This window comes from Terrihalobacillus insolitus (assembly GCF_028416575.1).
Classification (GTDB): Bacteria; Bacillota; Bacilli; order Bacillales; family Amphibacillaceae; genus Terrihalobacillus; species Terrihalobacillus insolitus.
Genome location: NZ_JAMQKB010000006.1, coordinates 1 through 57,671, shown reverse-complemented (window position 1 = coordinate 57,671; position 57,671 = coordinate 1). Strand labels below are relative to the sequence as shown.

Here is a 57,671-nt window from a genome sequence, read left to right as displayed (position 1 = left end):
TAAGCACACATGCTATTATATTAGTACTATTATAAGTAGTCCTTTCGCTTAGTAAGGGATACTGCCATGATCGTCAGGAGTTTTGGTATATGAAAAGAAATAGTTCAACAACGATATTTGAAACAGCACAGTGGTTCATATTTATATTAGCAAGTTCCGTTGCTATACCAATTGTGATCGGCTCCATGTTTGGGTTTAATATATCAGAAATAGCTGGACTAATGCAACGGACGATATTTGTTGTTGGATTAACCTCATTTTTGCAAGGATGGCTTGGACACCGGTTACCGATCGTAGAGGGGCCTGCTGGACTATGGATTAGCATTTTTGCAGTAATGGCTGCAGCGGGAGCGCAACAAGGTGCAGATTCTATGCTTACATTAAGAACCCTTGAATCTACTATGCTATTTACGGGACTTTTTTTAGTGTTATTTGGCCTATTGAAAATTGCGAATCGATTAATGAGGTTATTTACGCCATTAGTAACGGGTTCTTTTTTATTTCTCTTAACCGTACAGCTTAGTGGGACATTTTTGAAAGGGATGTTGGGGATACAGCAACAAGTGGAAGCGATCCATCTTACGGAAGCAGTCCTTGCTTTTGTTACGTTTTTTCTAGTGCTTGGTTTATCCACGTTTGGACGCGGTTGGTTAAGTAGCTATGCCGTTTTACTAGGAATTGTAATAGGATGGGTGTCGTATGTTTTATTCGTTGGTTCAACTGAAAGAGCGGCAGCACCTCTTTTTGCTCCACCTCAATGGCTCGATTGGGGGGCTCCAATCTTGGACGTCCGTATGATACCAATTGCATTCCTAACGGCCGTGATTCTATTATCAAATGTTGTAGCATCCATTTTAGCTATTAATCAATCGACTAAAGGGAAACCAACCTATACAAATGATCAGATCAACCGAGGAAGTGCTTTCTTAGGGGTTACTCACGGGCTTTCGGGGATGTTCTCTGCGGTTGCAAATGTACCGCTTGCCTCCACTTCTGGTTTCATCAACTTGACAGGTCAAAAAAGAAAGGCGCCTTTCATGTATGCTTCCATTCTTTACATGTCGGTTGCGTTTTTCCCACAAATCGTTGGCTGGATTTCAACGATCCCTGGTCCAATCGCAAATGGAGCACTACTTGCTACCTTTGTACAGCTGATGGGGCTTGGACTTAGCAATATTATGAGTGAAGAGTTGGATAATAGAAGACTAACGATTATCGGAATTTCATATCTTATTGGGATTGGGACAATGTTTCTGCCTGCAGAGGCATTCGTTTCGTTTCCGCCTTTTGCTCGGAATCTAGCAAGTAATGGCCTGCTCATCGGCACGATTCTCGTCATTTTATTAGAACAATTTTGGAAACAAGATAAATACAGTAAAGAAAAAGCATGATTCCTGAGCTAGGAACCATGCTTTTTTAACAATCGTCATTTTATGCACTGGAATGGGAATGTTTCACAGTTTCTTGTTGACGATGACGATATAAACTGCTCCAGAGCGCAATTCCGCTAATGAAAAGCAAAGAGCTCGTAACGAAAAAGACAGCAGAAATCCCGAAGTAACCAGATAACAATCCGCCCAAGACAGGCCCAATCATATTGCCAAAAAATCGAATGCTTGTGTTATAACCGAGAACCTCTCCTTGCATAGCAATGGGTGCTTCCTGCCGTATATAGGCAGTTCGAACCGGAATAATTCCTCCTATTGAAACTCCTAAAAGAAACCGTAACACAATGAGCTGCCAAATGTTTGTCACATATGCTCCAGGGAAATACACAATCGCTGCGCCGATCAAAAGGATGATGAGTATTTTTACATACCCGATCCGATCAGCTAACCGCCCCCATCTGCGAGCCATCATTAAATTTCCTAGTCCAGCAGCGGAGAAGGCAAACCCTGAAAATAAAGCGATATTTGCTGTACCGTGAAGCTCGCTCACATACAGGGAAAGAATGGGTTGGATACTGAAATGTGCAATTTGAACAAACATCGAGACAAGCATGACCATTAGCAAAACGGGTTGACGTATAATATGAAGAAGCACTTCTTTACTTGTATAGCTTGATTGCTCTTCATCATCTGTTTCCATTTTGTACTCTCGAATACCGATCCACACGATGAGTGCAGATAAAAAGAGTGCAATAGAAGTCCACTGAAATGTCGTTGCGTATCCAATTGAGTCTGCAATCATTCCACCGAAAAGGGGTCCCATCAAGCTACCGGTTATGCTACCTGTTTGTAATGTGCCGAGTACGCGTCCAGCTATATTTTTAGGCGTTTGTGTGGAAATAAGGGCTTGTGACATTGAGATAAACCCAGTGAATACGCCCATAAATAGTCGTAGAAAAAAAAGCTGCCACACATTGGTGACAAAACCCATTAAGAATACAGATAGTCCTAATCCAAATGCAGAAATAATGAGAATTCTTTTTCGTCCATATTTATCACCAATACGACCCCAAATTGGAGAGCAAATGAAAGCAGCTACAAATGTGACCGCAAAGGCCCAACCAGACCAGTTTTGTACATATTTATCTGAAAATGATCCAAACGTCTCAATATATAAAGATAAAAAGGGCAATACCATCGTGATGCTTCCCGCAATAAAAAAATTGGCAAACCACATGATTGCCACATTTCTTTTAGCGGTATTTTCTTGATCCATAAGGAAACGTCACTTCTTTCGGAAGATATTTCGTTACTCTAAATATATTTTAACGAAGATGCTGATAAGATGAAAGGGATATGGATCATTTGGTAAATCATGTAACAACCTCTTGAACATAAAACAAGGAAGTTGATCAAACATCAGCAACCACCCCATGATGTCGTGGGGTGGTTACACATTAATCCTTATCCTCACGTACGAGCCTCATAAAGGAAAGGGCAAGTAAAAATAAGATCACTACGGAAGGAAGCGCTGCAATGATCGTTACTGTTTGCAAGGACTCCAAACCGCCGATAAACATCAAGGCAGTTGGTGGCAATGCTAGAGCGAACGCCCAAAATAGTCGATTCCAACGAACAGGATCACCGTGCACTTCCTTTTGGGTTACGGCAGCGAGCATGTACGAAGAAGTGTCAAAGGTTGTAGACAGAAAAATGATCGATAATATGACAAAAAGGAAGACCATTAAACTTCCAAATGGTAACGTATCAATAACCGTTACAATTGCCTCAGGTGCACCAAACTGCTGAACGATTGCGGTCACTGGGACAATATCATTCAGCTCTAGGTATAAGCTAAAGTTTCCTAAAATCATAAAAAATAACCAACAGCCAAATGATCCGAATAGAACGGTTCCGACGATCATTTCTCGAATGGTTCTACCTTTTGAAATTTTCGCAATAAATAACCCGATAAATGGAGCGTATACGATCCACCATGCCCAGTAAAATAAGGTCCACTTTTCAGGAAACCCTGATTGTCCGATTGGATCGATCCACGTATTCAAATAGAGAAAGTGCTGTGTAATGAGTCCAATACTATTTGTGGACATTTCTAATATAAAGATCGTAGGACCGAGCAATAAAACAACAAGAAGAAGGGTAATCGCTAAGTACACATTGATATCGCTTAGTTTTTTTATTCCTTTTTCTAAGCCGGAATAGACGCTAATAGAGAAAATCAACGTGCATAAGAGTAAAATGAGTAAGTCAAGCCAATATGTGTGTTCGATCCCAGTAATTTTGTGAATTCCGGCCGCAATCATCGGTATACTTAAGCCGAGTGTGGTTCCTGATGCACCTAACAGTCCTAACATAAATAAGAGATCAATTATTTTGCCTACGAAACCGTCAGCGTATTTGTTTAATACAGGTCGACACGCTTCACTAATTTTTAGAACAGGTCGCCTTTTGACGTGGTAAAGATATGCAATCGGAAGTGCTGGTAATGTATAGATTGCCCAAGCAGTTGGTCCAGTGTGGAACATGCCATATGCAACACTCCACTCGATTGCCCGTACGGATCCTTGTGTTAAAGAAAAAGGAGGGCCCAAGTAATAGTATGCCCATTCAATCGTACCCCAATAGATGACACCGGATCCAATTCCTGCACAGAACAACATGGCAATCCAACTAAATGTTGAGAAGGTTGGTCGGTAGTTTTTTGGGCCAAGTTTAATTTTTCCATACCTGCTAGCTGCAACCCAGACTAAAAAAATTAATGATAGAAACCCGACCCATAAATAGACAATTCCAACCTGTTCAATTAATGTGTCATGCGTGGCTGCCAACCATTTTGCTGCTTCGTTTGGAAATAAAAAAATCGATAGGCTCATCGCAGTTAAAAAGATAATGCAAAGTAGAAACGATGGCCAATCTAGTCGGTTTTTTTTCAAGTTATAACACTCCTTACCTACAAGAGTATACAAAAAGTTGATTAGAAGCGGGTCGGGATCGAAAACTTCTTATGGCAACGTCCCCACGACAATACTGCTCCCTGTCCGTCGTAAGGCATTACAACGATGGTTGTCCCATTCTATGTATATATAACTATGAGTAGCAGATGAGAATCATGACTAACGAATAGATGGATGCATTCATTCTGCTATTCATTCATACATTTATTCATATTCCTTTTAGTATGAGTGCATCCATTTGCGTGAAAAATAATCGATGTTGTGCGATAAAGTATGGTATAGTATGCATTCACTAGATAAATAAGGAAATACAACATATTCATCCATGTTTAAGAGGATATAGGAGGTATGCCAAAATGGATAATGAAAATGAGAATCGTAAAGAGGAGCAGGCGTATTTAACACGTGTTTTGAGTGAAATAAAGATCAAATTAGGGTTTTTACAAGAGCGGGTAGGTGGGCTGAAGGATCGTGTTATTGACCTAAGGAAAAATTTTTGGGAGGATGTAACGGTTAACATCGATGAGCCAGACGACGTGATCGAGACTCAAGCCAGTTTGAAACAACAAGCTGAGCTTTTGTCCGAGCGAGAAAGAAACCATGGTCAGGTTAGCAAACAGATAAAAACCTTACACCGCTTGAAGGATTCACCATATTTTGGCCGAATTGATTTTCTAGATCAGAATGAGAAGAAGCCTGAAAAAATATACATAGGCATTGGAGCGCTGATGGATCAGGAGGAGGATGATTTTTTCGTTTACGATTGGAGAGCACCTATCTCAAGTCTCTACTACGACTACCCACCAGGACCTGCAAAATACGAAACAGTTGAAGGAACAATCGAAGGCGAAGTGAAGCTTAAACGTCAATTCATTATTCGGCAAGGTGAACTAAAAGGCATGTTTGATACGGGAGTTACGATCGGGGATCACCTATTACAAAGAGTGCTTGGTGACAATGCAACTGCAACAATGAAAAGTATTGTGGCAACGATTCAACGCGAACAAAATCAAATTATTCGTAATGAAAAAAGCAAACTACTAATTGTACAAGGGGTTGCAGGAAGTGGGAAAACTTCTGCGGCATTGCAACGCGTTGCTTACCTTTTATATCGTTATCGAGAAACAATTACGGCTGAAAATGTTCTGTTGTTTTCTCCTAATCCGTTATTCAACAGTTATGTTGCGACCGTACTTCCTGAACTTGGGGAGGAGAACATGCGCCAAGGCACTTTGTATGATTATTTACATCACCGTTTAGGATCTCAGTTGAAGATCGAATCCCCTTTTGATCAGATGGAGTATTTTCTTACTGCAAAAAAAGACGATCATTACCAAAGTCGTATTGAGGGAGTTACGTATAAAGCAGGACTTTCTTATCGAAAATTAATGGATCAGTTTATTCAACATTTATCAAAACAAGGATTACAGTTTAAGAACATAACTTTCCGTGGAGAAGTCCTTATATCTAAAACAGATATTGCGGCATATTTCTATCGCTTGGATGCTCGACAAAGCGTTCCGACTCGGATGGAACACGTTGCTGAATGGGTACGAAATAGCTTAAATGAGCGGGAACAGGAAGAAAGAGAGAAGGCATGGGTTACAGAAGAGGTAGGATATTTAGATAAAGAGGAATTTTTAAATGTCCACCAAGAGCTTCAAAAAGGATATCGATTTAATGAGGATACATTTGACGATTTTTCAAGAGAAGAGGAGCTGCTAAAGAAAAGACTGGTGGAAAGAAAGTTTAAACCACTTAAGCGAAAAGTAATGCAGTTAAGATTTGTCGACATCAAAGCTACGTTTATTCAGTTGTTAGACAATTGGAATGAGCAAAACATGGTAGAAGGGTCGATGCCAGAAAATTGGTTGTTTTTGAAGGAAAATACGAAGGCACACCTATTGAACAATGAACTTCCATGGGAGGATGCAACAGCCTATTTGTATTTTTTTGATCAATTAATTGGTAGTCATGTCAACAAAACAATGAGCCATGTGTTTATCGATGAAGCACAGGATTATTCAGCTTTTCAGTTCGCGTATCTTAAATTAATTTTCCCCCGTGCAAGGTTTACACTTTTAGGGGACTATAATCAAGCCATTTATGCACATGCCCTCAGTGAAGACACCCTTCTGTCCGGAGGCCTTGAGGATCAACACGAATTAATTACGTTGACCAGAAGTTATCGATCCACTAAACCGATCGTAGAATTTACGAAGGATTTAATTGCGGGAGGGCAAGACATTGAAGCGTTTAATCGGGATGGTGATAAGCCTGTTCTTTACCAGTTTGAATCTATAGAGAAAAAACAAGAACGAATGGTTGAAGTGGTGCAAGGGTATCAGGAAAAAGGCTACCAAACGATTGCGATCATTGGAAAGTCGATGAAAGAATGTCAACAAATCTACCAAGACTTAAAAGACAAGCTACCCGTACAATTACTTACGGTAGAAACTTATACGTTTCAAAAAGGACTGTTAATCCTCCCTGCTTATTTAGCTAAAGGAATTGAATTTGATGCAGTCATCCTTTATGATGCTTCAAAACACAATTACGGGGAGGAATTAGAACGAAATTTATTTTATACGGCATGTACAAGGGCTATGCATGAGCTTTCCTTGTTTGCAATTGGTGAGCCAAGCCTATTTATACAAGTAGTAGATCCAGATAAATATGAAAAAAAGCAATGACATTTTAAATTGGAAACGCATGTCTACGGCATGCGTTTTTTCTGTTTAGTGTTACACTTGCCTATTCCAAATTGACGCAACATTATGTCTAAAAGTTGGTAAAATGGTATAATTTTTTTAAAAGAAATCAAGGATATAAAATTTGAAATGAATTCGACTGGACTTGGAAGTGGATGTATGGAACCTAAACTACTATACCATATTACAGATTATCGTAATCTCCCTTCGATTTTAGAAAGAGGAGGCTTGGAGGCTTATGCACAAGTCACAGAAAAAGAAATTTCATATACTGATATCGCCCACCAAAGCATTCAGGCTCGGCGTTCCACCACACCCATTCCATTGCCGCCATATGGAATGTTTCATGATTACGTTCCTTTTTATTTTGCTCCACGGTCACCGATGCTATATTCCATTAAACAAAACAATGTGGAAGGGTTTAACCGAACTCAAAAACGATATTATTTACCTAAGCTAGTGGTAGCTTTCTTCTTCGGTAATAATTCATTTCTCCCCATCGCAAATGCTATCTAGAAATCATAATGATAAATGCGTTGTATGTTGCTGGTAATGCCAGAAATATATAAATAATTGCTTCCTTATAGGGCAATATAAAAAAAGGAACTTTATGGAGGGAGGAAAATAATGCGTAAATACTTTTTGAGTATATTCATTGTTACAATCGTGCTTATCCTTTTCAAAGGTAAGTCCAAATCCAATAGATATATTTATTGGACGTATTACTTAAACAGAAACATTTACATATTTTTACAAAAAATGTATCGTAGACTTCACTATCGAATAATTTCCTGATGAACTACGACTTGTTATTTGTATTGTATAAAATATAACAATACCTATTCGAAGGAGGGTATTATAAAAAGATGACTAGTAAATCAAATTTAACCTCAGCGGAAATGGGAAAGATCTGGGCAGCATATGCAGGAAATTCGATGGGCAAATGTGTCATTAGCTATTATTTAAACCATGTACAAGATACAGATATAGAAAAAATTTTAAAATATGCTTTAAGGCTAACGGAGACTTATATGGAAGAAATAAAATCGATTTTCAAACATGCAAATTTCCCAATACCAGTTGGATTTACAGATGATGATGTCAATGTTGAGGCACCAAGATTATATAAAGATGACTTTTACCTATATTACTTACAATACATTGGAAAAGCAGGAGTAAGTATTTATAGTGCGGCTATACCGATTGTTACGAGGAAAGATATCAAAGATTTCTTTGTACGTTGTTTAAATGATAGTGTTAAGTTAATCGTAGATGTACAAGATGTCTTAAAAGCAAAAGGTAAGTTAATGAATGCACCAATTATTTCTACTCCTAAAGAAGTTGATTTCGTTAAAAAACAGAGTTTCTTGCACGGTTATCTTGGAGAAGTTAGACCCCTTCACGGCTTAGAAATTGCTCATCTTTTTGATAATTTAAACAACGACATAACAAGTAAGGCATTGATTATTGGTTTTAGGCAAGGAGTAAGACATAAACAAGTGAGGAACTTTTTAGAACGTGGGGAAGCTATCAATAAAAAGCATATTGAAAAGCTGTCAAATAAATTAACAGAGGATAATTTACCATCACCTTCATTGATAGACCATTTGGTAACTACTTCTACTACACCACCATTCTCAGACAAACTCATGGTCTTTCATAAAATTGATATGTTCTCAATGAAAATTAGAGAATATGCAAATGGAGCATCGCTTAATGGAAGAAGGGATATTGGAGCTTTGTATGCGCGATGCTTATTGGATGTTTCGTTATACGTTGAAGATGGTGCTAACATTATGATTGACCATGGATGGATGGAACAACCACCAGAAGCGGTTGACCGCGATAAACTTTCAACAAAAGAATAATGAAGTGCGACGGGCAGTCGCGCCTAGCGTAAGGACTACGCTGAACTAGCTGTTAAAGGATTGGAAGGAATACGTTACCTCATCCTACTCTATACAAGATAAGAAACAACTATGGCTAAGTTTCAAGTGACCGATCAAGTAGATGATTCAAAGCTACGAAGCTTTCCTGAGCCATAACAACATTAATTTTAAAATGGTTTTAGGGTTTTAGACCCCCACCTCTAAGCGAAGCGTAGGTGGGAACTTCCAATCAGATGTTTTAGCTTGCTGAAACGAGTTCGCTACCACTATGAAAAAGTTCTTTTTAAAGCCATGCAGCTCGTGTACCGAACCAAAAATTTATGCGCAAATCCATTGAACAAATTCCTAGTTATCTGATATGATTTATGTGTATTTAAAATATGGATTATTCATATCAAGGGGAGATAACATACATGAACTATGGATTTTGGTTGCCGATTTTTGGAGGCTGGCTAAGAAATGTGGATAATGAGCAAATGCCACCAACATTTGACTATGCAAAAGAAGTCTTACAGTCAGCAGAACAGTGGGGTTTTGATACGACACTCATTGCCGAGCTATATTTAAATGACATAAAAGGTGTGGAGCATGACTCCTTAGAAGCATGGTCAACCGCAGCTGCACTTGCAGCTGTAACGGAAAAAATAGAAATAATGGCTGCTGTAAGACCAGGCTTCCACAACCCTGCTGTTACAGCAAAAATGGCGGCAAATATTGATCATATTAGTAATGGAAGATTCACACTTAATGTTGTTTCAGCATGGTGGGAGGAAGAGGCACGTCAATACGGCGGTATTTTTACAGCCCATGATGAGCGGTATGATCGTACCAAGGAATTTCTAGATGTAATGAAGGGGATGTGGTCTGAGGACACATTCACATATGACGGTAAATATTATACGGTAAAGAACGCGCATTTACAGCCTAAGCCTGTTCAACGACCAAATCCAATTTTATATGCTGGTGGAGAGAGTGAACGTGGCAAGGATACGATTGTTCATTCCTGTGATGCATATGTAATGCATGGTGGAACTGTGGAGGAAATAGAAGTGAAAGTCGCAGATATGAAAAATCGGCGCAAGCAAGCAGGAAAATCTCCGTTTCAATCATTCGGCATGGCGGCATATGTGATTTGTCGTGACACAGAGGAAGAAGCTTTGGAGGAATGGAAACGAATAACAGATGTAAAAGATACAAGTGGATATGTTGGATATAAAGATTTTGTCAGTAAATCACAGCTGGAGCAACAAGTGAAGCTGAATGATTACTCTGTTTCCAATCGAGGCTTGCGTCCTAACCTTATAGGTACACCATCCCAAATAGCAGATCAAATTCTGAACTATGAACAGGCTGGATTAGACTTGTTGTTACTCCAGTTTTCACCACAGCTTGCTGAAATGAAGCGCTTTTCAGAGGATGTTATGCCTTTAGTGGAAGAAAAAAGAAATAAGCGGATCCATGATAAAGAGAAAGAGGGGAAAGTACTGTGAGTAAAATCTATGTGCTACACGAAAATACGGAATGGACGGTGCATTTAACGAAACGATTGGAGGAGCTCGGTCTGCCATATGAGGAGTGGTTTCTCGACCAAGGAACGATTGACCTTAGTGAGGCTCCGCCTGACGGTGTTTTTTATAATAGAATTAGTGCTTCTTCGCATACGAGAGATCATCGATTTGCACCTGAATTAACGGAGGGAGTGTTATCCTGGCTAGAAAGACATGGCCGCCTTGTTGTAAATGGAAGTCATGCACTCCGATTAGAAGTAAGTAAAATAAATCAATATATGGCATTAAATCAGCAAGGGGTTCGAACTCCAAAAACGATTGCAGCTGTTGGAAAAGAACAAATAATAGAAGCGGCTGCAAAAATAGGTGTGTCTTCCTTTATTACGAAGCATAATCGGGCAGGGAAGGGTCTAGGGGTTCAATTATTCCACTCCATTGAAACACTGCGTCAGTATGTTGAAAGTCCAGACTTCGAGCTACCAGTTGATGGGATTACATTAATACAGGAATATATCCAGGCTCCAGAACCTTTTATTACTCGGTGCGAGTTTGTTGACGGCAAGTTTGTTTATGCAGTTAAGGTAGATACCTCTGATGGTTTTGAGCTATGTCCAGCTGACGCTTGTCAAATAGATGATTTGTATTGCCGAGTTGGAGAGGAAGTTCCAGAAAAGCCAAAGTTTCAAGTGACCGATCAAGTAGATGAACATCTTATTCAAAGCTACGAAGCTTTCCTCAGCCATAACAACATTAAGATAGCAGGAATAGAATTCATCCGAAACGACCAAGGGCAAGTCTACACGTATGATGTTAACACAAATACGAATTACAATGCGGATGCAGAAAAGCACGCAGGAAAATACGGCATGCTGGAAGTAGCGAGATTTCTAGGGGAAGAGTTGAAGAAAGTAACAACAACCGAAACAGACTAATTCTCATGCGGAAGCATCTTTTGTATAATAAAAAAAGAGGAGGAATGTCGTCATGACAAACGGATTAAAGTCTACCACAACATTACATAATGGCGTTGAAATGCCAAGGCTAGGATTAGGTGTTTTTAAAGTAGAAGATGGTCAGGAAGTGATCCAATCTGTAAAAGCAGCCCTTAAACATGGCTATATTAGTATTGATACAGCTGCTGTTTACAAAAATGAGGAAGGTGTTGGGCAGGCAATCAAAGAATCAGGGATCAGTCGCAAGGAACTATTTGTTACATCTAAGGTATGGAACGATGATCAAGGCTATGATGCAACATTGAAAGCCTTTGAAACAAGCCTCACTAAGCTTGGGCTGGACTACCTTGATCTCTATCTCATTCATTGGCCGGGTAAAGATAAATACAAGCAAACATGGAAAGCACTTGAACAACTATATAAAGAAGGCAAAATCCGTGCCATTGGAGTTAGCAACTTTCACGTTCACCACTTAGAAGATTTGATTGAAGATGCAGAAATCAAGCCGATGGTAAACCAAGTAGAATATCACCCACACCTAGCCCAAAAAGAGCTTCATGCCTATTGCAAAAAAGAAGAAATCCAGCTTGAAGCGTGGTCACCTTTAAAACAAGGGCAGCTCTTAGATGAACCTGTAATAAAAGAGATAGCAAATCAATACGGAAAATCTCCTGCACAAGTTATCATTCGCTGGGATTTACAAAATGAAGTGGTGACCATTCCGAAATCAATAAAAGAACACCGGATCGTTGAAAACGCCTCTGTCTTTGATTTTGAATTGACAAAAGAGGACATGGCACGTATCGATCGTTTGAACAAGGATGAGCGGGTAGGACCAAACCCAGACGAATTTCTATTTTAAGTGCGTGTCCAAACGCTTATTTAAATGGAAAGCTACCGAGATCATCTCGGTAGCTTTCTTTATCGTTTGAAAAGCACATCCCTTGCACCGACAAATAATATGGTATTTAATCGGGTATAAGAAACAACATAAAGTACGTGTTGAAAAAGTCGACGAATTAGAAGCAAGCAGGTCGAGGCGGCGCTGTTTTGAGTAACGGAGCGTATGCTTTTAATACGTGAGTAACGGAAAAACAAGCCATTTAAGGAATACAGGCTAAGACCGCCACGTCCTGTGGCAACGCCTGCATGACCCACATCGTGTGGGCCCGAGATGCGCCGCTTATCATTTGGTGACTTTTTGAACAACCTCATAAAGGAGTAATGATGTATGGCTTTTGTTATCACAAGTCCTTGCCAAAATGAAAAAGCGGCTGAATGCGTAACAGTCTGTCCAGTCGATTGTATCGTAGAAGGCCCTGATCAATTTTATATAGATCCAGACATTTGTATTGATTGCGGTGCATGCAAGTCAGTGTGCCCTGTGGATGCAATTGAGGAGGAATATGATTTGACACCTGATCAAGAGACCTATTTAGAAAAGGCAGAGAAATTTTTTGAAAACGCCCATTAACTACAAATAACACACATATGGCTCAGTTGGAGGAATGTAAAGTGAACGAATTAAAAGGAATACACCACGTTACAGCCATTACGAGTAGCGCAGAAAAGAACTATGAATTTTTCACCTATGTATTAGGCATGCGTCTAGTGAAAAAAACTGTCAATCAAGATGATATCCAAACGTATCATTTGTTTTTTGCTGATGAGACAGGCAACCCAGGTACAGATATGACTTTCTTTGATTTTCCAGGCATTCCAAAAGGCGTTCATGGCACAAACGAGATTTCAAAAACATCATTTCGTGTGCCAAGTGATGAGGCACTTGATTATTGGGTAAAACGTTTTGATCGACTGGAGATAAAGCACACAGGGGTTAAAGAACAATTTGGGAAAAAGACCCTTTCCTTCGTTGATTTTGATGATCAAAAATACCAATTAATCTCAGATGAGTACAATAAAGGTGTTGAATCAGGTATTCCTTGGAGAAATGGTCCAGTCCCAACAGAATATGCGATTACTGGTTTAGGGCCAATTTTTGTTCGCATTGCGGAATTTGCTTATTTTAAAGAAATGATGGAAAAAGTACTATTGTTTAAAGAAATAGATAAAGAAGGATCATTCCATTTATTTGAAGTCGGTGAAGGTGGAAATGGAGCACAGGTCATTGTGGAGCACAATGCCGTTATTCCTGAAGCTCGTCAAGGTTTTGGTACGGTCCATCATACAGCATTCCGTATTGAAGACCGTGTTGAATTAGATGAATGGGATCAAAGGATGCAAAGCTTCGGATTCCAAACGTCTGGATACGTGGACCGATTTTTCTTTAAATCATTATACACAAGAGTTGCACCACAAATCTTATTTGAGCTTGCAACAGATGGACCAGGATTTTTGGGGGATGAACCTTATGAAACGCTAGGAGAAAAATTATCCTTACCTCCATTTTTAGAATCAAAACGGGAACAAATTGAACAATCCGTTCGCCCTATTGATACGGTAAGAAGTACAAAAAATTTCTCAAAAGAATATTAATGAGGCTCTAAGTTTCGAAAATAAAGCTTATAAATTCCGTCGCATCGGTATTTATAAGCTTTATTTGGTCACTGCAATATTTTTCCGATAATTCTGTGTCCTCTTTTTAAAGGATCCTTCAACCACAACTTTTTGTAAATATCGTGATTGGCTGTTTGTGGAGTACCAGAGACCCTGATGTGATGAATTTTGTCATCCTCGCCAGTAACATCACGGCGAACCACTGATGGGTGGAAAGTTGCTTTTTAATTGTCGGCCATTCCCGGTGATCCCCTGCAACAAAGCCATAAAATAGAACCATTTATACCATTTATGACATAATCAGATCTACTTTTTAGTTAGAACTTAATAAAGCCACACATAGCCGCCTGCCCTTGACGCCCGTGTCACTTCTTAGCTTCGGTGGTTGGTGCAGGACCCCGACCACTGAAAGCTTTATTAAACTATTGACTCTACTTTGATACTACCTTTATTTTTATAGCTAATCTGTTTCCTTCTACAAGTGAAACCCATAATCTTACGACTTGCTTTTCTTGTATGTCGTTAATATTATTACTTCCCTTACCTATAACTGTTGTATTTTTATCGTAGAAGAATACATTTCTTCATGATGATGAATTTAAGGCACAGGCAGCATAGTTGGTTTGGTTTACCTCAAGGTATGTCAAGGGTTATAAGCCTAATTATGGTGCAAAAGTTGAGTAATCATTAATTGGTTGAGGAGGGATAGTCTATGTAAAATATGTTAAAATCTATCCCTAATGATGTTGCATAATTATAGTTGTTTGTTTTTGCTTTTTTGTCCTATTTTCTTACCTAGTAGCTTTTAAGTGACCATCAGTGTTAACTGGATTTATCGTTTCAATTTTTTTGAGGTTATAAACAGTCTTATTTGAGAAATATATAATGCCTGTTATTACTAGAGCAATCGCATTTAATGACATAACTATTTTGAGAGATAATATCTCTATCAATATTCCTCCTAATAATGCACCTATTGGCATAGCTACTGTTATAACGGAGTCAACACAGGTATTAATCCTTCCCAATAGATTAGATGGAGTCATTACTTGGAATAAGGATGCAAATATTATATTGTATCCACCCATACAGAAGTTTGCTAAAAATATAAAGAGATACGCCAGGTAAGGAACCGTACTTATTATCATAAAGAACCACATAAGTCCATTAAATAATAATCCAAAAGCTAATATCTTTCCTGGAAGTAAACGTTTTTCTATCTTATTCACAATAATTGCACCCAACATACTACCTGCTCCACTAAAACCTAGCAGAAATCCATATGTTGCGGGGGAATCAGATAATTCATTTGCAAAATAAGGTAATGCTACTATATTTATTGCTGTAAAAAAATTAAGAAAAGCCAAGGGAATTAACATTAACTTAATCTTAGAATGCAAAATGAATGATAAACCTTCTTTTAAGTCTTTTTTATAAGATTTTATATTAAATTTTTCTGGATTCTCTGTCTGCAAATTAAATTTCAAAAATTTAAGCATGATTAAAGGTAAAACAAAAATTAACAGATTAATTTCATATAGTAGAGATGCCGTACCTACAACCAACAGTATGCCTGCTATACCATCAAATAATGAATCTGATAACTTATACGCTACGCTAAAAAATGAATTTGCCTTCACAAGATCATCATTTTCAACAATTTGAGGAAGGATTGTTTCTTCAACTGGATAGGTGATAGAAGAAAAGAAGGCGGATAGTAATAATGATATTAGTAAAATTGGTATAGTAACCAAACCTGTTAAAAATAATAAAACGATAATTATGTGCACGATAATTTGTCCAGAAGTGGATACAATTAATATTATTTTAGGATTCAACCTATCAATAAAAGGCCCTAAAAAAATTAGCAAGGTCTCTGGTAATGTAAACAAAAATACTGCTATTCCTGCATATAATGAAATACTAGAATTATTGGCTATATACCACATTGTTACAATAAAAAACAAACTATCTCCAATATTAGTAAATAACCCCAAAGCAAAGACTGACTTAAAATTTTTGTTACTTCTCAAACTCATTTTTATCCTCCAAGCTCACTAAATCAGTATATAATCTATCAAATTCTATCTGATTAGTTGATAATATATTATTTAGTAATAGCAAAATTATATAATATTTAATCCCTTTTAATTTTCCTACAGCAAACTTAAACACCAAAGAATTATCTTCCAAATTCATAAAATATTCTAATGTTATATTTCGAAATCCAAAGCTGTTCCTTGATATTAAATTAAGGTTGAAATGTTCCAAAGAAGATTTTATTATGGAAAATAACTTCTCGTACTCTTCTCTATTATCTTTAGTTAATTTTAAAAATAGATAAGGTGTTTTATATATGTCATTTCTTTGTCTATTATATGGGTAGATAATTTCGGATACTGTTCCTTTCTTTGTTTTTATAAGGCGCTCACAAAAGTCCCGATTGTTATTTAAGATCTTTTCCGCATAACTTTTGTCGGTAAAACAAACATCATTATCTAATAGACATACTTCATTAAAAGATAATCCTGTTCCTGTAATTTTCCTATATTTAATCATATATTTTTGAATGTAATCTTTTATTTTCGAAGAACTTTTCTCTATATAAATATTAGCTAAGCCACAATTACTGAACTCCATTCCTTGTTGATCCAATTTTAAACCAGATCTAATATTAATAATAATAAGATTTTTTTTGCGTTTTAGTTTATCAAGAATAGCGAAGATATTAAAATATTCTCCAAGCAAGCTAGAATCAAATACGACCATTTTTAAACTATTGTCGTTGAAATTAGACAAATCAATAAGAAATTTTTCTATATTAGTTATATTAAGGTAAAATGTCGTGCGAACCGGTTCTATAATAAAAAAATCGTACTTTTCAATATCATATTTAGAATAATCATCTTCATTTATTATATAGTCCATATCTAGAAACTTGCGATATTCCAACGATAATGATATTGATTCAAAATAACCGAACATTGAAAGGCCTTTAATCTCGTCTGATTTATGCCCAAGTAATTTTGTAATAACAGAGAAAACGGCTTTTAAGGAAGACATACCGTTGGAGAATAATATAGAGAAACCCTCATAATCCTCGTATGATTTATGTATTTTTTCTTCTAATTCTAGTGGATTTAGGGTACGTTCATATTCAAAATCTATTTTTCTACCATCAATTGTCCACTTTAACTGACCATATTCTGGGGATTTATAAAACTTGTAAGTATGGTAAAAGACCCTTTCTTGCCATTTTTCTCTAATAAAATCTATATATTTATCAATTGTTTTTTCATTATTTACTAAGCTATCAATATCCTTACGAGTGTTAATAGAGAAACTATTAGAATACGACTTACCCAACAATTTATTAGAGATTTCTACTAGATCAATATATTCATCATGTTGATTTTCAAGTATTTCTTCTTGATTATTCACCAAATCTTTCATTAGCTGTACTAATATACGATGCAACTTCATCACCTTCGTAGATATTTGTTTTGGAAAAATAGTACTCTTTTGGAAAAGAAAAACCATGCAATTTTGTATGGTTACTTTTCGAATATGCTCCAACCGGATAAAATAATAATTTGTCTTTCATGCTTAATTTTTTCGTAATTCTTTCAAGACTAAAATAATCACCTTCATAACAAGTTGTTCCGTAAATATTTGTCTTAACGCGACTATGGTTATTGGATGTATGGGTTAATAATTTAGGCTTAAACCAATGATTCAAATTATAAGAGGATGTATCCACTACAATATTATTTATGTCCTCATAGTAATCTGCGCTAATAACTTTTGTAATGAGAATTCCGCATAAATGTATTAACCCTCCCCCTGGTTCAATTATAAAATTTATTTTTTTATCTTCGAAAAAATCTCTTTGAATTTCTTTTATCTCTTTAATGAGCCAGGGCATATTATCTTTCAAAATCAGATCTAATAATCCTCCACCTAAATTTACTTCTTGGATATTTGAAAGTAAGCCTCTTTTTTTTAATATATTTAATTGATTTCTCAAATGCTTGAAATAATTCCGATTTTTCTCTCCACTATGTAGGTGTACTCTTACTAATTGGGTATTTAAATTATCCAATATTTCAAAAAAATTACTATTTGTTAAAGAAATTCCGAATCTACTTTCTATATCATTATTTTTATAGTTATAGGGAATGTTTATTCTTATACCGATTGTTTTATTAAAAACAATGTCTTTACAGCCTTTTAGTTGTGAGATTGAATTAAAGTCAAAGATTTTGTTGTTATTATAAAATTTTTCTATCTCAAATTTTGTAAAACTAGGTCCTGTGATTGAAATTTCCTTATCATCAAATATTTCTTTAGCAAGTTTATATTCATAAATACTAGCAACATCTACTCCATCAATAAAAGAATGTAGAAATTGGATAATTTCTGTGTTTGAGTTTGCCTTAACTGCGTAATACAATTTAAGGTTATTCATTGATTTCATATCCGCTTCTAACTTTTTTAGAATAAACTCTAATATCTCTAAATGATAGATATACGCTGGGGTTTCTATGCTGAACAATGATTCTCTAAATTTTTTATCAGAAAGAATTTCTGATATTTCTTTTAACATAGCAAATCATCACCAACTTTCTTTGCAGAGTAGCTGAGCGCAAGTATGCACTCAGCTATTCTTGAGTATTAGCAAGGCTTATCAACCATGAGTTCAACTGAACTAAACTCATCATCCTCAGCTAACAATTCGTTCAGAATCAATTCTGCATCAAAGTTTTTTTCTTTTTCCATTTATTTCACCCCTTTCCTGTGATATGGTAATTATTGTAGAATAAAAATTCCGAAAAATCAAGTAAATCAAAAAAGGGTGATTTAAAAATGAAAAAAATAACATTAGGAGTATGCGGAACTATTGGAGCAAGCAATATAGACAACTATGTAATTTTATTAAGTAGATTATATGAGGTAAATGTTATACTTACTCAAAACGCTAAGAGATTTATTGCGTATGAAACTTTAAAATATTACTGTAATAGTCTACACACAGGTTTATTTAACGCAACCACCACTAGTGTTGATCATGTTAAACTAGGAAAAGAATGTGATCATTTCATAATAATGCCTGTCAGTGCAAATATGTTAGGCAAGATATCTAATGGAATAGCTGATGATTTATTATCTTCAGCAGTTTTAAACTACCAAGGCAGAATATTATTTGCTCCAAATATGAATCAAACAATGTGGGATAATCAAGTAGTTCAAGATAATGTGAATTACCTTAAGGACAAAGGACATCAGTTTATAAATAAAAGAAAAAAAGGTGTCGAAGCATATGATAATTCCATAGTTGAAATAGATAGCGCTCTTCCATCTCCTAGAGAGCTTATTAACATACTACAGAAAGCACAGATTTAAATTTTCTCATAGGGAGAATTTACATATTTTATCCTTTTTTCTTTATTGGGTTCGCATGTAGGTATGTAAAATAGTTGGGTTAAAAAGTCATAGTAGCAAGCGCCATCAGTCTACAGTTATAAGGAAGAGAGCAAACACTAAATGTGCTTCAGCTCTAGTAATAGGGAAGGAGAGGTTACGCAATACTTTTCATATCAAGAACTAAATATATACCAATAGAAGAAGCTCATCTACCTCCTGGGAAAGCGAACGGTGGAACTGGAAACACGTTTAAGAGAATTTACAAAATAATAAAGACATAAATTGTTGCAGATTTCGTTTTTTTTAATTGGTGGTTATGTTGATTCAATACTTAATTTTTATCAATTATCAATTAAAGTCACCTTTAACGAAATAACTATAAAATTAAACTCAAGTTCGACAGTAATGGGCATATTTTAAAATCATATTTATCCACAAACCCGATTATTTCGGGAGTTTATCCACAGAACACCTAGTAAATGCAAAATTTATATAGGCACACATTTGTGGATAACTCACCTTTACAGAGATATGGTATTATACAGTATAATATAGGTATGTACTTAAGATGAGTAACCCGTATAAATAAAAATGGAACCCAAGTCCCAAGTCGCCAATCTTCAACTTGCTCATAATGAATGGGATTCGATGGCCAAAAATGCAAAAGCGAAGGTGACCTATTCTTTTGGGCGCGAAGATGAAATGGATCGCGTTGCACTAGAACGACTGGCCAATAGTATCATTCGATTCCTTTAACCAGAGGAAGCGTTGAAAGCAAAAGAAGGGGTTGGCGTAACAGCTGATTTTCTTTTAAAGCAAGTAAAAGGTTGGGTGATGCTTGGATTTTAAATCAAATTTGGACCAAGCTTGGTCTGGATGAGATTATTCAAAAGCTACTCAAAGATATGAATCATCAAACAGAAATTGAACGTTTCATCTTTGCGATGGTTTCCAATCGTTCCCTTATCCCAACGAGTCATCGCGCCAATAGAAGACTGGATTCAAGATGATGTGGATATTTCTGGTCTCAGGGAAGTTTCTTCGCATCAACTTATTCGGACGATGGAATGTTTTACTGGAGGTCAAAGAAACTTTGGAAGAATAGGTGTACTACGCCACCGCAGATCTTATGAATCTTGAGGTCGATCTTATTTATTTTGACACAACATCCTCTTATTTTAAGGTAGAGCCTTCCGAGGCTCCAGACGATGAAAATCTTCGAAAGCTAGGCTGTTTCTAAGGACAAGCGTCCAGATCTTCCTTCAAGTGGTCATTGGCATGGCTGTGACCCGTGAAGGCATCCCGATTAAATGTTGGGTGTGGCCTGGCAACACCATGGATATGACCGTGGTTGAAGAAATCAAAAATGATCTTGTGGGTTGGAAAATAGGACGTGTGATCAGATCATCGAACAACTAAATCAGGAATTAGAAGGTATTCGTTAATTGCCTGAGAAACAGCACACCAAAGCAGTCTGAGCACTTAGATCCCATAAGTTGTTTGGGCGTTATCTCCCTCAGTTAAAAGATTGTTAGTTGAAATTAAATAAACAAGCCGTTCGCGATGTAGAGCGTTACGATAGTAAATATCTCATTCGTACATTGGATGACACGTTGTCCGTGGAAGACATTGCACTAGGTTACAAGCAGTCATTGAGGTTGAGTCGGGTTTTCAGATATTAAAAAAACCATGAAGAGCATCAAATCCTTGCAGCACTTGACGCTGGGGTTCCTCCAAAGGTCTATGATATCCAGCCAAAATCATAGTAACACACCATTTTTTTCTTAAAATCCCGCAAAACACTGTTCTTATGCTACTTTTCGGGATTTTGTTTGCCTAGTCAATGCCGAAGTCGAATTAAGGTGTTTTTAGATTTAAATTAAAATACTCTGTTAATGGAATTTTTCTACCTTTATTATCCCAGTTGTGATATTCATCAAAAACTTGCCTTATATCATTATTAGATCGTACTTCAACTAAATACTTCACTGTTAGGAAACTACGCCAGTAATCAAACATAATGCTAGATAAACTACCATAATAGGATTCACTTCCGAAGTTATCCAAAGAATGATTGCCATATTTGTCTTTGAAAAAATTAACTAAATTCTTCTCTACATTTGTAATTTCATTAAACTCTTTTTCACCTAAAGTAATTTTCCTCGATAAATAGTCACACATTCCTTCCTCAAACCATATACTATCTGCTCTATCATCATCGAATTCATCTAAAAATAAATCGGAATGATGGGTAAGTTCATGCGCTAAAATAGTAAATAAGTGATTCTCAGAAATATTTCTATAAAAATTTACAATCTTCGATTGTTTAAAATCACCTAATTGTTTAATAAATAACTTCCTCCAGGCTGATAAATCAGGAGTAATATAGATTAAATTTTCATTAGTATAAGCTGGTAATGGAATATCAGAAAACACTCTCGTGGCTAATTCTTCTGATGTCCAAACGATACCTTTGGGCAAATCATTTAAAGCATAGTATTCTTCCAATATGAATTGGTACTTCTTTAATCGCTCACTGAAACTTTCTATCGTATCCTTAAACTTTTCAAAACTTTCTTCCTCTTCAAAAGCGTAAATATTTTTCATTTCAGAACTCCTATCTTTGGATTGTGTTGATTAAGGGATAACCCTAAAAAAGAATATCTCAAGCCTTTTTGGTCTATTTAAGCACGTTAGAACCTGGATTCCCATTGTATAACGAGGATCTTCAAAACCCTTGAGAACAAAGGACCTTGCACACGTTATAAATTAGAAATATATAACTAGTTATTATGAAGAAAAATCATTATAAACCTTGTAAATAAAGACTTTTACCACTAATCCTCGTTATAAATTTCGGGAATGCAGGTTAGAAAAAATCTGGATTAATATCCATTTACACTCTAATAAGAGGGGTGCTGGCGGAGAGCAAAACGCAATTTTTTTTAGTATTTCCCAAATACAATCTATTTATAACTTTAAGAAAGTTTTTGTTTTGCAATAATAAACGAATAGGTGTGAATATTGCCATTTAATTGAGCTGGCTATGCCATTTTTTTGTGCCATCAGTGACATGAAAATGAGTCACCCATGACAAACGGAAACGGAGACCATTCTTACTTTTTCAAGCCACTATTAAAGTAAGAAATACCTTTCCAATAAATCACGTGCTTCATTACCCTTTAATGGTGTTAGTAGCAATTCATCTAGAATGGAAAAATTGACCTTCTTGTATCCTGGATTATTCATAACTTAATAGTTCAACCTTTAGTATCCTTGGTATAACAGTCTCTTTGATGGTTATAGTTCATCACCCAAAATTGAATGTAAAAATCAAGATATAATAAAATTTATGGTAATGTTATAGACGACAAACCAAAAACAAACTGTTAGGATCACGTTCTCTTGACAAATAGCAAGAGATGTTTTATTATTATCTTGAATTCAAGATAAATGATTTAATTCAATATTGTTAGTCGTTAATGGTCTGTATTGCATCATTATGTGGATGAAGCACGAAGCCGTGAAGACGATTCTGATGTTGCACTAGGGATTGCATTCATTGAGCCTGGTGCACATATGATTGATACGGCAAAAACGAGGAGGAAAAAGGATGAAGCTTAAAGGGATTCATCACGTTTCTGCAATAACGGCAAATGCAAAAAACAATTATGCGTTTTATACGATGGTACTCGGAATGCGCCTTGTTAAAAAGACAGTTAATCAAGATGATACAAGTGTATACCACTTATTTTATGCAGATGAAAAAGGTAACCCTGGAACGGACTTGACGTTTTTTGAAATCCCGCGTGCAGGTCATACGTATGAGGGAAATAATAGTATTTCTTTTACTTCCTTGCGTGTTCCAGACGACGCAGCCCTTCGTTATTGGGTGCAGCGTTTAGAGGATCACAACGTAAAGCATGACGGTATTCAAGATCAAAATGGAAGAGCTGTTTTGCCATTCCAGGATCTTGAAGGGCAACGCCTATTACTCGTTTCAGATGAAAAGGATAGTGGCGTTAAGGCTGGTAAGCCATGGGCTAAGAGTCCAGTTCCACAAGACAAGGGTATTATAGGCCTAGGTCCTGTTAAACTAACAGTTCAAAGTAAAGAGACTACCGTGTCTTTTTTAAAGGATTTCCTAGGATTTCGGGACGCATGGAGCTATCCATCCCCAATAGAAGGGCAACCAGACATCCAGGTATATGAAACTGGGGAAGGTGGAACGGGTGCAGAGGTCCACGTCGAAGAGAGACTAGATCTCACGCGAGAGCGACCTGGTAGAGGAAGCGTCCATCACGTGGCGTTTCGCGTGGAAAACCAGGAGGAATTGGCGGAATGGGCAAAAAAATTGAAAGCCGCCAGAATAGGGAACTCAGGTCTTGTTGATCGATTCTATTTCCAATCCCTCTATTTTAGAGAGCCAAATGGCATACTGTTTGAACTTGCAACAGATGGACCCGGATTTGCAACAGATGAGGATGTTAATCATTTAGGTGAAAGCTTAGCACTTCCACCATTTTTTGAAGACCAAAGAGAGCAAATTGAAGCAAGTTTGAAACCATTGGATACAAAGGAAGCGAATGAAAAGTAAGAGAGATGGGATCACCAATCCCATCTTTTTTACTTTTCCAACGAGCTACTTTAAACATGCATTTAAAGTTTAAGACCACTTCTGCTTTTGAAACGGCGCAATAAGATGTGGCTTTCCACTCGTGAAATACCTTCTAATGCATAGAGTTCATTATTTATAAAGTTCTCTAATTGAACAAAGTCATCAACTAGTACGTGCATGTGTAATGTGCTGGGGCCTGTCATTTGATAGCAGCTTGCAACAAACGGGTTATTAACTAGGTTTTCGGCTACCTCCACTAAGCTACCTGGTTCGCAATCCACCTCAAAAAAAGCAGATACTTTTTTCCCTACCTTTTCACTATCTACAACACATGAAAATTTTTCAATTATACCACATTCCATCAATTGGTTTACACGGGAACGAACAGATACACGAGAAAGGTCTAATTTCTTCCCAATATCTGTATAAGATATTCTTCCGTCCGCAATAAGTAATTCCAATATTTTTTTATCTGTGTCGTCTATTTTCATATCTAAAACTCCTCGCATAAATTCAATACAAGCCCCTAATAAAAAGAAATTATACTAAAATAGTACAAAATCCGCAACAAAATTTCTGAAAAATGAGAATAGAACCAATATCTTGAAATGTGTTAAAAAGTCTTTCTTTTATCTGAATATTGCATTATAATCATAGAGTATACGAATCCACTTGTTAAGTAAAAACAATTTGTTTATTAACAAATGGATATTATGTATCTCATTATTTAATTATGAGGGGTGTTAGACAGGGTATTACATTAACATTTGTTAAGTAGCTGTGAATGGGAAGGAGGGGTATTAATGATTGGTTTAATCATTCGACGTTTTTTTCAACTCGTTTTACTATTAATTGGGATTTCTTTCATTGTATTTATGTCAATGTATCTCGCACCTGGAGATCCAGCTTCTGTCATCGGTGGGCCAACGGCAAGTGAGTCAGATATTGCCGCTATTCGGGAAGACTTAGGCTTAAACAAACCTGTTCTTGTTCAATATTTTGATTATATGAAAAATGTTGTTCAAGGGAATCTAGGCTACTCTTTTCAAACAAATCAATCGGTTTCAGACGCCATATTTACTAGATTTCCAAACACTTTAAATCTTGCAATTGCAAGTATGGTTGTAGCAGTTATTTTAGGTGTTTCTGCAGGTATCATATCGGCAATAAAGCAAAATTCATGGTTCGACATATCCAGTACAACTGTTGCTTTAGCTGGGATATCTATTCCAAACTTTTGGCTTGGAACGATGTTAATCCTTTTGTTCTCCGTTACACTTGGTTGGTTCCCGGTTGGAGGCTTGAACGCTCCTTTTTATACGATAGAAGGAATGAAACAGCTTATATTACCTGCCATAACTCTTGGTACGGCCTCTGCTGCAATGATTGCAAGAATGAGCCGATCAACGATGCTTGAGGTGATTCGTGCGGATTACATTCGAACTGCAAAAGCCAAAGGTGTCAAACAAAAAACGGTCATCTGGGTTCATGCGTTACGAAATGCAATGATTCCTGTTATCACTGTAATAGGCATGAATTTTGGCGCTTTATTGGGAGGAACCATTATTACAGAACAGGTTTTTGCTATTAACGGTGTTGGAAGACTGATGATTGATGCAATAGCCGCAAGGGATTTCCCGATGGTACAAGGCACGGTCTTACTAGTTGCAGCATTATTCGTTGTCGTTAATTTAATTGTGGACATTATTTATTCTGTTATTGATCCAAGGATTAGCTACGATTAGAAGGAGGGTGGTGAAATGGCTTCTGAAGCAATTGCGGATAAAAAGATTGGAAAAGATAAGAAAAAGGAAAGTCGATTTATTCAAACATTTCGACGTTTAGTAAAAAACAAATTAGCTCTGTTTGGTTTAATCGTTATTTTGATCCAACTATTAATGGCAGTGTCGGCCCCAGCAATCGTAGGCTATGATCCATTGGAACAGAATCTTTCTGAAACCGAATTAAGTGTTGGGTCAGAAGGGCACTGGCTAGGTACCGATAATTATGGTCGGGATGTCTGGTCGAGGTTAGTCTTTGGTGCTAGATTATCCTTGATTGTAGGTGTGACTTCTGTTGTTATTGGTTTAATTGGGGGTATAGCCCTTGGATTACTGGCTGGTTATTACAAAAAATTAGATGGATTGATCATGCGATTTGTTGACTTACTATTTGCTTTCCCAGGTATTTTACTAGCAATGCTAATCATCGCGATGCTAGGAACAAGTCTAGTGAATGTCGTGATAGCCATTAGTATTTGGTCAATACCAGGTTGTGCAAGAATTGTCCGAGGAAGTGTTTTATCCGTCAAAAAGCAAGAATACGTTTTAGCAATGAAATCGCTTGGGGCAAGTGATCGCCGAATTATATTAAAACACATCTTGCCAAACTGTACAGCGCCGATTATTGTATTTGCAACAATGAGAATGGCAACATCTATACTATCGACCTCAGCGCTTAGCTTTCTAGGCCTTGGTGCACAGCCACCTACTCCTGAATGGGGAGCAATGATTGCCGCGGGTCAAGACTTTATGTGGTCAGCTCCACACATGACGATCGTTCCAGGTATTGCAATAATGCTCGTCGTTTTTGCTTTTAATGTTGTTGGTGATGGATTACGTGATGCATTAGATCCGAATATGAATGTAGATAATTAATATTTAATATAATAGAGATTGTTCAAACTCGCACTAATAGGAGGAATATGATAATGAAAAAGAAAATGAAAGTAGTATTGTTTGCACTACTAACGTTCGCTATTGTTGTAGTTGCTGGGTGTAGTGGAGGCGCTTCTAGCTCAAATAATGGAGAATCTGAAGACGTTAAACAAGATATAACCTATGCTGCAACATCTGATGTAGTTGGTTTATCACCAATTGATACAAACGATTCTGTATCAACTGCTATGATTGGCCAAATATATGAGACTTTATTTACTAGAAACCCAGAAACAATGGAAATAGAACCACTATTAGCGGAGTCTTATGAAACTCCTGATGAAAATACGTGGGAAATTAAATTAAAAGAAGATATTAAGTTCCAAGATGGTACCGACTTTAATGCGGAAGCTGTTAAATATACCTTTGATCAGTTTAAAGATCCAGAACGTGCTGCACCAAGGGCATCTCTATTAGAACCAGTTGAATCAGTTGAAGTGAAAGATGAATACACAGTAGTAATTAAAACGAAATATCCGTATGGTCCATTGTTAGCAGCATTGTCCCACCAAAATGCATCCATTGTTAGTCCTACAGCTGATAAAGAGGGCGACATAAATAGTGAACCTGTTGGAACAGGCCCATTTGTTTTTGAAGAGTGGGTACAAGGTGATCGAGTAACTTTGAAAAAGAATCCAGACTACTGGCAAGGTGAACCAACACTTGAAACAGTAACAATGAAGGTCGTTCCTGAGTACTCTACTGCAGTTTCTATGCTTGAAACACAGGAAGTAGATTTTATCGATGGTGTACCATCTGAACAATTATCCCGTTTAGAATCGATTGATAGTGTAGAGATTCAAAAAAGAGAGGGAACCCCAGTCTACTATTTAGGATTTAATATGGAAAAAGAACCTTTCAATGACCTAGAATTCCGTAAAGCTGTAGCATATGCGGTTAATACAGGTGAATATGTGGATCAGTTGAAAGGATTGGGTATTCAAAACGACAGTATTATCGGACCAAAAGTATTTGGTTATAAAGAAGAAGCAAAAGATGCGGGTTATGAATATGATCCTGAAAAAGCAAAACAACTTTTAAAAGATAATGGCTATGCAGATCAAAAAATCACCTTATTAGCTGCTAATACTGGTAGCTACATGAAAATGGCAGAAATTGTACAGGCGCAGCTTTCAAACGTAGGACTAAATGTTGAAATTGAATCAATGGAATGGGGAACATTCTTAGATACAACGGCTCAAGGTAACTTTGAAATGACTTTCTTGGGTTGGACAAATAGTACAGCTGATGGTAGTGAACTGCTTTATCCAAATCTACATTCAGACAACATTGGATCTTCTAATAGAATGAGATACAACAACCCAGAGTTTGATAAACTAGTAGAGGAATCTCGTACTTCAGTAGACCAATCAGTTCGATTAGAAAAACTCAATCAAGCTAACTTGGTTGCAATAAAGGACGCTGTCTGGATTCCGATGAATCATGGTGTAGTATCAGCGGCTTATGATAAGAGTGTTAAAGGATTAGAAATGGATCCAACAGGTACATGGTCACTTTATAATGTTAGCAGGGAGTAGGGTTAATATGGAACAGTTACTTCAAGTTAATGATCTAGTTACTCAATTTCGAACAGCTGAGGGCAACCTCTCAGCTGTTCGGGGAGTTTCTTTTTCAGTGAACAAAGGGGAAACACTTTGTGTTGTAGGTGAATCTGGTTGTGGGAAAAGTATTACATCTTTATCCATTATGGGATTACTTCCTTCTAATGGTGCAATAACAGGTGGTTCGATTTTATTCAATGATGAAGAACTAACAACCAAAACAGAAGATCAGTTACGGCGCTTACGAGGAAATCAAATATCGATGATTTTTCAAGAACCAATGACTGCGTTAAATCCGGTGTTTACGATTGGTTATCAATTGCGTGAACCGTTAATGATTCATCGGAATATGACGAAAAATGAGGCAAGCAGGAAGGCTGTCGAACTATTAGAGGAAGTCGGCATACCTGATCCTGTGAAAAAATTAAAGCAATTTCCTCATGAACTGAGTGGTGGAATGCGACAACGTGTGATGATTGCGATGGCACTAGCCTGCAAACCATCCTTACTAATTGCAGATGAACCAACGACAGCGTTGGACGTAACCATTCAAGCCGAAATATTAGACCTGATCGATGATTTAAAAAGAGATATGGATATGGGCGTTGTATTTGTTACACATGACATGGGAGTTGTTGCAGAAATTGCGGACAGGGTCATGGTAATGTATGCGGGGGAAGTAGTTGAAATCGGTAATGTGGAAGACATCTTTAATGATCCTCAACATCCATATACGAAAGGGTTGCTCGCATCGGTGCCAAACATTGATGAAGAAAGTAAAACATTTGATGCCATTCCTGGAACGCTGCCAAACTTAAATGAGAAAATAGACGGGTGTCGCTTCCATCCTCGTTGTCCATTTGCTACAGATAAATGTCGGGAACAATCACCACCAGCTTTTTCTGTTGGAGAAACACACCAGTCTAAATGTTGGTTACAGGAGGTGAACAACAATGTCGAATCAGCAAACCCTTCTTGAAGTAAAAAATTTGAAAAAGTACTTTCCGGTAAAGAGTGGAATTTTGAAACGTACAATCGGAAGTGTGAAGGCTGTTGAAGATGTTAGCATAGAGGTGTATGAAGGAGAAACTTTGGGAGTCGTTGGTGAGTCTGGTTGTGGGAAGTCTACTTTTGGAAGAACGATTCTAGGTTTAGAAGAACGAACGGAAGGAACGATTTCATTTCGTGGTGAAAAAATCAGTGGAATACCTGAAAAAAACTTAAAAAAATTTAAAAAAGAAATGCAAATGATTTTTCAGGATCCCTATGCAACGTTGAACCCTCGTCAACGAATTGGTGACGCGTTAGAAGAGGCGTTTATCATTCATACAGATATTCCAAAAAAAGAGAGGCAACAACGTGTACGGGAACTTTTAACAGAAGTAGGTCTTAAAGAAGAATATTATGAACGATACCCGCATGAATTTAGTGGTGGGCAACGTCAACGGATTGGTATTGCTCGAGCGATCGCGTTAAATCCATCTTTTATTGTATGTGATGAAGCTGTTTCAGCACTTGATGTATCTGTCCAGGCACAAATTATAAAATTATTAAAAAAGCTTCAACAATCACATCAGCTAACCTATTTGTTTATTTCCCATGATTTAGGGGTAGTACGTAATGTTTGTGATCGAGTACTGGTCATGTATTTGGGCGCAACTGCAGAATTAGCTAGTTCAACTCAATTATATAAAAACCCTCTCCATCCCTACACTAAAGCTCTTTTGTCTGCGATTCCTCGACCAGTACCAGGTAGAAAAAAGGAGCGAGTCAGGTTAGAAGGAGAATTACCGAATGCAGCAAATTATCCAAACGGTTGTCCGTTTCATACTCGTTGTCCAATTGCAACGGAAAAGTGTAGTCAAGTAAGACCGGAGTGGCGTGAGATGGAAGAGGGGCATTTTGTTGCTTGTCACGAAGTATAATTAGGATGTTAAAAAGTCACAAATGATAAGCGGCGCATCTCTTCGTTGGCTTGTTTTTCCGTTTCTCACGTATTAAAAGCATACGCTGCGATACTCAAAACTGCGCCGCCTCGACCTGCTTGCTTCTAATTTGCTGACTTTTTTAACACGCATTATAATTTTGTTAAAGGAAGGAGTTGTTTGCATGGAAGGATTTGACCATTTGAGTTATCCCTATTCATCACAACGCATGACAACAGTAGCGAACAAAGGAATGGTAGCGACATCCCAACCCCTTGCTGCTCAAGCTGGGTTAGATATATTGAAAAAAGGCGGAAATGCTATTGATGCTGCAATTGCAACAGCAGCCACACTAACTGTTGTAGAGCCAACCTCAAACGGAATTGGTGGTGATGCCTTTGCATTAGTGTGGACAAAGGGTAAGTTGCATGGGTTGAATAGTAGTGGTCCTGCACCAAAGACAATTTCAATTGAAAAGGTGAAAGAAAAAGGACATGAGGAAATTCCTATGTTTGGCTGGACACCTGTAACCGTTCCAGGTGCACCTGGTGCTTGGGCAGAGCTATCAGATCGCTTTGGGAAATTGCCATTAACGGATGTGTTAAAGCCGGCAATTGACTACGCAGAAAATGGCTATCCCGTGTCCCCTATTCTAGGTAAGTTTTGGAAAAACGCCTATAAAAAATACAAAGAAGTGTTCACTGGTGAGGAATTTAAACATTGGTTTGAAACATTTGCCCCTAAAGGCAGAGCACCAGAAATTGGAGAAGTTTGGCGTTCACAAGATCATGCAGACACACTACGCTCGATAGCTGAGACAAAAGCAACCTCCTTTTACCAGGGCGAAATTGCTGATAAGATTGCCGATTTCTCGAAAAAGTATGACGGATTCATTACGAAAGAGGATTTAGCCTCCTTTCAACCTGAGTGGGTGGATCCTATATCTGTAAATTATCGTGGATATGATGTGTGGGAGATCCCTCCAAATGGCCAAGGATTAGTCGCATTAATGGCATTAAATATTGTCAAAGGTTATACATTTGATAATAGGGATACTGTGGATACTTTTCATAAACAAATGGAAGCAATGAAACTAGCGTTTGCAGATGGCCAACAATTTATTACGGATAAAAAAGATATGTCGCACTCCGTCGAAGCATTATTATCTGATTCCTATGCAGCACAACGGAGATCGAACATTGGAGAAGAAGCATTGACCCCTGAGCCAGGCACTCCACCAAAGGGTGGTACTGTATATTTAGCTACGGCCGATAATGAAGGGAATATGGTATCGTTTATTCAAAGTAATTATATGGGATTTGGGTCTGGCATCGTTGTACCTGGAACAGGAATTGCCTTGCAAAATAGGGGACATAATTTTTCGCTAGACCCACATCACGACAACGCGCTTCAAGCAGGTAAAAGAACCTACCATACGATTATTCCAGGATTTTTAACGAAAGATAATAAGCCTGTTGGACCATTTGGTGTAATGGGAGGGTTCATGCAACCACAAGGTCACTTGCAAGTAGTGATGAACACAATTGACTTCCATTTGAATCCTCAAGCTGCATTAGATGCGCCAAGATGGCAGTGGATGGAAGGAAAAAAAATCATGGTAGAACCGGAATTTCCAACCCATATTGCAGAGTCCTTAGCGAGAAAGGGACACCAGATCCAGGTGTTATTAGAAAAAGGTGCCTTTGGCAGAGGTCAAATCATTTGGAGAGACAACGAAAATGGTACATTGTATGGTGGGACAGAGGCTCGAACGGACGGCACAATCGCTTCTTATTAGAGAGAATTCGTCCGTTTAGAGGGCGTTCATCACGGTTGTCTACAACATGTTCATAAAAAGAAGTAAGAAGGCTCGGGCGCATTTATCATAAGAGATCGGGCTTTCTTTTGTACAGTTCGGAGGGTTTAAGAAGAATGACACACTGGCATCTATTTTTAGCGTTTTTTCGAGTTGGTATGTTAGGTTATGGTGGTGGTCCATCCTCGATCCCGTTAGTTCAAAAAGAGGTAGTTGAAAAATATAAATGGATGGACGATGAGGAATTTGCCAACATTCTTGCATTAGGTAATTCACTACCAGGTCCAATAGCTACGAAAATGGCAGGATATATTGGATACAGGGTTTCAGGTTTCACCGGAATGATTAATGCTGTTTTAGCAACGATTATCCCTACAATAGCTATTATGATCGTATTACTTTCTTTTCTATCGTCCATGGGTGATCAACCGTGGGTAATCGGAATGACGAATGCAGTTGTTCCGGTTGTCGGTGTCATGCTGGCAGTGTTAACATATCAATTCCTAAAAAAAGCACAAGTAGGCTTGGGTTGGAAAACGACTGCCATCCTAGTCGTTGCTTCTATTTTACTAATAGAATGGGCTGGTTTACATCCGGGTATCTTTATTGCTGCACTGCTAATTTATGCCATAGTGAAACCGGATAAAAAAGTGGAATCGGATGTGACGGAAGAACCAGAGAAGAGGGGACAGACATCATGATCTATTGGGATATATTTTTAGCGTTTTTCATTCCAGGCATTGTCGGTTACGGTGGAGGCCCTGCATCCATTCCGTTAGTAGAGAATGAGGTTGTTGGTCGATATGAATGGATGACAGTGAATGACTTTAGTGAAATGTTAGCAATGGCCAACGCATTACCAGGTCCAATTGCAACGAAAATGGCTGGCTATATCGGGTATGAACAAGGGGGAGTTTTGGGCTCAATTATTGGCATATTTGCGATCGCTGCACCTTCCCTTATTTTAATGGTCACGCTACTTACCTTACTTTATAAATTTAAAGATTCACCGCGTGTTAAAAAAATGACAGCATTAATCCGCCCAACCATCGCAGTATTACTTGGTGTAATGGCACTAGGATTTTTCAATACATCCTATGAAGGAGCAGGAATTTGGCAAACAGCTTTTTTAATTGTAGCCAGTTTTCTATTAATGGAGAAGTTTAAAATACACCCTGCCTTTGTCATTTTAGGTTCTTTAGTGTATGGAGCCGTATTCTTAGCTTAATCAAACGAAAAAATCCAGTTTGCAGTGGGCAGGCTGGATTTTTTGTTATAATTGATTGCTGACCTCAGACTATATAACAGGAACTGAGGTGCTTATTGATGTGCGGAGTCGTTGTTGTAGGTGTATTTTTGAATAAAATAAGATGGCACTAATTTTATTTGTCCGTTCTACTAATGTGAATGTTATGATAATTATAACAATAATTAACGATAAGGAGGTAAAATCGTGCCAATAAAAGTCAGTGATATTCTCAATCGCCCACATTTTAAGCGTGCAACAGTGATAGCAGGTCAACAGGGTCTTACTAGCAAAATACGGTGGGTGCATGTCATGGAAGTCACTCAAATTGGTAAGTTGTTAAGTGGCAGTGAATTAATTTTATCCACAGGTGTTGGCTGGAAAGACCAAAACAATACAGGTTTATCTTTTTTACAACAATTGATTGACAAAAAGGCATCAGGACTATGTGTTGAATTAGGTACATACATAAACATCATTCCTCAATCAATGATTAAGCTTGCTGAAGCAAATGACTTCCCTTTAATTGTATTTCAAGGTGAAGTAAGATTTATTGATATTACGCAAGATCTTAATGGCCTCCTCATGGAAACACACTATAAAATGATGGCAGATTTAGAGTCTTTCTCTAATAAACTTAATCATCTATTATTGTCTACTGACAGCTTTCATAAAATTTTACGATTGTTTTCGAAATTTATAAATTCACAAGTTGCCTATGTAAGGGTGGAAGGAGAAATAGATATTTACCCTAACGTCTCAGACTCAGAGATTATGAGTTTAAAAGACAAAATAACGGAATGTGTTCAAAACGAGAATGCTAATACTGGTAGAAAAATAAATAATCAGCCGATTAAAGCGATGGGACACAAATTTGCTGACTTGGTTGTTATTAATTCTAATGAAGAGTGGACTGAATTTGATTCCCTTATATTAGACAGAACTGCTACGGCATTGGCACAGGAACAATTACGTGCACTATATATAGAAGAAAAAAGAAAGCAACAAGAGGTAGATTGGATCCAAAAATGGTTAAATGGGGAACATTCGAGAGAAGAGATTAATAGATATTTATCGGCAGTAAATCCCAATTTAGATGTAAATGGCTGTATAGTATGCATGTGCCAATTAGAAAAATTAGATAATCAATTAGATTTTACATTTTATTCTATGGTTTTTAATTCAGTTTTTGAACAAAAGGGTTTTTTCTCCCTCTTGTTATTTGAAAGGAATCAAATAGTTTTCGCCCTAGTAAACAAAAGAAATAAATGTAATTGGAAAGAACGATTAGAGGATGCAGTTACACAAATAAGAAACACAAAACTCTTAAATGAAATTTTTGAAAGGGCGGTTTACGGTGTTGGAAAAATGGTTGATCAAGTTGACCAATTAAAAGAAAGTTATATTACGGCTGAACAGACTATTAGCATTAACCAAAAGGTAGGCAGGCAAAGTATTTCCTTTTATGATGATTTACATATTTATCGATATCTTTACTTACTAGATGAAAGTAATAATTTGCAAAATTTAGTTAGTGACTATTTAGGATCCATTCTTGAATTCGATGCGAATAATAACAGTCAAATGTTTGAAACTCTTAAAATTTTCCTTGAGGTTAACGGATCTAAAAAAGAAGCTGCTTCAAGATTATTTATAGTTAGACAGACACTTTACCATAGACTGAATAAATTATATGAATTATTAGGGGAGGACTTTATGCAACCAGAAAAACGGTTGGTAATTGAATTAGCTGTATATACGTATGCTTTTTTACATCAAGAGAATTAAATGGAATGCAGTTTCTCCGATTTTTACTATTATAGCAAAAGAATGACTCAAATGTAAAAGTGGGGAGTCATTTTGATTTATTAATACACCAAAGATGTTTTACATTGTGTATAGATTTTTTATTTTATTCTAAACAATGGATCTAATGTTATTGCAGTGAAAATGTTTAAAATTAATTGTAAGCGTATACAAAGTGTAAAGGGGGTAATTGCATGTTTAATTTACCTATGGAAACAGCATGGGCGTTCCTTCCTTGGCCCATACTATGGCTCGGATTGGCTCTTTATATGTACTTCAAATTAAAAAAGGAAGATCATTGGGAAGATACAATAGTGAAAAAAGAGAAGGGGGAGGACTAAGGTGAGCTCTGATGCAATTGTATTTATTATCTATTTGCTAGCTCTTCTGTTTGTAGGGCTGTATTTTTCAAGAAAAGCTTCAAAATCTGCTGATCAATATCTACTCGGTGGGCGTAATGTTGGTCCCGCAGTAACTGCCCTTACAATGCAAAGTACATCAATGAGTGGTTACATGTTTATGGGTGGACCTGCACTTGCGTTTCAACAGGGGTGGTATGCACTTTGGTATGCATTAGGTGATGCAGGAGGAGCTATCGTCAACCTATCCGTTTTAGGTAAAAGAATGAGAAGGATGTCTGAGATTTTAGGTGCACTTTCTCCAATTGAATACTTAGAAAAAAGATATGAGAGTGGTGCTGTTCGAATCATTGGTTCCGTTATTTCGATTATATTTCTTTTTGCTTATGTATTCGCCCAATTTATAGCATCGGGGAAAGCGTTGGAAAGTTTAACTGGTTTACCTTATACATGGGCTTTAATTATTGGTGTAGGGGTTATTATTGCTTATACAGTAACAGGTGGTTATTTAGCAGTTGTATGGACTGATTTTATTCAAGGTATTATTATGGTGGTCGGTGTTGTTGGCATTGCAATACTGGGATTTAGCAAACTAGGTGGACTTTCTGGATTGAACGAACGACTTGGTCAAATGGACGCAAGTTACTTAAGTATTTGGGGTAAGGATTTGGCTTATATCGGTCAATGGGGTGTTGTACTAGGTGCAGTTCTAATTTACTCTATTGGGTATATGGGACTTCCCCATGTGGTTGTTCGGCATATGTCAATGAAGAGTACAAAAACAGTAAAAAGTGCAATAATGTACGCCGCAACTTGGAATCAATTGTTTGTGTTTGCGCCTTATTTACTAGGTTTAATGGCAATAGTTTTAATTCCTAATCTGTCAGATCCTGAGATGGTTATCCCAACATTAGCATATGAGTTTTTCCCAGGTATCATGGCAGCAATATTACTGTCTGCAGTTATGGCTGCAATCATGTCAACATCTGACTCCATACTAATGCAAACTGGAACCATTTTATCACGGGATATTTATCAAAGATTTATTGACAAAAATGCTAGTCAGAACAAAATGGTTCTTGTTTCTAGGTTATGTATTTTAGCAGCGGGAGTGATTGGGGTGATCGTTGCAATTTATCAGCCGCCATCAGTATTTACACTTGTTATTTTTGCATTTGGTGTTCTTGGTAATAGCTTTATGGTTCCCTATATAACATCTGTTTATTCAAAAAAGTCAAACAGTATTGGAGTTCTCTGTGCGATGATTGGAGGAGGTACCACAAACATATTATGGACTTCAATGGATCTTCAAACCATAACAGCAATACATCCATTTTTAGCTGGACTTGTAATATCTATTTTGGGTATGGTAATTGGAAATAAATTTGGGAGTGCACCTTCTCAGCCAATTCAAGACGCTTTTGAAAAATCCAAAGGTGATCGCAGGATTCCGAGGTCTATTGATAAAAATATTTCACGTGACTTAAGTCCAGAAGCAAGAAACATTTCGAAGTTCATTCAAGCTAATCAACCGATTAAAGGATGAATGCAGATGAATCAATTAATTAAAGCAAACAGAGTTGATTTTAATAATGAAGAAATAATAAATCGTCTTGGTAAACTAGAACCTACTGTTAATTTCTCTGTGAAAAGGCTAGTTTACTATCCCTATTACTTTTTTGAATATGGTTTAGATAAGAAAAGTTTCATCTTCCCCTCTAATGGTTTAGTCGCTTGTACGATTGATTTAATTTCAGGATCGGGTTCTCTAATTGACAGCGAACCTGTATTTGAAAAGTTTATAGTATCAAAAATGGACATCATTGAAGATTTAGTAGATACGGAAAAAGCAGAAAAGGAGGCTCAACATTTCATCTTCCGCACTATTTCATTAAAAATGAAAATTTTCAAAATGCCAAATATCAACTTAACAAGACAAGAGCTGTTTTATCGCCCTTATTGGATTGTACAGGGTAATGATAAAAAAGGAACATTTACTTTGGCAGTGGATGGGAAGTCAGGTAAATATCATTCATTATGACCTTTTAAAAGCGTGGAGAAATTGACCTTTTGTCTAATGAATCATTATAAGTCCCGCGGTATACTTATTTAAAAGTAAGGGAGAGTACTTTTATTTTCTATAAGAGGTTGTTCAAAAAGCCACCAAATGATAAGCGGCGCATCTCTTCGTTGGCTTGTTTTTCCGTTGCTCACGTATTAAAAGCATACGCTGCGCTACTCAAAACTACGTCGCCTCGACCTGCTTGCTTCTAATTTGTCGACTTTTTGAACACGCTCTATTATAAGGAGGACTCGTTTTATGACAGTTGCGAGCAAAGAAACGATTGTAATAAAAAACTATATTAACGGTAACTGGGTAGAAGCAAACACCACTAATTTTCAGGATGTCCCAAATCCTGCAACAGGTGAAACATTGGCTAGTGTCCCAATTTCTTCAAAAGAAGATGTTGATCAAGCAGTTCGTTCTGCAAAGGAGACTTTTAAAACATGGGGAAATACACCCGTCCCCAAACGTGCTAGGATCCTTTTTAAATATCATGAATTATTAACAAAAAATCATGAGGAATTAGCGAAAATCGTAACTAAAGAGAACGGAAAAAGTTACAAAGAGGCTTATGGTGAAGTATTACGTGGAATTGAATGTGTAGAATTCGCAACTAGTGCACCAAGTTTAATGATGGGGGATTCCTTATCAACAATCGCATCTGATATTGATTCGGAAATGTTCCGCTACCCCGTGGGTGTTGTTGGCGGTATCACACCATTTAACTTTCCGATGATGGTTCCATGTTGGATGTTCCCACTAGCTATTGCGTGTGGTAATACATTTATTTTGAAGCCTTCTGAACGAACTCCAATACTTGCGAATAAACTAGCAGAATTAATCCAAGAAGCTGGCTTGCCTGATGGGGTATTAAATGTAGTTCATGGTGCCCATGATGTAGTGAATGGACTGCTTGAGCATCAGGATGTTAAAGCTATTTCCTTCGTTGGATCACAACCGGTTGCGGAGTATATTTATAAGACAGCTGCTCATTATGGTAAGCGCGTTCAGGCATTAGCGGGTGCAAAAAACCACACAATTGTGATGCCAGATGCAGATTTGGATTCTACTGTTCAACAAATTATTAACGCAGCTTATGGTTCTGCTGGTGAAAGGTGTATGGCTTGCTCGGTTGTCGTTGCGGTGGGAGAGATTGGAGAGCGTCTTGTGGAAAGCCTTATCCAAGCGGCTAACGAAATAAAAATAGGTGATGGTTTAGAGGAAGAATCATTCCTTGGACCAGTTATTCGAGAGACGCAAAAGCAAAGAACCTTCTCCTATATAGAAACGGGGATTCAAGAAGGTGCAGACTTAAAAAGAGATGGAAGAAAGGATAAAGAAATCAATGATCAAGGGTATTTTGTAGGACCAACTCTTTTTGACAATGTGACACCAGATATGAAAATTTGGAAGGATGAAATATTTGCTCCTATCCTATCTGTTGTTCGAGCTAATACGTTAGAGGAAGCTATTAATATTTCAAATCAATCCGATTTTGCCAACGGTGCTTGTTTATTTACTAGAGATGGGGGTCATATCCGAACTTTTCGTGAAACGATTGACGCAGGTATGTTAGGAATTAATCTAGGTGTTCCAGCCCCAATGGCATTTTTCCCTTTTTCAGGAAACAAAAGTTCGTTTTATGGCGATCTACATGTTAATGGAAAAGATGGTGTTGAATTTTATACGCGCAAAAAGATGATTACTTCACGCTTTTAAAAAGGAGGTTTTCCAATGACAGTAAAAACTTCAAAGGAGCTTGTAGAAAACGATGAAAAGTACATTTGGCATGCCTTACGAAAGTATAATCCAGAATCCCAGCCATTAATTGCAGCAGAAGCAGAGGGCGCATGGATTACGGATATAGATGGAAATCAATATATGGATGGGATGTCAGGACTTTGGTGTGTCAATGTGGGGTATGGTCGTGAAGAATTAGCGAAAGCAGCATACGAACAATTAAAAACATTACCTTATTTTCCTCTCTCTAACAGTCATGTGCCTGCAATAAAACTAGGAGAAAAGTTAAACAGTTGGCTTGGTGATGACTATATCTACTTTTTTTCAAACAGTGGTTCAGAAGCAAATGAAGTAGCTTTTAAAATAGCTCGTCAATATCATCAACAAAATGGAGCATCTAGCAGGTATAAATTTATTTCAAGATACCGCGCTTATCATGGTAACACCATGGGGTCACTTGCTGCCACTGGGCAAGCGGAAAGGAAGTATCGATATGAACCATTAAGTCCAGGCTTTATTCATGTATCACCTCCAGATATTTATCGAAGCCCATATCCTGGATCAGAAGAGGAAATTGGTAAGGCATATGCAGATGAGATTGAGCGGGTTATTACCTGGGAAATGAATGAAACCGTAGCGGGGATAATCATGGAACCAATTATTACAGGTGGCGGCGTAATTGTTCCACCAGAAAATCACCTGCAGAAGGTTAGGGACATTTGTGATCGTCATGGAGTTTTGTTGATTATTGACGAGGTTATCTCAGGCTTTGGCCGAACTGGAAAAAACTTTGGTTTCATGAATTTTGGAATAAAGCCTGACATTATTACGATGGCAAAAGGAATCACAAGTGCGTATCAACCCTTATCAGTTACTGCGGTTCGTCGCGATATATATGAAGTGTTTAAGAAAGAGGATGAATATGCTCATTTCAGGCATGTTAACACATTTGGTGGTAGTCCTGCAGCTTGTGCTGTTGCCTTAAAGAACTTAGAGATACTGGAAAAAGAACAACTCGTCGAACGCTCGGCTCATTTAGGAGGGAAATTAGCGAAAGAAATGTCAGGTTTAGAGAACCATCCAAAGGTTGGAAGAATAAGTAGCAAAGGACTATTAATGGGTATTGAGCTTGTGGAAGATAAAATAAGTAAAAACCCTGCTAAACCCGAATTGTTAACAGAAGTAATGGAAGAATGCAAAAGTAATGGGTTAATAATTGGAAAAAACGGAGCAACGGTAGCAGGGTTTAATAACGTTTTAACTTTGTGTCCACCGCTCTGTATAACGGATGATGATTTTACTTTTATGGTTCGTACAGTTAAAGAAGCCATTAGTAGACTATGAAATTAAATGAGTATGTAACCAATCAAGCAGTTGCTGAAGTGCATGGATTTGCGTATAGAAGCTAGTTCGTTGTTTTATGAGCATGCATAATAATTATAAGTAAAATAGTAGATCACTAGAGAAAACAAATACATCCTCTAGTGATCTTTTGCATTTGGCGATTTATCAAATAATTCATCGGTAGTACGAAATAGCTCTTGTCGTGTTCAAATCAATCCGCTAGACTAAAAGTATTCTCATACACGAGGTGTCTGTCATGTCTTACAAACAAATAAAACCACGAAAAATATATGAAGAAGTTGCAGATGAACTATTAACGATGATAAAAAATGGTGTACTTAAGCCTGGAGATAAACTTAATTCGGTTCAACAATTAGCGGAAGACTTCCAGGTCGGTCGATCAGCAGTTAGAGAAGCTTTGAGTGCCTTAAGAGCCATGGAACTCGTTGAAATGCGACAAGGAGAAGGGACATATGTACGCCAATACGATTCAAAGGCATTATCTCCTGGGATAATGAATACAACTATATTAATGAACGAGAAGGATATACACGACCTACTCGAAGTTAGAAAAATCCTGGAAGTCGGTAGTGTTACATCTGCTGTCTTCCATGCAGAGGAAACAGATATTCAACTAATTGAGGATGCTCTTGAGAAGATGAAGCAAACAAATGGAGATGGGGAATTAGGGGAACAAGCCGATTTTGATTTTCATATGTCGATCGCGAAAGCTTCCCATAACCGTTTTTTGATCGATTTAATGGAACGTGTTTCTGATACAACCGTTAAAGCTATGTATGAAACGAGACGGCTTTGGTTGTTTTCAGAACAAACGACGCTGAAGCGCATTCATCAGGAGCATAAGTTAATATTTGAAGCGATCCAACAGAGGGATGCAAAAAAGGCGGAGAAATTAATGACAGCCCATCTAGTGGCAGTGGAACAAACGCTTATAAACCACCTCCCAAAAGCCGAATTCAAATCCGAAAACGAAAGAAATAACGGCAATTACCGCGCTTTTTAAGGCGACAGCTTAAATTTTTTGAAAACTTTAAATTCAGCCTTGCCCTTTTTCATATAGATCCTGTAACATAGAAATTAATAAGTCATCAGATGACCATACGACCAGTAGTTTGATTCATAAATTTTTTAGGAAATGGGGGTTTCACATGAAGGTTTCCTTATTTATTACATGCTTAGGGGACATGTTTTATGTAAACGCTGGAAAAGCCACGGTTGAATTGTTAGAAAAACTCGGCTGTGAAGTGGATTTTCCTGAAACACAGACATGTTGTGGGCAACCAGCGTATAACAGTGGTTATCATAAAGATACAAAGGAAGCGGCAAAAAACATGATTCGAACGTTTGAGCATGCTGAATATGTTGTTTGTCCATCAGGATCCTGTGCATATATGTTTCATGAATATGTAAATTTATTTAAAAACGATTCTCATTGGCAAGCGAGAGCGGAAAAGCTAAAGGGAAAGACGTATGAGTTAACACAATTTTTAGTCGATATTCTACAAATAGAAGATACGGGCGCTCGTTTTAAAGGAAAAGCGACCTATCACACGTCTTGTCACATGACGCGACTTTTAGGAGTGAAGGATGCTCCGTTTAAGCTTCTAAGTCATGTCAGAGGACTAGAGTTAATCGATCTTCCTAATCGCCACGACTGTTGTGGTTTCGGTGGTACGTTCGCAGTGAAAATGGAACGGATATCAGAGCAAATGGTTGATGAAAAAGTGGCGTACATTGAAGAGACAAGCGCTGATTTTTTAATTGGGGCGGATGGCGGATGTTTGATGAATATCGGAGGAAGAATCGAGCGTCAAAACAAACCAATTAAAGTCATGCATATCGCGGAAATTTTAAATAGTCGGGGTGATGCGTAATGCCAATGCATGTAGGAGAAAAGAGTTTTAACAACCGAGTGGAAAAAGGGTTAGGCGATGACTTTATGCGTGGTGCGGTTCGTTCTGCCCAGGGAAGGCTACAGAACAACCGTAGCAAGGCTGCCGATGAATTAGGAGACTGGGAAGAATGGAGAAGTCTTGGCCAGGAAATTCGCCAGCATACGATAGAGAACCTAGATTACTATTTGAATCAGTTAAGTGATAAGGTCGCTGAGCTTGGTGGCCATGTTTATTTTGCGGAGACTGCAGACGACGCAAATCGCTATGTTCGTGACGTTGTTCAGAAAAAACAAGGGAAAAAAGTGGTCAAATCGAAATCGATGGTGACAGAAGAAATTGCATTGAATGATGCATTAGAAGAAGATGGCTGTGAGGTAGTAGAAACCGATCTCGGGGAATATATTCTCCAAATAGATGATCACGATCCACCTTCCCATATTGTTGCACCAGCATTGCACAAAAATAAGGAACAGATTCGGGACGTATTTCAAGAAAGAAAAGGATACACCGATTCGGAAAAGCCAGAGGAGTTAACCCTTTTCGCAAGGGAACAACTTCGCAAAGAATTTCTATCTGCTGATATAGGAATAACAGGATGTAACTTTGCGGTGGCAGAATCAGGGTCGTTTGCACTTGTAACGAATGAAGGAAATGCCCGACTCGTTACAACACTCCCTAAAACACAAATAACCGTCATGGGAATGGAACGAATAGTACCGACTTGGGAAGAACTAGACGTATTAGTGAGCCTGCTAACAAGAGCCGCTGTTGGACAAAAATTAACGAGTTATGTAACAGCTTTAACAGGACCGAGAGAAATTGGACATGCGGATGGACCAGAGGAATTTCATTTGGTCATTGTTGATAATGGACGTTCCAAGATACTTGGTACTGAATTTCAAGAAGCACTTCACTGTATTCGATGTGCTGCATGTATAAATGTATGCCCAGTATACCGGCATGTAGGGGGGCATGCATATGGATCCATTTACCCCGGTCCAATTGGCGCTGTTTTAACACCACTGCTCGGCGGTTATGAAGATTACAAGGAATTACCATATGCCTCCTCTTTATGTGGCGCATGTACCGACGTATGCCCCGTTAAAATACCGCTGCATGAACAGCTCATCATGCATCGAAGAAAAATTGTGGAGGAAGAAGAAAAGTCTACTAAGTCTGAACGTCTCGCAATGAAGGGATTCAGCCTGGCAACAGGATCACCTAGATTATATAAAATTGGTACGAAAATGGCACCGCTATTGGCGACACCTTTTGTAAAAGATAAAAAAATTTCAAATGGACCTGGTCCGATTAAACTGTGGACAATGATTCGAGAATTTCCTGTCCCAGAAAAAGAGAGATTCAGAGATTGGTATAAACAGCGGACGAAGGGAGGTAAGCCAAATGACTAATGGGACAATACAGAATAAGGATTCTTTTCTAAAGAACATTGCCAGTCATTTAAATCGTGAGCGAAGGCATTCTGGGGTTGAAAGACCGAATTGGCAACATCAACCACAGTGGCGGGTGCATGCTAATTTTAATCAAGATGAGTTGGTTGAGGTACTAAAAGAACAGTGTAAAGTGATTCATACCGACTTTGTTTTAACGGATCAGGCCAACTTAAATAGGGATCTATTAACGGTCATCCAACACTACCACGGAAAGTCTGTTATTCGATCAGACGATGTACGGTTTGATGAATTTGGTTTAACAGAAGCCTTTTCGCAATTCAAAACAGAGCATCATATGAACGTTCACACATGGCATGCTGAAAATAGGGAAGAAAGCGTCAGGATTGCAGAACAAGCAGATGTCGGAATCACATTTAGCGACCGAACATTGGCCGAGTCGGGGACAGTAGTACTATTTAATGACGCAGGAAAAGGAAGGTCTGTAAGTCTACTTCCAGCTACCTATATCGCAATCATTCCGAAAAGCACGATTGTCCCAAGAATGTCGCAGGTAACAAGGGAAATTCATCATCGCAGCGAAAAAGGAGAACGGATTGCTTCCTGTATAAATTTTATTACAGGCCCAAGTAATAGTGCGGATATCGAAATGAATTTAGTTGTTGGGGTACATGGCCCAATCAAAGTGACGTATATTGTTGTAGAAGATCAAGTTGAAACCGTTTTAAAATAATTTCTAATCAAGTAAACTATATAGACTAGGTTATGAAAATTAATAATTGCAAAGAGGAGAGTAAAATATGCGCTATCGTCAACTAGGGAACACGGATATGAAAGTTAGTGAATTGAGCTTCGGTACGTGGGCTATTGGAGGTGCCTGGGGTAAAACAGATGACCAGGAATCTCTTCGTGCATTAGATCGTGCGATGGATGAGGGAGTGAACTTTTTTGATACTGCAGACGTTTATGGAGATGGTCACAGTGAAGAGCTTCTAGCAAAAGCAACAAAAGGAAAAGAAGATAAAATCCATATTGCCACAAAATTTTGCCGAGCTGGTGACATCCATGACCCAGAAACGTATTCGATGGAAAGTGTTTCAAATTATTGTGAAAATAGTTTGAAACGGTTGAACCGCGAGCAAATAGATTTGTTTCAAATTCATTGTCCACCATTTGAAATTTTAAAAAACGGCCAGGTATTTGAAGTTTTGGATCGACTAAAAGAACAAGGGAAGATTCGCTATTACGGAGTTAGCGTAGAAACCGTTGAAGAAGGGCTATTTAGCTTGGAGCAACCTAATGTTAGCACCTTGCAAATTATCTTTAATATTTTTCGCCAAAAAGCACTAGACTCTTTGCTTCCGAAAGCGAAAGATCAGGGTGTTGGTATACTTGCGCGTGTTCCGCTAGCAAGTGGGTTGTTAACAGGGAAGTTCAACACGAACTCAACCTTTGAATCGGACGACCATCGTCAATTCAACCGTAATGGTGAGGCGTTCAACGTTGGGGAAACATTTGCTGGTTTACCATTTGAGAAAGGTGTGGAATTAAGTAGAGAACTGGAGTGGATTTCACAAGAAAGAGGAAACATGACAAGAGCAGCACTCAAATGGATACTGGAACACGATGCGATATCCTGTGTGATTCCAGGCTTCAAAAACGTTAAGCAAGTCGAGGATAATTTGAAGGCATTAGAAGTGAAGGACTTTTCAAAAGAGGAATTGGACAGGATAGCGGCCTTTTATCAGGAGGAGGTACATTCCTTTATTCGTGGGGGTTATTAAGGATTAATATAAAAGAAAAACACTAGGATACTAGGTATTTCCTAGTGTTTTTTTTGTAAAATAACATCTAATCCTTTAAAAATAAACAAAAGTAAATAAAAATATATAAAATGTAACGATACAGCATATAATTTTAGTTTTAAATTTACATTCAAACACGAAACATGAATTTATATACAAAAGAAAGCGTTTAAAAGTAAATAAACAAAAAAATAAGTTTATATATAAAAATAAACAAAAACATGTTATGATAAAACAAACATAAGTAGAAGGAGGAAACAAAATGGTGAAAAATCTTTGGAATGATAAAGAGGGGAACTTTGACAATGGGCTAGATGAGCTGGTTTATCGTTCTAATCTATTAGGAATGGATCGCGCCGTAGCTAACTGGGGAGGTGGAAATACCTCAACCAAAACAACAGTAACAAACTTTCGCGGAGACACAGTTGAAGTCATGTGGGTAAAGGGTAGTGGATCGGATCTCGCAACAATGAAGAGAAAAAATTTCACAGGTCTTAACCTCGATGACATTCGACCATTATTAGACAAAGAGGATATGTCGGATGAAGACATGGTGAATTACTTGGCTCATTGCATGATAGACTCCAAGCATCCGAGATCTTCAATAGAGACTTTGTTACACGCGTTTCTACCGTTTAAACATGTAGACCATACACATCCAGATGCGATTATTAGTATTGCCTGTGCCGATAATGGTAAAGAAATAGCTGAGGAAATATATGGGGATCGTTTTGTTTGGGTTCCGTATATTCGCCCTGGTTTTAAACTTTCTAAGATGATTGCAGAGGGTGTGAAAAAGAAACCAAATGCTGATTTAGTAATCATGGAAAAGCACGGACTTGTTACTTGGGGCGAAACATCTAAAGAAAGTTATGATAAAACAATTGCTATCATTCAAGAGGCAGAAACATATTTGATCAACAAAGAGAAAGAAAGAACTTTATTTGGTGGAAACAAATATGAAGCACTTTCAGAAGAACAAAGAAAGAATATCTTAGCGCAGGTTTTACCAGTTATTCGTGGTGAGGTTAGCAAACAAGATAAGATGCTGGTTACGTATGATGATAGTGATGATATTCTTCGTTTCGTAAATAGCAATAATGCACTTCGACTCTCGCAAGTTGGGGCAGCATGTCCAGATCATTTAGTGCATACAAAAAGAGTGTCGCTCTTTGTTGATTGGGATCCTAGTGGTCAGACAGTTGGGCAATTGATTGAAAGCATCAAATCAGGTATTTCAGAATTCAAAGAGGAGTATAAGGCATATTTTGACCGTAACAAAAGTGATAACGATTCTATGTTTGAGCCAGTACCTAGAGTTGTATTAATACCAGGAGTCGGAATGATAAATACAGGAAAAAATTGGAATGCAGCAAAAGTAAGTGAATCGTTGTATCATCGTGCAGTATCAGTGATGAAAGGAGCTACTATAATAGGAAACTTTGTATCTCTCAACGAAGCAGAATCTTTTGCGATAGAATACTGGCCATTGGAGCTCTATAAACTAAGTTTAACCCCAACAGAGGCAGAATTCTCAAGAAAAGTTGCATTTGTTACAGGAGGTGCAGGGGGGATAGGTAGTGCAACGTGTGAACGCTTGATTTCAGAAGGGGCTCATGCAGTGGTTGCAGATATTAACCTTGAAGGTGCTGAAAGGGTCGCAAATGATTTAAACGAACGATTTGGAGACAAACGTGCAATTGCTGTTAAAATGGATGTAACAAAAGAGGCTGAAGTGAAGGATGCTATAAGGGAATCTGTTTTAACTTACGGTGGTTTGGATATTATTGTTAATAATGCTGGTTTAGCAAGCTCGAGCCCCTTTGAAGAAACTACACTAGATCAGTGGAACTTGAACATAAATGTATTAGTGACAGGGTATTTCCTTGTTGCGAGAGAGGCGTTTAAATTAATGAAAGAACAAGCTATTGGTGGGAATATGGTATTTGTCGGATCCAAGAATTCTATTTATGCTGGAAAGAATGCTGCTGCATATAGCACTGCGAAAGCGGCTGAAACACACCTTGCTCGTACTGTTGCAGCGGATGGAGGAAAGTATGGAATACGTGTCAATTCTGTGCTTCCAGATGCTGTCATTCGTGGTTCAAAGATATGGGATTCCAAATGGAAAGAAGAAAGAGCTAGTTCATATGGTATTGGCGAAGATGATTTGGAAGAACATTACCGTAAACGTACAATCTTAAACGTTAATATCTTGCCACAGGACATCGCAGAGTCCATTGCCTTTTTGGCTTCATCAAAATCTGACAAAACAACAGGCTGTATGATCACGGTTGATGGTGGAGTACCTGCTGCCTTTACTCGATAAAAACAAAACGATAACAGCGGTGGAACTTCGAAGGTTGCACCGTGATAAATGATAAAGCTAATAGATTCCTTTTCAATAAGATAAAAAAGGATAAAATCCTTTCTTATCTTATAAGTGCAAGGGTTTTTATGCCATTCCTGTAGAACTACGGATCTACTGTCGCCTTTATAGTCTCGGCAATCACTAAATTTTTGCTTTATAAACAGGAGTCTATTATGTTTTACCGACCTTTAGATACTTAATCACAAATTCTGGTATTGGAGATGAAAAGGATGATGGATAAGTGGTATGCTGTTTTTGAGCAGCAGCAACAAGCACGAGGTATTGATTTGAGGATAGTAAAGGAAAACTTAAAATCACTTAAAGTTGAAACTCCTTCATGGGGATATGGCGATTCTGGAACCCGATTTAAAGTATTTCAACAAGAGGGAATACCGAGAAATTCTTATGAGAAATTGGAAGATGCGGCACAGGTTCATAAATACACTGGTATTAGCCCAAGTGTTGCAATTCATATTCCTTGGGATAAAGTAGACAATTTCAGCAGTTTAAAACAACATGCTGAAGACCTTGGGATTGCAATTGGTGCAGTTAACCCCAATCTATTTCAGGATGATGATTATAAATTTGGTAGTATTACCAATTCAGATGCTGCTGTTCGCCGTAAAGCAACAGACCATTTATTAGAATGTGTTGAGATAGCAAAGATGGTAGATTCGAGAGACATTAGCCTTTGGTTTGCAGATGGGACGAACTATCCTGGACAGGCAGATATTCGGAAACGAAAACATTGGATGTATGAATGTCTTGCTGAAATGTATCAAAGCCTAGATGACAATATGCGAATGTTGATCGAATATAAATTTTTTGAACCAGCATTCTATCATACAGATTTAGCAGATTGGGGTATGTCATTTAATATGGCTCAAAAGCTAGGAGCTAAAGCAGAAGTTTTAGTTGATACCGGCCACCATCCTCAAGGGACGAACATTGAACATATTGTAGCCTATCTTTTAGATGAGAAGAGGTTGGGCGGTTTTCACTTTAATAGCAGAAAGTATGCTGATGATGATTTAATAGCAGCAGCGCATAATCCGTATGAGTTATTTCTAACCTTTTATCAAATTGTCACTGCGCTTGTAGATGATGACCCTGAAGTAAGGCATAATGCAAACAATATAGCCTATATGCTTGATCAATGTCACAATTTGGAGCCTAAAATACCTGCAATGATCAGGTCGATCACGAATGTACAAACTTTGTATGCAAAGGCGCTACTTATCAACCTTGACAAAGTGAAAAAGGCACAACAAGATCAAGATGTATTAGCTGCTGAACATGAAGTGAGAAAAGCTTTTGAAGTAGATGTTACACCGCTCCTTCAGGCTGTTAGAGAAGAAATGGGTATTCCGGCAGATCCAATGGAAGCATATTTGGAAAGTGATTACGGAAATAAAATTCTTTCGAGAGGTAAAGGTGGGGCTAGCTGGTGACTGTTTTGGCATTCGATCTTGGTGCAAGCGGTGGTAGAGGTATAATCGGACAGCTCGAGAATAATACACTAAAAATTAGAGAAATACATCGATTTTCTAACGATCCTGTCCAAATAGGGGACCACCTCCATTGGGATATTCTCCGTTTATTTTATGAGATTAAACAAGGGATTTTGAAGGCTCGTCGTCTTGGGTATACAGATATTGAAAGCTTGGCGATTGATTCATGGGCAGTTGATTTCGGATTAATCGATAAGAATGGAGAACTTCTGGCAAACCCTTATCATTATAGGGATCTCCATACAAGTGGAATGATAGAGGAAATCCACAATAAAATAACGAAAGAAGAGATTTTTTTTAAAACGGGTATCCAATTTATGCAAATTAATACAATCTACCACCTCTATGCTATGAAAAAGGCAAAATCAATTGCTCTTAAGGAAGCAGATACATTACTAATGATACCCGATTTGTTAAGGTATTTTTTAACAGGTGAAAAACATAGCGAATATACTAACTCCACAACAACACAATTGTATAATCCTACTCAAGGTAATTGGGATGAAGATATATTAAAAACGCTAGATTTGCCAACCGAAATATTCTTAAGGCCCGTAAAACCAGGAACTAAGGTGGGGGAATTAACGCCATCTATATGTAATGAATTGGGTCTGTCAACTACTATTCCTGTTCTTACAGTTGGAGAGCATGATACGGCATCTGCTATAGCTGCAGTCCCTGCTTCAAATGAAGAGTATGCTTATTTGAGTTGTGGAACATGGTCTTTATTAGGTACAGAAGTAAAAGAGCCGATTATAAATCAATTGGCTTTTGAGTGGAATGTAACAAATGAGGGCGGTGTAAATGATACATTTCGATTATTAAAAAATATAATGGGATTATGGATTATTCAAGAATGTCACAGGACTTGGGAAAAAGAAGGGGATCCCATTTCATTTGATGAGCAAAACGAATTGGCTACGACTGCTAAGCCATTTCGATCACTTATTGATCCAGACGATGCTATGTTCATAAATCCACTCCATATGCCAAAGCAGATACAGAACTTCTGTTTACAAACCAATCAAGCTGTTCCACATACTAAAGCTGAGATCATACGTTGTATTCTTGATAGTCTTGCGATGAAATATCGATTTGTTCTAGAAAAATTGGAATCACTAACAGAAGTGAAATATAATGGGCTACACATGGTTGGTGGGGGTATTCAAAACACATTGTTGTGTCAATTTACTTCAAATGCTATTAACCGGCCAGTTTTAGCTGGTCCAATTGAAGCATCTTCTATTGGGAATATATTGGTTCAATTTGAAGGTCTAGGTCGTATTAAATCATTAAAAGAAGCAAGAGAGTTAGTAAGAGGATCATTTCCAATTAAAAGCTATCAGCCAAAGGATAAAGATGTATGGGATGAAGGCTATCAGACATTTTGCAAGATTCTAGGCTGTTAGAAAGAGAGGCTTATATCATGCTAGTTGCAGAAAGGCAACAAAAAATTGTGGATCTAGTTAATAAACAACAAAGCATCCGAGTAACAGAACTCAGTCATATTTTCTCTGTAACCGAGGAGACCATTCGTAGAGATTTAGAAAGACTGGAAAGTAAAGGGAAGCTTGCTAGAAGTCACGGTGGAGCCATTAGTGTTAAGGATATAAACAATTCACCCGAGTTGCCATTAGCAGAAAGAGAAATCATACATGTTAAAGAGAAAAAGGAAATTGCAGTAGAAGCTGTAAAACATGTGAATATAGGAGAAAAAATTATATTGGATGCCAGCTCAACCGCTTGGTACATGGCAAGACATTTACCAGATATTCCATTGACAATCTTAACAAACTCAATCAAAGTTGCTATTGAGCTGAGTACAAAAAAACAAATTACAGTTATATCAACGGGTGGTCTTCTCCTAGCCAAGTCCCTTTCCTATGTAGGGCCTTTAGCAGAAAATTCATTAAGTACTTACCATGTAAACAAAGCCTTTATTTCGTGTAAAGGATTACACTTTAATCGTGGAATAAGTGAGTCGGATGAGCAGCAAGCTCGAATTAAGAGAAAGATGATTGGAATAGCAGACTTTGTCTATGTCATGGTAGATCATAGTAAATTTGGAGTACAGGACTTTTCATATATTGAAAACATAGATAAGATTGATCAAATCATCACCGATAGTAACGTAGATGAAACGACTTATTTGAAAATAAAGGAAACATCACTCAAGATTACAACGGTATAACCTAAAAAAACCCTTGCGTCCATTTTAGTGGCTCAAGGGGTTTTTTAATATATAATATTCGAAAATAGTTTGTTGGTCGGAACAATCTAGTTGATAATGTGAACAGTTATTCGCTATGATGGTAGTAGAGTATAAAAAGAAATTTTCATTTTAATGAAATCACACATCTGCCAACAATCAAATGACCACATTTACAAAACCAATAACCAAATAAAATGTTGTTTTTATGTGGCTTAAATGGTAAATTAGCTAACAATATCACATTTATAAAAAATATACTGAAGGCGTGAATGCGATGAACAAAGACAGTAATCACACAAAAATGATTGTGTTTCTGAATGAACGACAGCGCGAAATAGGTGATCTTTTAGAAAAACATGGGTCTGTTAGGGTATCGGAATTAAGCAAACAATTTCATGTAAGTGAAGAAACAATAAGAAGAGATTTGGAACGTTTAGAGTCAGAGGGCCTTCTACATCGAATTCATGGTGGAGCAGTAAAGAATAGTGAAGAACCGCTTGAAATTCCAGTATTAAAGAGGCAACAGACTAATATACAGGAAAAAAACGTTATAGCGCAAAAAGCAGCATCGTATGTAGAAAATGGGGATATTATTGCCATTGATGCTAGCACAACAGGCTTGCAAATGACGAAACATTTAAAAGGCAAGGAGTTAACGATCATTACAAACTCTATCGGAGTAACATTAGAGTTAGCAAATAACCCTAATATTCAAGTGATTTTAATTGGGGGTTACCTTTCAGAAGAATCGATGTCTCTGGTAGGCAACTTTGCTGAACGGGTTATTCAGGATTATCACGTTGATAAGTTCTTTTTTTCGTGTATGGGTGTTGATCTTAAAAGAGGAATAAGTGAAATACATGAAGCGCAGGCATTGGTTAAAAAACAACTTCTTTCTATTTCTGAAAAGTTATTCCTATTAGCAGATAATAGTAAATTCGGTCAGAAATCTTTATTTCGTTTATGCGATGTCAAAGAAGTAGATTATCTAATAACAGATAATAAAGTGTCAATCAATCAAATTAGGGATTTTAATAATATTGGGATAAAAGTGCTCGTTGGTGATAAATAATATATGGGTTGGAAATTAAAACACTACTAATCGTAGTGTTTTTTTAGTGGATAAATCCTACTAAAGATGATTTGTCTCAAAATACTCTCCATAGTGGTTAAACTGTAAAAGTAAGATAAAAATATGGTTTTTCCAACTATTTTCCTCAAAAAAACACGGGAATTTCTATGTAATACCAACACTTCGATAAATTACAGAAATAAATACCACAAAAAATGTTGATTTACAAAAGTAATATGCTATAATAAGTTCAAGTTAAATGATTGGTAACGGTTTCAAATGTTTTACAATTTCAAAAATAGTTTACTATTAAATTTTACACTTTGAATGTTGTTTTATTGACCGATTTGGTTTTGTTTAAAATAAACATAAGAAGTATTATCAACTAATTGGTTTTTGTTAACGATTTCAAAAATACAAGAATTAAGTTGTTTGGCAATGGGGAGTGATAGAGATGATAACGATTGGACCATCGTTAATGTGTGCGGATATGGGGAAATTACAAGAAACGGTTATTCGCCTTGATCATTCAAAAGTAGATTTTTTTCACTTTGATGTTATGGATGGATCATTTGTTCCTAATTTCACGATGGGACCCGATATTTTAAAAGATTTACGGGATCATACGAATCTGCCATTTGATGTTCATTTAATGGTTGATTCACCTGAAAACTATATCCAACTATTTTCGGATGCTGGTGCAGACATGATTTCCGTTCATGCCGAGGCAACAACGCATTTAGAAAGGACATTACAATCCATACATGCTTTAGGATTGAAGGCGGGAGTTGCCCTCAATCCAGCCACACCACTTAATACACTTGATTATGTTTGGGATGTAATGGATTATGTAACACTTATGACTGTAAACCCAGGTTTTGCAGGTCAAAAATTCATTCCCGCAACACTACAGAAAATTGAAAAGTTAAAAAATGAAATAAACAAAAAAAATGCTTCGGTCGTCATACAGGTTGATGGAAATATAAGCTATGAAACCATTCCTGAGGTAGTTGAAAGGGGAGCTGAGATGCTCGTCTGTGGAACGTCCTGTTTATTTAAAAAAGATCAGGCTCTAGAAAACGCAATGCAAAAATTAACTAGTTTTATAGAGGAACTTACGTCAACGAATAAAATGAACTCTTAATATATTCAGAAGAGAGATGATGACATATGTGTATAACGGTAGTAGGGAGTATTAACACTGATATCGTTGCTCTCACTGATGATTACCCACTAAGGGGAGAAACGATATTTGGCAAAAAAATAGAATTCTTACCTGGTGGAAAAGGTGGTAATCAAGCAACAGCAGTTGCCAAATTAGGCGAAAAAGTGAACATTATTGGATCTGTTGGCCAAGATTTATACGGAGACAATGTAATCAATACGTTGAAAAAAAACAATGTCACAACAAAATTTATTAAACGATCAAATGAGTTCGCAACTGGTACTGCTATCATAACAATCGATCAAACCGCGGAAAATACAATGTTGGTTTTAAAAGGAGCAAATGACGACCTACTTCCAGCTGATATTGAAAACGCTTTTTTTAAATTACAAGAAAGCAAAGTACTTTTAGTTCAAATGGAAGTTCCGCAAGAAACAGTAATTAGAGCCATGCAAATTGCAAAAGAAAAAGGGATGTACATCATACTTGATCCTGCTCCAGCGGAAGGGATAACCATGAAAGCGTTAGAATATGCTGACGTTATTACACCAAATCGGCAAGAAACTAAGCACATGATTGGAATAGAAGTGAATGACATCGAAAGTGCGTTACACGCTGCTCGAACGTTCGAAAAAATGGGGGTAAAGAATTCTATCATTAAAATGGCTGAAAAAGGGTCATTGGTCTATCAATCTGGTCAATGGGAATATGTCAAAGCTATTCCTGTAAAACCTGTTGATACCGTTGGTGCTGGTGACGCATTTGCTGGTGCATTGGCTTGTGGTATTGCGACAGGAAAAGATCTCGTGTCAGCAGTTGAGTACGCTACAATTGTTGGAGCATTAAAGGTTACAAAGCTTGGTGCTCAAACAGGAATTCCTACACTTGATGAAGTGAATAAGTTTTGTGAAGAAAAGAATATTTCACAAACAAAATTAGAGAAATCAAGGTAATGAAGGGGGCAACCGTTTTGACTGAATATTTGTTGCAAATGAAAAATATAAGCAAAACGTTTCCAGGTGTTAAAGCCTTAGATAATGTACAGCTAGAGGTTAAAAAAGGTGAGGTTCATGCACTAATTGGCGAAAATGGTGCTGGTAAATCTACACTTATCAAAATTTTAGCAGGTATTTATTATCCTGATTCTGGAGCGGAATTTTATTTTGAGGGTGAAAAGGCAGAAATAACGAAGCCTTTAGATGCAACAAACAAAGGAATATCGATCATCTACCAGGATCTTAGCTTGTTTCCTAACTTATCTGTTGCTGAAAACATTTATATTGGAAGAGATAGCAATAAAAGACCTTGGAAAAAAGTGGAATGGAAGAACATTTACCAAGTTGCAAAAAAAGCACTCGATGAATTAGAGGTGAACATTGACCCAAATATAAGTGTAGAACGCCTAAGTATAGCCCAGCAACAGCTTGTAGAAATTGCGCGGGCACTAGCATTTGAATCTAAACTTATCGTAATGGATGAGCCAACATCTGCGCTTTCCTCGGGAGAAGTGGAAAAACTATATAAAGTAGTAGATAAGCTTAAAAACCAGGGGATTTCCATTATTTTTATTAGTCATAAATTAAAGGAATTGTTCCGAGTGTCGAATCGCTTTACCGTGTTAAGAGATGGTAAATATGTTGGGTCTTATAATACGAATGATATTGATGAGTCAAAGTTAATTAATCTAATGGTAGGTCGCGAGGTTATATACGATAGAAATACATCGGAACCAAATGTAGGCGAAACCATTTTTAAGTTGGACGGACTATCAAAGCAAGGTAATTTCAAGGATATATCCTTTGAATTAAAAAAAGGAGAAGTGCTCGGCGTTACTGGTTTAGTAGGGTCCGGGCGAACTGAATTGGCGCAGGCGATCTTCGGGGTCAATAAACCGGACGAAGGAACGATTGAAATTTACGGAGAAAAGGTCACAATTAAAAACTCCCAGCATGCTGTTAAGAAAGGAATTGCGTACATTCCTGAAGCGCGACAGACACAAGGTTTAGTGTTGAAGCAATCTATCATTAATAATATTTCCTTACCCATTATTAATAAAATCAGAACCAAGTTTAAATTGATTGATAGGAAAAAGGAAATTCAAATAGCGAATGAGTATGTAAAGACTCTAGATGTACGTCCAGCACTACCGCAAATGTTGGCAGAGAAGCTATCAGGAGGTAATCAGCAGAAGGTTGTAATTGCCAAATGGCTGTCAACGAAACCAAAAATCCTTATTATTGATGAACCGACCAATGGGATTGATATAGGGGCAAAAACGGAAATACACAAATTAATTAAAAGACTAGCTGAAGACGGTATTGGTGTCATTATGATTTCATCAGAGCTTCCAGAAGTTCTTTCTGTTAGTGATAGAATCCTTGTTATGCGGCATGGGCGAATATCAGGTGAGCTCAAAGTTCAAGAGGCTACTCAGGAAAAAATTATGAATTATGCACTAAAAGGCCGAGGAAATGTCAAAACACCAGATGTTCCTGCTGATTCTGGCCAGATAAGTCAGGGGGTATAAACAGTGCGTGGACTGTTGAAACAAAAAGAAATAAGCATACTTGCTATTGTCGTATTAATGAGCATTCTACTATCATTTGTTAGCCCAGTATTTTTCACCCTAGAAAACATTTTGGATTTAATAGAAGGAAATGTAGTGATAGGTATTCTAGCAATTGGAATGACACTTATTATCATAACAAGTGATATTGATGTATCTGTTGCTGCAATTACTACTGCTGTCTCTGTTTCAATAGGGAGTTTATTTTCTTTCTTACCAGATAATTGGTTCTCGATTGTAGCACTGTTCCTAGTTGCCCCTTTATTGGGACTATTCATCGGAATGGTCAATGGGTATCTGGTCTCAAAAATTGAAATACCAGCAATCGTTGTTACACTCGGAACATTAAACATTATTTCTGGTCTTGTTTTATATATCACGAATGGTCAGTATCTTAATAGTACTAGTTTTCCTACTGCATTTATGTCATTTGCCAAATTTGACTTGTTTGGAATACCTATATTAATCTATCTGCTTGCAGTAGTCTCGGTAGTTACTTGGTTTGTCTTGAAACATACGTTAATTGGACGTTCCGTACTCGCAATTGGTGGAAATATACAATCTTCTATTCGAGTAGGTATTGATTATAAAAAAGTTAAACTTTTTGTCTTTGCTTATATGGGGCTACTTGCAGGGGTTGCTGCAATTGCACAAACAGCATACACAAGATCAGTAGATCCAAATGGATTAATTGGTCTAGAATTAACTGTTATCGCAGCTGTTGTTTTAGGTGGCGCTAATATTCACGGTGGGCGTGGGTCCATTCACGGGACACTGCTAGGGGTGCTATTGCTTGCGATCATGCAAAATGGAATGATATTGGCTAGAATTGATACATTCTGGCAAAAGGTAGTTACTGGTGCAATTATCGTGTTTGCGGTCTCATATGACCATTGGAGTTATAAACGACAACAAGAGAAGCTTGCAAAAGTTGAAGTAGAGGTATAGGTATAGAGCAGCGGTATTATGTCAAGGTAAATATTAATAAACCTTGCTGCTTTGAAGGCGTTGTTACTTAAAAAAGGCAATACTGAACTAAGCCCACCCTAATTGGATTACAATTATTAACATTATAACC

At 37.4% G+C, this 57,671-nt stretch carries 48 protein-coding genes and 1 pseudogene (1 of these 49 running past the window's edge); 42 read left to right on the top strand and 7 right to left on the bottom strand.

Going from position 1 to position 57,671, the window contains the following annotated elements; all coding sequences use genetic code 11:
- Positions 1-3, top strand: partial view of a DUF1002 domain-containing protein gene (locus NC797_RS07975; protein WP_272436249.1) — the final stretch only. 903 nt of this gene lie to the left of the window's left edge; the window shows 3 of its 906 coding nt (coding positions 904-906); the start codon falls outside the window, past its left edge; the stop codon is at positions 1-3.
- Between the two features lie 86 nt (positions 4-89).
- Positions 90-1,391, top strand: a complete 1,302-nt coding sequence (locus NC797_RS07970; protein ID WP_272436248.1) for a purine/pyrimidine permease — start codon at positions 90-92, stop codon at positions 1,389-1,391.
- A gap of 40 nt (positions 1,392-1,431) precedes the next feature.
- On the opposite strand, the gene NC797_RS07965 is transcribed toward NC797_RS07970, so the two are convergent.
- Both NC797_RS07965 and NC797_RS07960 read right to left on the bottom strand, forming a co-directional pair.
- A complete protein-coding gene (locus NC797_RS07965) occupies positions 1,432-2,664 on the bottom strand; it encodes an MFS transporter (protein WP_272436247.1) in 1,233 nt (410 codons plus the stop codon).
- A gap of 181 nt (positions 2,665-2,845) precedes the next feature.
- Positions 2,846-4,342, bottom strand: coding sequence for a BCCT family transporter (locus tag NC797_RS07960; protein ID WP_272436246.1), 1,497 nt, complete (start codon positions 4,340-4,342; stop codon positions 2,846-2,848).
- Positions 4,343-4,719: 377 nt separating this feature from the next.
- Between NC797_RS07960 and helD the strand changes: the two genes are divergently transcribed.
- The 8 genes from helD (at position 4,720) to NC797_RS07920 (ending at position 13,920) form a co-directional block, all read left to right on the top strand.
- Positions 4,720-7,056, top strand: coding sequence for an RNA polymerase recycling motor HelD (gene helD, locus NC797_RS07955; RefSeq protein WP_272436245.1), 2,337 nt, complete (start codon positions 4,720-4,722; stop codon positions 7,054-7,056).
- 177 nt (positions 7,057-7,233) lie between these two features.
- The gene (locus NC797_RS07950) at positions 7,234-7,590 is read left to right on the top strand and encodes a DUF4433 domain-containing protein (RefSeq protein WP_272436244.1); all 357 of its coding nucleotides are present in this window, start codon (positions 7,234-7,236) and stop codon (positions 7,588-7,590) included.
- 350 nt (positions 7,591-7,940) lie between these two features.
- A complete protein-coding gene (locus tag NC797_RS07945; protein ID WP_272436243.1) occupies positions 7,941-8,942 on the top strand; it encodes a DUF3231 family protein in 1,002 nt (333 codons plus the stop codon).
- A 434-nt stretch (positions 8,943-9,376) separates the two neighbouring features.
- Positions 9,377-10,453 carry an LLM class flavin-dependent oxidoreductase gene (locus tag NC797_RS07940; RefSeq protein WP_272436242.1) on the top strand — a complete coding sequence of 359 codons (1,077 nt, stop codon included), beginning with the start codon at positions 9,377-9,379 and terminating at the stop codon, positions 10,451-10,453.
- Entirely contained in the window at positions 10,450-11,403 is a 954-nt protein-coding gene (locus tag NC797_RS07935) for an ATP-grasp domain-containing protein (RefSeq protein WP_272436241.1), read from the top strand. Before NC797_RS07940 ends, NC797_RS07935 begins: the two co-directional genes overlap by 4 nt.
- 52 nt (positions 11,404-11,455) lie before the next feature.
- Entirely contained in the window at positions 11,456-12,286 is an 831-nt protein-coding gene (locus tag NC797_RS07930; RefSeq protein WP_272436240.1) for an aldo/keto reductase, read from the top strand.
- A 369-nt stretch (positions 12,287-12,655) separates the two neighbouring features.
- Positions 12,656-12,898, top strand: a complete 243-nt coding sequence (locus NC797_RS07925; protein WP_272436239.1) for an indolepyruvate ferredoxin oxidoreductase subunit alpha — start codon at positions 12,656-12,658, stop codon at positions 12,896-12,898.
- Positions 12,899-12,939: 41 nt separating this feature from the next.
- Positions 12,940-13,920, top strand: a complete 981-nt coding sequence (locus NC797_RS07920; protein WP_417168694.1) for a ring-cleaving dioxygenase — start codon at positions 12,940-12,942, stop codon at positions 13,918-13,920.
- An 812-nt stretch (positions 13,921-14,732) separates the two neighbouring features.
- Here the strand turns inward: NC797_RS07920 and NC797_RS07915 are convergent.
- The 3 genes from NC797_RS07915 to NC797_RS07905 are packed head-to-tail and all read right to left on the bottom strand — an operon-like array spanning position 14,733 to position 18,547.
- Positions 14,733-15,980: an MFS transporter gene (locus NC797_RS07915; RefSeq protein ID WP_272436237.1), complete on the bottom strand. Its 1,248-nt coding sequence runs from the start codon at positions 15,978-15,980 to the stop codon at positions 14,733-14,735.
- The gene (locus NC797_RS07910) at positions 15,964-17,418 is read right to left on the bottom strand and encodes a hypothetical protein (protein ID WP_272436236.1); all 1,455 of its coding nucleotides are present in this window, start codon (positions 17,416-17,418) and stop codon (positions 15,964-15,966) included. Before NC797_RS07910 ends, NC797_RS07915 begins: the two co-directional genes overlap by 17 nt.
- Positions 17,375-18,547, bottom strand: coding sequence for a type III PLP-dependent enzyme domain-containing protein (locus NC797_RS07905; RefSeq protein WP_272436235.1), 1,173 nt, complete (start codon positions 18,545-18,547; stop codon positions 17,375-17,377). Before NC797_RS07905 ends, NC797_RS07910 begins: the two co-directional genes overlap by 44 nt.
- Positions 18,548-18,807: 260 nt before the next feature.
- On the opposite strand from NC797_RS07905, the gene NC797_RS07900 reads away from it, so the two are divergent.
- Positions 18,808-19,344: a flavoprotein gene (locus NC797_RS07900; RefSeq protein ID WP_272436234.1), complete on the top strand. Its 537-nt coding sequence runs from the start codon at positions 18,808-18,810 to the stop codon at positions 19,342-19,344.
- A 612-nt stretch (positions 19,345-19,956) separates the two neighbouring features.
- Positions 19,957-21,014, top strand: a pseudogene (locus tag NC797_RS18515) (IS1634 family transposase); the annotation flags it as partial.
- A gap of 208 nt (positions 21,015-21,222) precedes the next feature.
- Here the strand turns inward: NC797_RS18515 and NC797_RS07890 are convergent.
- Positions 21,223-21,972, bottom strand: a complete 750-nt coding sequence (locus NC797_RS07890) for a hypothetical protein (protein ID WP_272436232.1) — start codon at positions 21,970-21,972, stop codon at positions 21,223-21,225.
- 885 nt (positions 21,973-22,857) lie between these two features.
- Between NC797_RS07890 and NC797_RS07885 the strand changes: the two genes are divergently transcribed.
- Positions 22,858-22,989 (top strand): hypothetical protein, encoded by a 132-nt coding sequence (locus tag NC797_RS07885; protein WP_272436231.1) that lies wholly within the window; start codon positions 22,858-22,860, stop codon positions 22,987-22,989.
- Complete coding sequence (locus NC797_RS07880; RefSeq protein ID WP_272436230.1) at positions 22,979-23,962, top strand: ring-cleaving dioxygenase; 984 nt, start codon at positions 22,979-22,981, stop codon at positions 23,960-23,962. Before NC797_RS07885 ends, NC797_RS07880 begins: the two co-directional genes overlap by 11 nt.
- Before the next feature lie 62 nt (positions 23,963-24,024).
- Here NC797_RS07880 and NC797_RS07875 read toward each other — a convergent pair whose 3' ends face one another.
- Positions 24,025-24,474: an Lrp/AsnC family transcriptional regulator gene (locus NC797_RS07875; RefSeq protein WP_272436229.1), complete on the bottom strand. Its 450-nt coding sequence runs from the start codon at positions 24,472-24,474 to the stop codon at positions 24,025-24,027.
- Positions 24,475-24,786: 312 nt separating this feature from the next.
- Between NC797_RS07875 and nikB the strand changes: the two genes are divergently transcribed.
- From nikB to NC797_RS07735, 28 genes are all read left to right on the top strand, one after another.
- Positions 24,787-25,728, top strand: a complete 942-nt coding sequence (nikB, locus tag NC797_RS07870; RefSeq protein WP_272436228.1) for a nickel ABC transporter permease — start codon at positions 24,787-24,789, stop codon at positions 25,726-25,728.
- 15 nt (positions 25,729-25,743) lie between these two features.
- A complete protein-coding gene (locus NC797_RS07865; RefSeq protein ID WP_272436227.1) occupies positions 25,744-26,640 on the top strand; it encodes an ABC transporter permease in 897 nt (298 codons plus the stop codon).
- 53 nt (positions 26,641-26,693) lie between these two features.
- The gene (locus NC797_RS07860; RefSeq protein WP_272436226.1) at positions 26,694-28,238 is read left to right on the top strand and encodes a glutathione ABC transporter substrate-binding protein; all 1,545 of its coding nucleotides are present in this window, start codon (positions 26,694-26,696) and stop codon (positions 28,236-28,238) included.
- Between the two features lie 7 nt (positions 28,239-28,245).
- Positions 28,246-29,241: an ABC transporter ATP-binding protein gene (locus NC797_RS07855; RefSeq protein ID WP_272436225.1), complete on the top strand. Its 996-nt coding sequence runs from the start codon at positions 28,246-28,248 to the stop codon at positions 29,239-29,241.
- Positions 29,216-30,187, top strand: coding sequence for an ABC transporter ATP-binding protein (locus NC797_RS07850; RefSeq protein WP_272436224.1), 972 nt, complete (start codon positions 29,216-29,218; stop codon positions 30,185-30,187). The genes NC797_RS07855 and NC797_RS07850 overlap by 26 nt, the downstream gene beginning before the upstream one ends.
- A 184-nt stretch (positions 30,188-30,371) precedes the next feature.
- Positions 30,372-31,985, top strand: coding sequence for a gamma-glutamyltransferase (ggt, locus tag NC797_RS07845; protein ID WP_272436223.1), 1,614 nt, complete (start codon positions 30,372-30,374; stop codon positions 31,983-31,985).
- A gap of 134 nt (positions 31,986-32,119) precedes the next feature.
- Positions 32,120-32,704, top strand: coding sequence for a chromate transporter (locus tag NC797_RS07840; RefSeq protein ID WP_272436222.1), 585 nt, complete (start codon positions 32,120-32,122; stop codon positions 32,702-32,704).
- The gene (locus NC797_RS07835; protein ID WP_272436221.1) at positions 32,701-33,231 is read left to right on the top strand and encodes a chromate transporter; all 531 of its coding nucleotides are present in this window, start codon (positions 32,701-32,703) and stop codon (positions 33,229-33,231) included. The genes NC797_RS07840 and NC797_RS07835 overlap by 4 nt, the downstream gene beginning before the upstream one ends.
- 225 nt (positions 33,232-33,456) lie before the next feature.
- Complete coding sequence (locus NC797_RS07830) at positions 33,457-35,037, top strand: PucR family transcriptional regulator (RefSeq protein ID WP_272436220.1); 1,581 nt, start codon at positions 33,457-33,459, stop codon at positions 35,035-35,037.
- A 212-nt stretch (positions 35,038-35,249) separates the two neighbouring features.
- Positions 35,250-35,396, top strand: coding sequence for a hypothetical protein (locus NC797_RS07825; protein ID WP_272436219.1), 147 nt, complete (start codon positions 35,250-35,252; stop codon positions 35,394-35,396).
- 1 nt (position 35,397) lies between these two features.
- On the top strand, positions 35,398-36,960 hold the full coding sequence (locus NC797_RS07820; RefSeq protein WP_272436218.1) for a sodium/proline symporter: 1,563 nt from the start codon (positions 35,398-35,400) through the stop codon (positions 36,958-36,960).
- A 6-nt stretch (positions 36,961-36,966) separates the two neighbouring features.
- Entirely contained in the window at positions 36,967-37,455 is a 489-nt protein-coding gene (locus tag NC797_RS07815) for a hypothetical protein (RefSeq protein ID WP_272436217.1), read from the top strand.
- Between the two features lie 279 nt (positions 37,456-37,734).
- A complete protein-coding gene (locus tag NC797_RS07810) occupies positions 37,735-39,198 on the top strand; it encodes a CoA-acylating methylmalonate-semialdehyde dehydrogenase (RefSeq protein WP_272436216.1) in 1,464 nt (487 codons plus the stop codon).
- Between the two features lie 15 nt (positions 39,199-39,213).
- A complete protein-coding gene (locus NC797_RS07805) occupies positions 39,214-40,563 on the top strand; it encodes an aspartate aminotransferase family protein (RefSeq protein WP_272436215.1) in 1,350 nt (449 codons plus the stop codon).
- Between the two features lie 256 nt (positions 40,564-40,819).
- Positions 40,820-41,587 (top strand): FadR/GntR family transcriptional regulator, encoded by a 768-nt coding sequence (locus NC797_RS07800; protein WP_272436214.1) that lies wholly within the window; start codon positions 40,820-40,822, stop codon positions 41,585-41,587.
- Between the two features lie 145 nt (positions 41,588-41,732).
- A complete protein-coding gene (locus tag NC797_RS07795) occupies positions 41,733-42,458 on the top strand; it encodes a (Fe-S)-binding protein (protein ID WP_272436213.1) in 726 nt (241 codons plus the stop codon).
- Positions 42,458-43,891, top strand: coding sequence for a LutB/LldF family L-lactate oxidation iron-sulfur protein (locus NC797_RS07790; RefSeq protein ID WP_272436212.1), 1,434 nt, complete (start codon positions 42,458-42,460; stop codon positions 43,889-43,891). Before NC797_RS07795 ends, NC797_RS07790 begins: the two co-directional genes overlap by 1 nt.
- The gene (locus tag NC797_RS07785) at positions 43,884-44,624 is read left to right on the top strand and encodes a LutC/YkgG family protein (RefSeq protein WP_272436211.1); all 741 of its coding nucleotides are present in this window, start codon (positions 43,884-43,886) and stop codon (positions 44,622-44,624) included. Before NC797_RS07790 ends, NC797_RS07785 begins: the two co-directional genes overlap by 8 nt.
- A gap of 67 nt (positions 44,625-44,691) precedes the next feature.
- Complete coding sequence (locus tag NC797_RS07780) at positions 44,692-45,675, top strand: aldo/keto reductase (protein WP_272436210.1); 984 nt, start codon at positions 44,692-44,694, stop codon at positions 45,673-45,675.
- A gap of 283 nt (positions 45,676-45,958) precedes the next feature.
- A complete protein-coding gene (locus tag NC797_RS07775; protein WP_272436209.1) occupies positions 45,959-48,025 on the top strand; it encodes a bifunctional aldolase/short-chain dehydrogenase in 2,067 nt (688 codons plus the stop codon).
- Between the two features lie 272 nt (positions 48,026-48,297).
- Positions 48,298-49,518 carry an L-rhamnose isomerase gene (gene rhaI / locus NC797_RS07770; protein WP_272436208.1) on the top strand — a complete coding sequence of 407 codons (1,221 nt, stop codon included), beginning with the start codon at positions 48,298-48,300 and terminating at the stop codon, positions 49,516-49,518.
- On the top strand, positions 49,515-50,987 hold the full coding sequence (locus tag NC797_RS07765) for a rhamnulokinase (RefSeq protein ID WP_272436207.1): 1,473 nt from the start codon (positions 49,515-49,517) through the stop codon (positions 50,985-50,987). The genes rhaI and NC797_RS07765 overlap by 4 nt, the downstream gene beginning before the upstream one ends.
- 17 nt (positions 50,988-51,004) lie before the next feature.
- A complete protein-coding gene (locus tag NC797_RS07760; protein WP_272436206.1) occupies positions 51,005-51,769 on the top strand; it encodes a DeoR/GlpR family DNA-binding transcription regulator in 765 nt (254 codons plus the stop codon).
- A gap of 295 nt (positions 51,770-52,064) precedes the next feature.
- Positions 52,065-52,862: a DeoR/GlpR family DNA-binding transcription regulator gene (locus tag NC797_RS07755; protein ID WP_272436205.1), complete on the top strand. Its 798-nt coding sequence runs from the start codon at positions 52,065-52,067 to the stop codon at positions 52,860-52,862.
- A 454-nt stretch (positions 52,863-53,316) separates the two neighbouring features.
- Positions 53,317-54,006, top strand: coding sequence for a ribulose-phosphate 3-epimerase (gene rpe, locus NC797_RS07750; RefSeq protein ID WP_272436204.1), 690 nt, complete (start codon positions 53,317-53,319; stop codon positions 54,004-54,006).
- Positions 54,007-54,032: 26 nt separating this feature from the next.
- Positions 54,033-54,980, top strand: a complete 948-nt coding sequence (gene rbsK, locus NC797_RS07745; protein ID WP_272436203.1) for a ribokinase — start codon at positions 54,033-54,035, stop codon at positions 54,978-54,980.
- A 17-nt stretch (positions 54,981-54,997) separates the two neighbouring features.
- A complete protein-coding gene (locus NC797_RS07740) occupies positions 54,998-56,554 on the top strand; it encodes a sugar ABC transporter ATP-binding protein (RefSeq protein WP_272436202.1) in 1,557 nt (518 codons plus the stop codon).
- 3 nt (positions 56,555-56,557) lie between these two features.
- The gene (locus NC797_RS07735; RefSeq protein ID WP_272436201.1) at positions 56,558-57,541 is read left to right on the top strand and encodes an ABC transporter permease; all 984 of its coding nucleotides are present in this window, start codon (positions 56,558-56,560) and stop codon (positions 57,539-57,541) included.
- The last annotated feature ends 130 nt before the right edge of the window (positions 57,542-57,671 follow it).

Excerpts from the sequence above, each read along its gene's own strand:
- NC797_RS07775 (WP_272436209.1), top strand. The coding sequence starts at position 45,959 with ATGGTGAAAAATCTTTGGAATGATAAAGAGGGGAACTTTGACAATGGG.
- ggt (WP_272436223.1), top strand. The coding sequence starts at position 30,372 with ATGGAAGGATTTGACCATTTGAGTTATCCCTATTCATCACAACGCATG.
- NC797_RS07785 (WP_272436211.1), top strand. The coding sequence starts at position 43,884 with ATGACTAATGGGACAATACAGAATAAGGATTCTTTTCTAAAGAACATT.
- NC797_RS07915 (WP_272436237.1), bottom strand. The coding sequence starts at position 15,980 with ATGAGTTTGAGAAGTAACAAAAATTTTAAGTCAGTCTTTGCTTTGGGG.
- NC797_RS07850 (WP_272436224.1), top strand. The coding sequence starts at position 29,216 with ATGTCGAATCAGCAAACCCTTCTTGAAGTAAAAAATTTGAAAAAGTAC.
- NC797_RS07815 (WP_272436217.1), top strand. The coding sequence starts at position 36,967 with ATGAATCAATTAATTAAAGCAAACAGAGTTGATTTTAATAATGAAGAA.
- helD (WP_272436245.1), top strand. The coding sequence starts at position 4,720 with ATGGATAATGAAAATGAGAATCGTAAAGAGGAGCAGGCGTATTTAACA.
- NC797_RS07755 (WP_272436205.1), top strand. The coding sequence starts at position 52,065 with ATGAACAAAGACAGTAATCACACAAAAATGATTGTGTTTCTGAATGAA.
- NC797_RS07900 (WP_272436234.1), top strand. The coding sequence starts at position 18,808 with ATGAAAAAAATAACATTAGGAGTATGCGGAACTATTGGAGCAAGCAAT.
- rpe (WP_272436204.1), top strand. The coding sequence starts at position 53,317 with ATGATAACGATTGGACCATCGTTAATGTGTGCGGATATGGGGAAATTA.
- NC797_RS07805 (WP_272436215.1), top strand. The coding sequence starts at position 39,214 with ATGACAGTAAAAACTTCAAAGGAGCTTGTAGAAAACGATGAAAAGTAC.
- NC797_RS07875 (WP_272436229.1), bottom strand. The coding sequence starts at position 24,474 with ATGAAAATAGACGACACAGATAAAAAAATATTGGAATTACTTATTGCG.
- NC797_RS07965 (WP_272436247.1), bottom strand. The coding sequence starts at position 2,664 with ATGGATCAAGAAAATACCGCTAAAAGAAATGTGGCAATCATGTGGTTT.
- NC797_RS07790 (WP_272436212.1), top strand. The coding sequence starts at position 42,458 with ATGCCAATGCATGTAGGAGAAAAGAGTTTTAACAACCGAGTGGAAAAA.
- NC797_RS07940 (WP_272436242.1), top strand. The coding sequence starts at position 9,377 with ATGAACTATGGATTTTGGTTGCCGATTTTTGGAGGCTGGCTAAGAAAT.
- NC797_RS07810 (WP_272436216.1), top strand. The coding sequence starts at position 37,735 with ATGACAGTTGCGAGCAAAGAAACGATTGTAATAAAAAACTATATTAAC.
- nikB (WP_272436228.1), top strand. The coding sequence starts at position 24,787 with ATGATTGGTTTAATCATTCGACGTTTTTTTCAACTCGTTTTACTATTA.
- NC797_RS07865 (WP_272436227.1), top strand. The coding sequence starts at position 25,744 with ATGGCTTCTGAAGCAATTGCGGATAAAAAGATTGGAAAAGATAAGAAA.
- NC797_RS07800 (WP_272436214.1), top strand. The coding sequence starts at position 40,820 with ATGTCTTACAAACAAATAAAACCACGAAAAATATATGAAGAAGTTGCA.
- rbsK (WP_272436203.1), top strand. The coding sequence starts at position 54,033 with ATGTGTATAACGGTAGTAGGGAGTATTAACACTGATATCGTTGCTCTC.
- NC797_RS07925 (WP_272436239.1), top strand. The coding sequence starts at position 12,656 with ATGGCTTTTGTTATCACAAGTCCTTGCCAAAATGAAAAAGCGGCTGAA.
- NC797_RS07760 (WP_272436206.1), top strand. The coding sequence starts at position 51,005 with ATGCTAGTTGCAGAAAGGCAACAAAAAATTGTGGATCTAGTTAATAAA.
- NC797_RS07840 (WP_272436222.1), top strand. The coding sequence starts at position 32,120 with ATGACACACTGGCATCTATTTTTAGCGTTTTTTCGAGTTGGTATGTTA.
- NC797_RS07835 (WP_272436221.1), top strand. The coding sequence starts at position 32,701 with ATGATCTATTGGGATATATTTTTAGCGTTTTTCATTCCAGGCATTGTC.
- NC797_RS07930 (WP_272436240.1), top strand. The coding sequence starts at position 11,456 with ATGACAAACGGATTAAAGTCTACCACAACATTACATAATGGCGTTGAA.
- NC797_RS07945 (WP_272436243.1), top strand. The coding sequence starts at position 7,941 with ATGACTAGTAAATCAAATTTAACCTCAGCGGAAATGGGAAAGATCTGG.
- NC797_RS07855 (WP_272436225.1), top strand. The coding sequence starts at position 28,246 with ATGGAACAGTTACTTCAAGTTAATGATCTAGTTACTCAATTTCGAACA.
- NC797_RS07860 (WP_272436226.1), top strand. The coding sequence starts at position 26,694 with ATGAAAAAGAAAATGAAAGTAGTATTGTTTGCACTACTAACGTTCGCT.
- NC797_RS07780 (WP_272436210.1), top strand. The coding sequence starts at position 44,692 with ATGCGCTATCGTCAACTAGGGAACACGGATATGAAAGTTAGTGAATTG.
- rhaI (WP_272436208.1), top strand. The coding sequence starts at position 48,298 with ATGATGGATAAGTGGTATGCTGTTTTTGAGCAGCAGCAACAAGCACGA.
- NC797_RS07880 (WP_272436230.1), top strand. The coding sequence starts at position 22,979 with ATGAAGCTTAAAGGGATTCATCACGTTTCTGCAATAACGGCAAATGCA.
- NC797_RS07905 (WP_272436235.1), bottom strand. The coding sequence starts at position 18,547 with ATGTTAAAAGAAATATCAGAAATTCTTTCTGATAAAAAATTTAGAGAA.
- NC797_RS07950 (WP_272436244.1), top strand. The coding sequence starts at position 7,234 with ATGGAACCTAAACTACTATACCATATTACAGATTATCGTAATCTCCCT.
- NC797_RS07825 (WP_272436219.1), top strand. The coding sequence starts at position 35,250 with ATGTTTAATTTACCTATGGAAACAGCATGGGCGTTCCTTCCTTGGCCC.
- NC797_RS07795 (WP_272436213.1), top strand. The coding sequence starts at position 41,733 with ATGAAGGTTTCCTTATTTATTACATGCTTAGGGGACATGTTTTATGTA.
- NC797_RS07890 (WP_272436232.1), bottom strand. The coding sequence starts at position 21,972 with ATGAAAAATATTTACGCTTTTGAAGAGGAAGAAAGTTTTGAAAAGTTT.
- NC797_RS07970 (WP_272436248.1), top strand. The coding sequence starts at position 90 with ATGAAAAGAAATAGTTCAACAACGATATTTGAAACAGCACAGTGGTTC.